Genomic DNA, 57,671 nt, shown 5'->3' on the forward strand with positions numbered 1-57,671 from the left:
TTCATAGGCGGCCTTTTGAAATACGATTCTAAGCATACTTTCATATTCAAGTGAAAAAAACCTTTAATGAACTAAAGAGGCAGTTTAGTTGAAAAACAAACTGGGATTTTTATTTGTTTTACTAGTTTGGAGAGTAGCCTATAATTGTTTTTATATAAGGAGTAGTTAGAAAGAGGTTTATATGTTTCAAATTTTAAATATAGCATCAGTACCTTTTATGTTTTTAGACCATAAAATTGTCGAAAGAATAATAAGCATAATCTGCTTTTTTCTTTCTGTTTTAATATATTTTCAATTAAGAAAGATGAAGAAATAATACAATGTTAAGCTAACGAGTTAAACATTTGTCTTATTCGACTAAAGGGTGCGTTAGCTGAAGATCGGAGCTGTCTTTAAGGCAGCTTTTTCTTTATGCATCTATCGGGGCAGGATAGTTGCATAGGAAGTAGTAAAATAGAGTTGGAAAAAGAATGAAATCCCTCATCCTTCATTGTTTATAAATGGTATAATAGGAAACAACTCCTAGCACAAGCGTTTAAAATGCAACTCCATTAAACTGCCCGTTTTTTGAATAAGAACTACCTTGTATTTTTCCATAAAATTCAAGTTTTTAATTTTTTTATCCTAAGGGCAACAATCTTTTGGAAAACAGCCTAAAAAGAGGGTGTACCCGGATCCTTCTAACTAAAAAAAGGTGTATAGGAATGTATTTAATTGTCGAAATAATCTAATATCATTGGTGGTTGTTATAGGTTAATATTAAATAATATGGTAATTTACCGCATATATAATGGGCGTCCGTTTAAACAACAAGGCTCAATTGAATGCAGCCGGTGGAGGGATTTTTGTGGGTATAGCTATCGAAGAAAAACCGTCATTCCTATGTGCTAATTTTGAAGATGGAGTATTAATAGAAAAGGTCCGACAAGGAAATATGGAGGCACTAGAAGTTCTGATGAAAAAATATCAATCTTTTGTAAAGATTAAGGCTAACAGATACTTCTTAATTGGGGCAGATAGAGAAGATATTATCCAAGAGGGGATGATAGGATTGTTCAAAGCCATCAGGGATTTTAATGGCGAGAAACAATCTTATTTTAAAGCGTTTGCAGAACTATGTATCACGAGGCAGATTATTACAGCCATCAAGGCAGCTACTCGTCAAAAACATACTCCGTTAAATTCTTCTATTTCGCTTGATATGCCTATATATGAAGAAAATCCGGATCATACTCTTATGGAAGTAATGACAGACACCGTTATTTCTGATCCCGTTGCGATATTGATAGATAAAGAATCTGCTGATGACTTGGAATTAAAATTATCTGAGGTTCTTAGTCCGTTAGAAAAGAAGGTTTTGGCTTATTACCTAGAGGACCTCACTTATATAGAAATGTCTGATAAATTAAATACTCACGCCAAGTCTATAGATAATGCGTTGCAGAGAGTGAAGAGAAAATTGGAGAGTTTATTGGAACTTAGAAATAGACACGCAATAGAAGGCACATTCAATAGATAAAAGAGCCGTTTACTATTAAGTTGATCTTTTGGCCAAAGGGTTTTTAACCCTTTGGCTTTATGTGTTTGGAAACCTTAGTTATATTTCATAGTGAAATTAAAAATACAACAAACACCGGTATGGAAGGAAGGGCACTGATGTTAACAGAAAGATTAAAAAGATGATTCTCTCAACAAGCAAGTCACAGTTATTGCGGAAAACAAGAAGCCTATTGAATTCGATGAAGATTCCGAACAAAAACCTAAAGAGGTTGGAACCTTTAAACTAGGTGAAAAGGTAAATGTAGTAGGTCATATCATAACAATAACAAATGTACATTACACAAAGGAAAGAAACGAATTCGAAGAAACACAGCCCAAAGAAGTATTGGGATTTGATATTGAATACCAAAATGGTACAAAAGAAGAACAAGTAGTTAGCGCAGGAGATTTTGAAGGGTATGACAGCAAAGGTGAAAAGATGGAGGTATATCCTCTCGATACATTAACCGAGAGTGTTCAAGCTGGTAAGCACGTTAACGGACCTGCTGCTTTCGGAGTAACCGGTAATGCACCTTATGAAATCTTTTTCACAGATTATACTACGGGTAGCAAAGCAAAAAGGATTATCGAAGTTAAATAATTATTTTCATATTCATTTTTATGAATCAGAAATTTTAGGCAAAAAGGTACTCACAATAATGGTGAGTACCTTTTATTGTAATGCCTTTTAAGTTTCAATCTTCTATATAAAAATATCAATGCATTGTTCTACAGTTGTTGCAGAGGCTAACTGTTTTGCTTTTGTAGCCAATACATCTGCTGGTTCTGTATCGAGAATAACACCAAATAAGTTTTCTATTTCATCCAAGCTTTTTTCTAAACGGGTAGAGATGATTGAAATCGCTATTTCTTTGACAAGTCTGTGTTCAGCCATGTTAATACTCACTTGAATCACCCCTTCTAATAAACTTAAATACCTATATTCGATTATCCAAGTGTTAATTCCTTTTAAGAAAAGAATATGTCGAAAAATAAATCGACACCATTTACTTAATGTGTGCGAATAGATATCAAGCGTGATTCCACTATATCAAGTCTTTGCCTTTCCTCTTCCAAAAATTCAATAGATTTTGGTGGCATTAATCGGGGTAACTAGTTTTTCATAGTGTATCTCTTATATTTACAAACGATTAATAAGCTTTAATATTCTGCATCGGTCTTTTTATGACAAAATCCTTAGTTTTTTCTCCATTTTTGACTAATACCATCAATTTCCGCCCTTTACATGTTATAAATGCCGTAATAACCTCCTTTATTTTCGTCTTAACCGTGACTTTTGGTTTATCTTTCATGCGAAGGAATAAAATCACATGAGTTTAACAGAGCATTTAAAATAATCTGTTAATTTTGAGGGTAGGGTTTGCTATAAGGAATATAGCATCCCTCAAAAAAGATTTTTTGGAGGTAATGTTGATGAAATCTGGCAATAGTGGTTTAAACAGACGTAATTTCTTAAAAGTTGGCGGAATGAGTACTTTAGCATTAACACTTGGTTCAACTGGGGTATTTTCTCTTGCGGGAGCTACAAAAGGATTTGCAGCGGATTCCAGCAATCCAACAAGTGGATTTGGTGGCTATGGCCCATTAGTAAAAGATCCAAATGGAGTTCTTGATCTGCCAAGGGGATTTCATTACAAAATGCTTTCAAAAACTGGTGATATCATGCCTAATGGTGACCTTGTCCCATCTGCTCACGATGGAATGGCTGCCTATAAAGGGGAAAAGGGTACAACCATTCTTGTAAGAAACCATGAAAATGGGACAAATTCAGATTACCCTGTAAACGGGAAAAAACCTTGGAGCGCTGGCGCTGCCGGCGGCACAACCACAATAATCGTTGGACAAAATAACAAGGTCATTGATCAGTATGTATCAAGTTCAGGTACGATCCGTAACTGTGCGGGCGGAGCTACGACTTGGGGGACCTGGTTAACAATGGAAGAAACTCGAGATATGGGACATGGCTTTGTATTTGAAGTGAATCCGCTTGACCCTGAAAACGAAATGTCAAGAACACCGATCCGTGATATGGGTTATTTCTCCCATGAAGCTGGGCATGTTGACCCTTCAACAGGAATTTGGTATTTAACCGAAGACGCAAGTCCAAGCTTCTTATACCGTTTTACACCACATGACCGTAGTCAAAAGCTAGGTTCTCTGCAAAAGGGAGGTATCCTTGAAGCAGCAGCGATTGATGAATTGCCAGCTGCAGCTGCAAGTCAATTTAATACTGGACAAAAATTCGGGGTTGTTTGGAAAAAATTAAATCCTGAAATTGCACAGCAAGATGCTAAGGATAAACGCTGTATTCAATTTAGCCGCTTAGAAGGGGCTTATTTTTCTGAAGGTACTTTATGGTTTGATGATACAAGTGCAGGTTCATCACGCCTTGGCCGTGTTTATCGCTACACGCCAGCGACAAACAACTTAGAACTATTCTATGAGTCTACTGATAAAAATGATTTAGAAGCACCGGATAACATTACGATCACTCCTTGGGGAGATCTTTGGATCGCCGAAGATGGCGGCGGCAATGACCGTATCGTCGGATTAACTCCTGAAGGAAATATTTATACTTTCGCTGAGAATATGATGAACGATTCTGAATTTGCTGGCCCTACATTTTCTCCAGATGGAAATACCTTCTTTGTGAATATGCAAACACCAGGTATCACCTTTGCGATATGGGGACCATTTGCACGCAGAAATTCTACCCGTAGACGAGCTATGAACCAGGCTTTGCCGCCAGCAAGTCTTGCTCCTGTTGTTTCGGATAAACTTACTGCATTCGCAGAAGAACAAGGCATGTCTATATTAGAAGCAGCAGCTTTAGAGCGTCATGGCATGCCAATTTTATAAGTGATGATCGCATTTTTTGAGTACTAACAAACCATCATGGAAAAGGGGGGGGGAGACGTTTGTTATCCAGTATCGGCATCCCTGGTTTAATTCTCATTCTAGTCATAGCGTTAATCATTTTTGGCCCTTCTAAATTACCCGAAATTGGAAGGGCTTTTGGAAACACATTAAAAGAATTTAAAAAATCGACAAATGATTTGATCGGCAATGAAAAAGAAGAAGAACCCTAACTTTGAAGAAAAAAACAATCGAATAGCTCTTGAGAAATCGAAAAGACTGGAAACTAAATAACTATTTTTATCATTTAATAGAGTAAATGCATGGAGGAAATAGTATGAATATAATAAGGAAGATTTATTTGAAGGGCTGCTTTTCGCTGGCGATGGCTGCCGCTTTTGCCGCAATTCCCGTTACGGCAGATGCGGAGGAAAAGCTCAAGGAGGGAGAGAGGTTTGAACTCACCATTCTCCAGACAAATGACTTTCATGGTCATTTGGATGACATCGTCATGCTGGATGATGGAACCGTTCATCACAATTCTGTTGCGAAGTATGCCACCATCATTGAAAATGTGCGCAATGAAGAGGAGAATGTGCTTCTCGTCGATGGCGGGGATGTCTTCCTGCGCGGCGAGTTTCAAGCGGGTCAAGGAGAGTTGGAGACGTCCCTGTTGAAAGCTTTGGACTATGATGCAATGGCTCTCGGAAACAACGACTTCCGCGTATACCCTGCCGGGGAGGGCACACCGGACAGCCGTTATGAACAGTTAAAGGATTACCATCGCAACGTAAATTTCCCTATCCTTACTGGAAATGTCATTGATAGGGAAACAGGAAAGTACATACAGAATGTCAAGCCTTGGAAGAGTTTTACTTTCTCAGGCGTTAAAGTCGGGATGATCGGCCTTACTTCGATGAAGCCGGAAATTCGCGGTTGGGATGATGTTGCAGACCTCGATTTCATCGAACCGGTTGAAGCGTTGAATGCGTTGCTTCCTGAAGTGAGTGAGAAGTCAGACGTAAACATTGTCCTTTCGCATGCTGGAAATCCCGAAGACCACAAGCTGGCTCAGGTTCCCGGAGTTTCGGCGGTAATCGGGGCAGATACACACAAGGTCATCGAAACTCCCGAATATGAATTCAACGGAGAGGTGATGGTGCCAATTACTCAAGCTGGCGGAGAACAAGAACATTATTTGGGCCGTCTTAATTTGACTTTTGAAGTCGTTGACGCCAAAATGACTTTGGTCGAATCCGATGGATTTCTCTACGACGTCACAAATGTTCCGGCTAATCCGGAGATACAAGCGATTATAGACGATTATCGTGCAGATTTGAAAGCGAAATAATATGACTATTACCATATAATTGCCGTTTGGCAACGATATGCTACCCAAAATATTTTGGTATAAAAATAAGCCTGAACCATTTATTCTGGTTCATGCTTATTTTCTTTTGTTAGGCAAATTTCTTTATAAGACCGATATTTCGTAGTTGTCTTAATTAAAGTATGACACTAAATACGCTTGTATATGCTTAACAAATTCTATCACAAATTTCACTTAATTTTTAAGTTTTAGCTTTAAGATGAAGGGTTTCAGAAACAAGGATCATTTTTAATATGAATTAATTGATCGCCTGTGTATATAATAATAAGTGTAGAAATCCATTGGTATGTCACCGATGAACAAGTCACCCTAATTCGCTAGCCAAGTAGGGGTGGAATAGTAAGTTGAACAACGAGAAAAACCACCACTTTGCGACGTGGGTGGTTTTTCTATTTAATATTTTTCGAAAGGACAGGGAAAATGGCTCGAAATGGCTGAAGGAAAGACATTAATGGTGTTAGGAACGGAAAAAGAAATCCTATCCATCATTGCAGTAGCTGATGAAATGAGAGAATCATCAAAAGAAGTCATCAATAAATTGAATCGTATGGGTTTTAAAATGGTGATGCTAACTGGTGATGACCAAAGAACCGCATCAGTATAAAAGAAGATTTTAATTGGAATGAATGATACAGGTGTTTTCAAATAGAAGAAAAATTTATAGGTGGTGAAAAAATAAATACTATTAATGTAAAGGAGTAAAAAAACTGTATTAAGTAGAGTAAATTGCTATCATACCTTATTCCCTTGTAGGCTGCCAATCTTGGTAGCTTTTTTTTCTTGGGGTTATTCCTAGAGATAATTAAGTAAATCTATAAACGCGTTATTTATCAAACTCAGGAGAATTTTTTATATCCTATACTAAAGGGACAAAAAGAACGTTTAATTTTTATTATGATAAGGCTTCTTATGGAGCACCTATGGTTAGTGGAAAAGTGAGTTTTCTTGTCAAAAGCCAGTTGATGTTCTAGAACAACTCATTCTAATAAAGGTGAAACAGTATTAGATTGTTTTATGGGTTCAGGGTCAACAGGACAAGCAGCTCTAAATCTAAATCGGAGCTTTATTGGTTTCGAATTAGATAATACCTACTTTAACAAAGCTTCAAATGCTTTGCATAAAAACTCCTGATGAAATCGTGTTACCCCTCTTGTGACAATATAATTAATTTGACTTTTCGAGGATTTAACACCGAACTTAACGATCCGATTTAAACACCGTTTCCCGCGGTTTTAGTATATTTTTTATCTAATGCTAATAAGTGTAAACCGAGAATGTTTTTGATTTGTCTATTCCTGGAGTATGAGGAAGCACTAAGTTCCGCTTCAAAGCTGGATAGTACAATCTTTTTGATCATTAATGATGAGCTATATTATTTATTATGCAACTCTAAAAATAACTAGGGGCCTTATGGTGCTAAGAGAAGATGGTTTGGGTGTTTTACAATTTCGGGCTTAGGAATTTATGGGCACCTAATCTACATGTTTCAAAAATGAATCACTAGTTCCAAGAATGATATATGATTGTTTTTTTGTAAGTAACATTATTATAAGTATTTGAAATTATCTAAATTAAAAGATTGTTGAAGTAGAGACATTTTTCATTAGATAAGTTTCTCTTAATCTAATAAAAATAGAGTGTTTTTTCATGTTGGCACGGTTCTTGCAAAATATGAAGTGAAACAATTAACTAGTAGCAATTTCTTCAATGAACCATAGGAGAAAAAAGTTTTTATTACTTTTAATCCACTGTGTAAAAGCCTAAACAAGGAGGAAGGTTATGAACATTTATGTTTTGTTAAAAAGAACATTTGATACAGAAGAAAAAATTACAGTCTCTAGTAGTGGTGCCATTAATGAGGAAGGAGCAGAATTTATTATCAATCCATATGACGAATATGGCGTAGAAGAAGCGATTCAGCTTCGTGACACTCATGGCGGAGAAGTCACAGTCGTAACTGTCGGAAATGAAGATGCTGAAAAGCAGCTGCGTACGGCTTTAGCCATGGGTGCAGATAAAGCAGTCCTGATTAACATTGAGGATGACGTAGAAAATGGGGATGAATTCACCACCTCTAAAGTATTGGCTGATTACTTAAAAAATAAGGAAGTAGACTTAATTTTTGCCGGTAATGTTGCGGTTGATGGGGGTAGTGGACAGGTTGGCACACGCGTAGCTGATTTGCTTGATATTCCATGTGTTACGACCATTACTGAAATTCAAGTAGATGGAGAGGCTGTCCACATTGTTAGAGATGTCGAAGGCGATTCTGAAACAATTGAAACTAAACTCCCGCTTCTAGTCACAGCTCAACAGGGATTGAATGAACCGCGCTACCCATCGCTGCCAGGAATTATGAAAGCAAAGAAAAAGCCGCTTGAAGAATTGGAACTCAATGATCTGGACTTAGATGAAGTTGATGTGGAAGCTAAAACCGAAACGATTGAAGTTAATCTTCCACCGAAAAAAGGAGAAGGCCGGGTTCTAGAAGGAGAGCTTAACACTCAAGTGAACGAACTGGTTAAATTGCTCCATTCTGAAGCAAAGGTAATATAAGGAGGAAAAGAATATGTCTAGGAATGTACTGGTACTTGGAGAAATCCGTAATGGAGAATTAAGGAATGTATCTTTTGAGAGTATTGCTGCTGCGAGAAGCATTGCTCGAGGTGGAGAAGTCACCGCTGTCCTGCTTGGGGATTCTATTCGTGAACTAGCAGCCACAATGATTCAATATGGAGCAGACCGAGCTGTGGTCGTTGAGGATTCAAAGCTTGCACACTATACGCCTGATGGTTTTTCTCAAGCATTATTGTCAGTCATTTCTCAGGAAAATCCAAAAGGTATTATTTTTGGTCATACAGCGATTGGCAAAGATTTATCAGCTAAAATTGCTAGTAAACTTGGGTCAGGACTTATTTCAGATGTAGTAGCCATTGAAACTGGTGGGGACAATATTATCTTTACCAGACCAATCTATTCGGGAAAGGCATTTGAACAGAAGATCATAAAAGATGGCGTTATCTTTGCAACTATTCGCCCTAATAATATTACACCACTAACAAAAGATTCTTCACGTTCTGGCGATGTGTCTATGGCTTCAGTAGAAATCAAAGATTTGCGTACGATTGTTCGGGAGGTCGTAAAAAAAGCGGTTCAAGGGGTTGACCTTTCGGAAGCAAAAATCATTGTTTCTGGAGGTCGAGGTATCAAAAGTGAGGAAGGATTCCAACCATTAAAGGAACTTGCAGACGTCCTTGGGGGGGCGGTAGGTGCATCCCGTGGTGCTTGTGATGCAGGATATGCTGATTATTCCTTGCAAATCGGTCAGACAGGAAAAGTAGTCACACCTGACCTTTACATTGCTTGTGGGATATCTGGTGCCATCCAGCATCTGGCTGGAATGTCAAATTCCAAGGTGATCGTTGCCATTAACAAGGATCCAGAGGCGGATATTTTCAATGTGGCCGATTACGGAATCGTCGGAGATTTATTTGAAGTCGTCCCTTTGCTTACGGAGGAAATTAAAAACCTACTTGTAAAAGCATAGGGTGTCTTTATTATCTAGTAGAATGATAGGTATGTTAAATAGCTGGGCAAGTTCTTTATCCGTATTAACGGGCTGTAATACCCCACTTCACGAACTTAGAAAAATTGATGAAAACTAAGTGGTAATAAATAGCCTGTAAATATCCGATTAGCTCAACTAACCATCAGTGAAAAGGAAAACCCCTACTGATGGAAGTTTCGTTTTATCATAATGAACTCGAAGGAGAAAAGGAATGAAAAATGTTACTGTAATTGGTTCTGGAACGATGGGCCGCGGCATCGCTTTTTCCTGTGCACGTGCGGGCTTTATAACCATGGTCCAGGATATTAATGACGCTACTCTTGATAATTGTCAATCCTACATTGTCCATCAATTTAACCGCTCAGTTGAAAAGGGCGAACTTTCTAGAGAGGAAGCCGATCAGGCAATTAATAGACTTACCTACACCACAAGTATTGAGGAAGCGGCTAAGGATGCCGATTTGGTGATTGAAGCCGTATTGGAAATTATGGACCTTAAAATTGAGATTTTTAAGCAGCTTGACAAAATCGTGAAGCCTTCTGCACTTTTGGCTACTAATACATCTACGATGAGTCCGACAGAAATCGCTGCCCAAACGTCCAGACCAGATCGCTGCATTGCGCTTCACTTTTTCAACCCTGTACCAAAGATGAAGCTGATCGAAGTTATTTGTGGGCTGGAAACATCAGAAGAGACCATTAACCTTTGCTTTGAATTTGGCAGAGAACTAGGAAAGGAATGTGTAAGAATCAATGAATTTCCTGGCTTTGCGGTCAGCAGAATGAACTGCTTGATTGGAAATGAAGCGATGAACATGGTAATGGAAGGTGTCGGTACTGTAGAAGACATCGACAAAGCGATTAAATTGGGTCTGAATCATCCGATGGGACCGCTTGAACTCGCCGATCTAGTTGGGCTTGATACAAGGCTGCGAAACATGGAATACCTGTATCAGACGCTTGGTGAAAAATATCGTCCTTGTCCAATTCTTGTCAAATACGTTAAAGCAGGTCGATTAGGGAAGAAAAACGGCAAAGGGTTTTATAACTACAGTTAAGTAAGGGGTGAAGGAATGGATTTTCGAATAAATGAAGAAATTGAAGTGATGAAAAGAAGTATCCGCGACTTTGTTCAAACTGAAGTAGAAGCGGTGGCAATGCAAATCGAAGAAGAAGATAAAGTACCTGCAAGAATCATTGAAATGTCCAAAGAACTAGGATTATTTGGTCTTAGTATTCCAGAGGAATACGGCGGACTAGGTATTGGCATGGTTGGGAAATGCGCCTTATACGAAGAAATAGGAGCAACGCATAACGGATACACAACGTTAATCGGGGCTCACACTGGCATTGGCACAGTCGGGATTGTTGAAATGGGAAATGAGGCACAAAAACAAAAATACCTTCCAGATATGGCTGCCGGAGAAAGGATTGGAGCGTTTGCGTTAACGGAGCCATCTGCAGGTTCGAATGCGACCAACCTAAAAACGACGGCGGTTAAAAAGGGCGATAGATACATTTTAAATGGAACGAAACATTATATTACGAATGCAACCGAAGCAGATGTTTTTACCATTATGGCTGTAACTGATCCTTCCAAAGGTGCGAAAGGAATCACCTCCTTTATTGTCGAAAAAGATTTTCCTGGTTTCCAAATAGGGACCGTTGAGAAAAAAATGGGGTTAAGAGGATCGCATTCTGCTGAAGTAATTTTAGAAGATTGTGAGGTTCCGGTTGAAAATGTTTTGGGAGTGGAGGGGCAGGGTTATGTGAATGCTCTCAAAATTTTGACTAATGGACGTGCCGGATTAGCTGCCAGAAATCTCGGTTCATGTCAAAAGTTGCTTGATATGTCTGCAGAGTTTGCTCAACAACGGGTGCAATTTAATGTTCCGATTATCGAACATCAAGCTGTTGCACATATGCTGGCGGAAATGGCCATGGAAATCGAAGCATTACGCTCCTTTACCTATCGAGTGGCCTGGATGGTGGATGAAGGAATGAAGGTCATTAAAGAAGCTGCGATGTTGAAATTGTTTGGTTCAGAAGTTTATAACCGAGTAGCAGATAAGGCTGTTCAGGTTCATGGGGGCATCGGTTATATTGCTGATTATCCGATTGAACGGTTCTTTAGGGATGCTCGGATTACTCGGATTTACGAGGGAACGTCGGAAATTCAAAAAAATATTATTGCCGGGCAATTAAAACAGCAATATAAGCTTTAATTTTTGGTGAGAGAGGGAGAATGAGAATGGCGTTAGATGAACAAATCTTTATTGTGAGCGGAGTACGGACACCAATCGCAAGGTATGGTGGTGCATTGAAAGCGGTTAATTCAGGATATTTAGCGACCCATGTCATTGAAGAAGCATTAAATAGAGCGAATATTAGTAGTAATCAAGTAGATGAGGTGATCCTTGGGGAGGTCAGGCAGTCAACAGAATCCTCAAATGTAGCAAGGGTCGCAGCACTAAGGGCAGGGATTCCTGATACTGTACCAGCTTTCACAGTGAATCGCCTATGTGCTTCGGGGATGCAGGCGATTGCCTCTGCTGTCCAACAAATCCAATCTGGTCAAGCAAGTATTGTCGTGGCAGGTGGGACAGAAAATATGAGCCGTGCTCCAATTTATTTACGTGACTCACGTTTTGGTGAGGATCGTGCTCATCTTGTCGACTCAAACATTGAAGCTGGACAGCAACCGATAGAAACGTATGGGGAAAATCTAGGCATGGGGATAACGGCTGAGAATGTGGCGGAAATATACCAGATCTCCCGGGAAGATCAAGATGCATTTGCATTAGAAAGTCAGCGAAGGGCAGCAGTTGCTATCCATGACGGCCGTTTTAAAGATGAAATTGTGCCATTTGAAATTAAATCAAAAAAATCTACCTTTTTATTTGAGACTGATGAACACCCAAGACCAGAAACAACTCTTGATAAATTAGCCTCTTTAAAGCCTGCTTTCCGCAAAAACGGCTCGGTAACAGCGGGAAATGCTTGTGGACGTAATGATGGTGCTGCCGCAGTGGTGGTGATGTCGGCTAATAAAGTGTCTGAACTGAATCTCAAGCCTGCTGCTCGAATTGTTGACTGGGCTCAAGTGGGTGTATCACCGGAAATTATGGGGGTTGGGCCTGTTCCTGCCGTTAAAAAACTTCTTGAAAGAACAGGGAAATCCTTGGAGGAAATTGATTTATTTGAGTTAAATGAAGCATTTGCTTCTCAGGCACTCGCAAGTATCAGAGAACTAGGGCTTGACCAGGAAAAAGTCAATGTAAACGGCGGAGCGATTGCACTTGGTCATCCAGTAGGTGCAACCGGTGCTCGAATTGTAGTTACGTTAATGCATGAGTTGCAACGCCGTAATCTTAAATATGGGATCGCTACCCTATGTGTAGGCGGCGGGCAAGGTATGGCGATTTTAATCGAAAATCTAGCATAAAACTGCACATGAAAAAGGGAGAGGTAGAATGGGAACTTATCAAAATATCGAAATAAAAAAGAAAAATAGTCTTGCCTACGTTATAATCAACCGTCCTGAGCTTCGCAATGCGTTGAGTAAAGAAACATTGCAAGAAATTCTTGGTGCACTCATTGAGCTAAGTGACGATGAGACAGTTGGCTGTGTTATTTTTACTGGTAAAGGAGAGAAATCCTTTGCTGCTGGAGCAGATATTGCTCAGTTAAGGCAAAAGACTGCATTGGATGTTTTCAAACTTGGGGGAATACAAGAGGTTTTTGATAGGATCGAGATGTATGATAAACCAACGATCGCCATGGTAAATGGCTTTGCTCTAGGTGGCGGATGTGAACTTGCGCTTGCCTGTGATATTAGAGTTGCAGCTTTGAACGCCAAATTTGGACTTCCGGAACTGAATCTTTCGATTATACCTGGAGGGGGAGGCACCCAGCGATTAGCCCGTATTGTTGGTAAGGGAAAAGCACTAGATATAATTCTAACAGGGAAAATTATCGATGGAGAAGAAGCCTACCGAATTGGTTTAGTATCAGAAGTTGTGTCTATGGAGGAACTTGAAGCAAAGGCGGAGGAAGTAGCTGGAAAAATCCTTACCAAAGGTCCTCTCGCGGTTAAATTAGCAAAGCTCGCGGTTAAAACCGGATTTGAAACTGACCAGAAATCTGGTTTGTTAATCGAGAAACTCGCTCAGGCTGTACTGTTTTCCACGGAGGATAAAATTGAAGGAACGAGTGCGTTTTTAGAAAAAAGGAGCCCTAAATTCACATCTAAATAAAAAATAGGTAAGCGGTTATTCGATTAAAAAAGGAACTGTATCCGAGGCATAATTACTTACCGGTCAAGTTTGTTCTATAGACATTAATTTCAAAGATGAAACGTTAAGTTGTATAATTGAAACAAACGTTGCAAAAATGATCTGGCACTCTGGACAATCTTTAGACGGATATACGACGTAAACAACTTTTATAAGACCTAATATATTAGCTTTTATAAAGGAAAAAGGTTTTTTATCTCTATATTAAGCAGAATATTTAAAAAAATGGCATAGTTCTTGCATTTTTACTAAAAAGTAAATTTTGTTTTGGATGGAAATCATCCTTAGGAGTCCACCCCATAGCTTTGGAGTATACATCTATTTATTTTGCTTTTTACACTTCAATGAAATTTAGAAACATATTTTTAAATAGTTAGTATAAAAAATGATTTCACTTAAAAAAGGAGATGTTAGTATGGCAGTTTTGGGAAAAGACATGACATTTGGATTATTCTTTTTGAATTCGGTGGCTCCATGGAAAACGGATGCAGAGGAACTAAGAAATGGATTAGATCAAATTAAGTTGGCAGATGAACTAGGCTTTCAGTCTGCATGGATTGCCGAACATAATGCTCGTGCCTATGGTGTGGTTAGTTCTACGGCCGTTTATTTAGCAGCGGCAGCAGCTTTGACTCAGAATATTAAATTAGGTTCAGCTGTTTCTAGATTGCCGTTACACCACCCGCTGAAAGTAGCAGAAGATATGGCCCTTGTGGATATTATCAGTAATGGCCGCCTTTATTTAGGAGTTGGGAAAGGGTATGACAAATTAGAATTTGATGCTTATAATGAGAATTTTGATAATCGTCATGACAAGTACCTTGAATCTCTTGATATTTTAACAACAGCATTGCAAAATGGCAGAGTTAACTATTCAGGTAAATTCTATGATATTAAGGATATACCAATTTATCCGCGTCCAGTACAGAATCCTAGACCACCAATCTTTGTAATGGTTTCTGGAAATGATGCTTCAATGATTAATGCGGCAAAGCAGGGACATTCATTTGTGTTAGGTGGCATTAAGAATGATGACACGAAACATAAAATTGCGTTATACCGAGAAACTGCCTTGGCTTCCGGTCTAACAGAGGAGTACGTAGAAGAAGCTGTTGCCAGATCAGGGAAATTATTATTCTGCTTTGTCGGCAATACAACGGAACAAGCGGAAGAAGATTACAGAGAAGGTTTAGAATGGTATATGAGTGAACGCGATAATCGTCCTACTTTTGGTGTTATCAGCAGAGATCGAAATGTCGATTATGATAGTTTCTTAAAGTCAGAGAATACACTAGTCGGTTCTCCTGAAAAAGTTATTCAAGATATTGAAAGATATAAACAGGAAACAGGATTAAATAACATCATTCTTTGGATGAATATTGGCGGGCAGCGTCAAGAGAAAGTTATTAAGTCAATGAAGTTATTCTCTGAAAAAGTTATGCCGTACTTTACAAATCAATCAGTGTTATCTAAATCTTAATTACTTTTTTAAAGCGCTTACTTGAAATGATGAAGATTGATATTTTATATAAAGGGGTCTCTCCTTATATAAGTTTGAATCAAATTTCAAAGGTGCCATGTGGTTTATGATTCCAATTTGTCTATTGATTGTGCTTCTCTATATTTCCCCAGATAAAACACTGTTTCTGTCGAATACAATGAAATAACTCAGGAGTAGAGCACTCTAAAAATCAAGAAGACTATTAACTCTTAATTCGGGGTGAGAAATTTTGCGTAGACTTGAAGGAAAGATAGCTTTGGTGACTGGTGGTACAAAAGGGCAAGGGGAAGCCATTTCTAAGCTTTTTGCTAAAGAAGGAGCAACAGTCATTATTGCGGATATTTCCAATGAAGGACAAGAAGTCGTTACTAATATTAACGATAATGGCGGAAATGCTCATTTTGTTCAATTGGATGTGTCGAAAAGTAATGAGTGGGAATCGACTATTCGTTTTATTGAAGAAAATTTTAACAAATTAGATATTCTAGTAAATAATGCAGGAATACCTGGAGCCCAAACTATAGAAACACTTACCGAAGATGAATGGCAGAACATCATGGATGTAAATGCTAAGAGTGTATTCCTTGGCATGAAGACTGCGGTTGGCTTAATGAAAAAAAATCCCTATGGTGGTTCAATTATTAACAACTCTTCCATTTGGGGATTAGTTGGAAGTGGAAGATCTGCTGGTTACCAAGGGTCAAAAGGTGCAGTGACTCTTTTGACTAAAACAGCAGCAGTTGAGTTTTCAAAGTATAATATTAGGGTGAATTCCATTCATCCAGGTATTATACTAACGCCAATGGTAAAAAACTCCTTAGCAAGTGGGCGAGGACAAATATTGATTGATAAAACACCGCTTAAAAGACCTGGTAAGCCCGAAGAAGTGGCTAATGCTGTGCTGTTTCTAGCATCTGATGAATCGTCCTATATTACGGGTGTTGCTCTGCCAATTGATGGAGGATATACAGCGTGTTAATCTTTAAATTCCGCCTTATTCCTGACAAATCTAGTAAAATAAGATTAAATGAAACTTATTAAGGGGGAAAAGAATGAGTACGATTCAGTCATTAACTGGGGAAATTTCGATTGAAGACCTAGGATATACTTTAATCCATGAGCATTTACGAACACGTGATGAGCGGGTTGTGGCGCAGTTTCCACATTTATATGATGTAGAAGAGGAGGTTGCTCTAGCCGTTGAGCAAGTGAAAGCGGCAAAGGAACGGGGAGTACAGACGATTTTTGATCCAACGGTCATGGGATTAGACCGGGATGTACGTTTTATGAAAAGGATTGCAGACGAAACCGGCATGCAAATTATTGCAGCGACTGGTATCTACACCTTTCATTACTTACCTACTCGTTTCGTGGCAAACGATATTGATTTCATGGCCAAACAATTTGTTCGCGATATAGAGGTTGGTGTACAAAATACTTCAATTCGGGCCGGCTTTTTAAAATGTGCCACCGATATTCAAGGAGTAACCCCTGATGTCGAAAAAGTCATCCGGGCTGTAGCAAGGGCGCATCATCAAACGGGGGTTCCGATTATGACCCATTCTCATCCAGCTTCTGAAACAGGGCTTAAGCAAATTGCCATCTTCAAAGAAGAAGGAGTTCCATTAAATAATGTTCTAATTGGTCATTGCGGGGACACAGACAACTTAGATTATATTGAGAGAGTGATAGACAGTGGAGCATTTATTGGAATGGACCGCTATGGAATCACACGAGTTTTATCGACGGAAAAAAGGAATCAAACCGTTATAGAATTAGTAATAAGAGGTTATGCCAATCGTATGTTTTTATCACAGGATTATTGCTGTACAACAGATTTTCATAAGCCGGAAGCTGCTAAAAGGGCTCAGTATCCTGATTGGTCGATGACCTTCTTAATGGACAAGGTGATCCCGACATTAAAAGAAAATGGGGTATCCGCAAAACACATTCAGATGATGATGGTTGAAAATGTTAAATGCTGGATATCAATTAATTAAAAAGTAAAATTTAAGTCTCGCAAAATATGCGGGGCTTTATTATATTTAATAGAATTTTTTATACTTTTATAATATTCGTTCGATATAATAATTAAAAAATAGATAAGTAGATTTTTAAAATGAAAGGGGAAGAAAAATGCTTAAAATACTGGTTTCGGGATCTTCACCATTAGATGAATATGTAAGAACAGAAATCGACAAACGAAAAGGTAATATGAAGGAGCTAGTTGTTCAAACCCTTGAATCTATTTTTATTCTAAAAAATCCTACCTATATCACGGATGACGATGTATTAATTTGTGGTGCGATGTTATTTGAGCAATTTAAGAAATTAAAAGTACGGGGAAATATTATTCCATTACGTGTCCAGACGAATGATTTTTATAAAGCTTTAGTAGAGGCTTCGAAGTTTAGTAATGAAGTAAATGTGATTAACTATCAAAAAGAGTATATTCAGACTCAACGGAACTATATAAATGATGAGCATGACGAATTGGATCATATCTTCAAAATTAAGGTGAATCAGTATACCTATAGAAATAAAGAGGAAGCTTATGAATTGGTCAGAAGATTACATGAAGAAGGCCAAAAAGTGGTAATTGGGTCGGGACTTGTTGTAAGACTTGCCAAAGAACTTGGAATGGAAGGGATCCTTTGGTTCGGAAAAGAAAGCGTCGGTCTTGTTGTAGATATTGCCTTTAATATCTTAACAGCAAAGGTAGCGGAGCAGAGTAACCAGAAAAGACAAAACTATATATTAGAAAACTTCCGCGAGGGTGTTATTAATCTTAATGTAGCAGCTAGGATATTAAGTATTAACAATCATGCGATTGAACTACTTGGGTTCAGTGAGTATGGGGACCTTTCTTCCCAGCATATCAGTGATATTGTGCAGGAAAGTGAAATTTTAGAAGTTTTATCGACCAATAAAGTCGTCAAAGATATAGTTGTATCTTATAAAAAACGAACGTTATTAATGAATACATTACCAATCCATGTAAATGGCAGTTACAATGGAATTGTCGCCATTTTTTCTGATGCAGAGACCCTCCAGCAACAGGAAAATAAAATTAGACGTAAAATGAATTATAAGGCTGATATCGCGAAATACCAATTTAGTGACATTATTGGTCAAAGTGACCAAACAATTAATGTGATAAATAAAGCCCAGAAATTTGCTCGTTCCGATTCCAATGTGTTGATTCTTGGCGAGTCCGGTACGGGGAAGGAATTGTTTGCACAAAGCATCCACAATGAAAGCAAGCGAAGAAACCACCCTTTTATTGCGATAAACTGTGCAGCCATTCCTGAAAATTTATTAGAAAGCGAATTCTTCGGCTATAATGATGGCGCTTTCACAGGGGCGAAAAAAGGTGGCAATCCAGGTTTGTTTGAGTTGGCACATAATGGAACCGTTTTTTTAGATGAAATTGGCGAGATTCCATTAAGTATGCAGGCAAAACTACTGAGGGTGTTACAAGAGAATGTGGTTAGGAGACTAGGTAGTTCAACCGGGATCCCAATTAACATCAGAGTCATTTCGGCTACAAACGTTAATTTAATTGAGGAAGTGAAGAATGGGAAATTTAGAATGGATTTATACTATCGAATTGCCGTATTAAATCTATTTTTACCGAAATTAAGTAATCGGAAGGGAGATATTCCACTCTTAGTTAAAGCGTTTACTGCTAAAAACTATCCTGCTTTTATGCCGCTAATTGAAGAAGTATTAGATGATGTCGTTCCTTTATTAGAGGCTCATGAATGGTATGGGAATATCCGCGAATTTGAAAATACAATGGAGCGGATGTTTGCTTATATCGAAACGCCTCAACAGGTGACAAAAAAGGAAGTGTTTCATCATTTAAGAGAAGCGATTGAAGAAAATTCTTTATTACTAGATGAAGTGAACTTTGATAATTCATCGTATCAAGAAGTGATAAAAGATATTGAAACCAGCAAAATAAAAGAAGTATTAGAAAAAACGAATGGTAATAAGAAAGAAGCAGCTGAAATTTTGGGCATTAGCAGAAGTACTCTTTGGAGAAAACTGAACGAACCAGTGAAAACGAAATAGACAAATAGAACCCTAGAAACTCTTAGTGTGTTGAATAAGCAAGATTATCTATTGCTTGTTTTATACATTAAGAGTTTTTTTGTGTCTCATTATTAAAACGCTGAATTCAAACGTGAAACATCAATCCGTGAAAAGAACTAGAAGATGATAAGCAAAGAAAAAATGCTTTGAATTTTTACAAGGGTTTCCAAAATGTGCGGTAAGGGTTGTAACTGTCGACAAAACCAGTGATTACAATGATTTGCCTAAATTATTAGTTAATTCTACACGTTTCAAAAATATTGTTAAATAAAAAAACAGGAAAATCAATCATATTTAGAAGAGTTGGCACGGAATTTGCAATATTAAAAGTGAAAAGAAGATGAAGGAGTGTATAAATACTTGAAACCTCATTTAAGAGCTTTATTCGACCCTGAAGGCATTGCCATTATTGGTGCTTCACCCGATCATAAAAAAATTGGAGGAAGACCTTTAAGTTATCTTCAGAGATATGGGTTTGAAGGAGTAATTTATCCTATCAACCCAAAATATGAAGAAATGAATGGTCTGAAGTGTTATCCAGATATAAAAATGGTGGAGGAACAGGTAGATTTAGCGATTATCGCCGTGCCAAAGACAGCTGTCTTAGAAACCTTTAAAAAATGTGCAGAAAGAAAGGTTCGTTCAGTTGTCATTTTTAGTGCTGGTTTTGCTGAAGTCGATGAAGAGGGGAAGAAATTGCAAGAACAAATTTCCTTGATCGCTAAACAAAATAATGTAAACGTTTTAGGGCCAAACTGTTTAGGGATGTTTAACGTAAGAAAAGGAGTTTACGGGACCTTTTCAACGATTATTGAGAATGAAAAGCCTTTACAAAGCAATATTGGGTTTGTCAGTCAAAGCGGTGCTTTTGGTTCCCATGTTTTTACGTTAGCGAGACAAAGAAATATAGGTTTTAGTTCTTTTGTCGCCACCGGCAACGAAAGTGATGTTGATGTGGCGGATTGCATTGAATATCTGGCTCAAGACCCTAGTACGGACGTCATTGCATGTTATATCGAAGGAACGAAAGATGGAGAGAAACTCATTGACGCATTTAGGACAGCTCGAAACAACAATAAACCAGTGATTGCTTTAAAGGTAGGTAGAACTAATGTGGGAAAGAAAGCAGCACTATCACATACTGGATCTCTCGTAGGATCAGATGAAGTGTTCGATACCGTTTTTAAACAAAATGGAGTTTATCGTGCTGAAACCATCGAGGAATTTTTAGATGTCGTCTATGCTACATCAAAATTACCATTTCCAAAGGATAACAATGCAGCAGTGTTTACGATATCTGGGGGAGTTGGAATCATGTTGGCAGATCAACTAGCGGTAAATGGATTTACCTTACCGGAGACTCCAGATGATGTTAAAAAGAAGTTGCGAAAAATCCTCCCAATTGCTGGGGTTCAAAATCCAATCGATACAACTGCACAAATTTCATACATTCCTACACTGCTTGAGGATTTTATGGATTCTGTTCTCTCAAGCGGTCAATACGGCTCGGCACTCGTGTTCTTAGGTTTTGCTGGATTAAAATTAGACTCTTTGAAAGCGAGAATCGAGACATTAGTGAAATTGAAGGAGCGATACCCAGAGATTCCACAAATTGTGGTTACCATCACGAACGAAACTTCTAGACAAATGTTTAGTGATGCCGGACTGATCGTGATAGACGACCCTTCAAGGGCAGTAACGGTGGCCAAAGCCTTGAAATATTTTGGCCAGGGTGAAATCGATGAGGTACATGACATCTACGATTTTTCAAAAGAAGACGTTTTTGGTCACTCTCAAGCCTTAACCGAGTATGAAAGCAAGAACATTCTTAAACAGTTCGGGATACCTATTACTCAAGAAAAATTGGCTGTAACACCACAACAGGCGATCCAATATGCAAATGAAATTGGGTATCCTGTGGTGTTAAAGGGAATGTCGCCACAAATCTTGCATAAGACCGATAAAGGATTAGTGTTCTTAAATCTAAAAGACAGTGAAGAGGTACAAGAAAAATATCACCTTTTAAAATCAATCATTGAAAGTACCGAAAGTGCCGAATTTGAAGGGGTTTTGGTTCAAGAAATGTTAAAAGAAGACTCTGTTGAAATGGTGATTGGCTCAAAGAAAGACCCAATCTTTGGTCAAATTGTCATGGTCGGCTTAGGTGGCATCTACATTGAAGTGTTAAAAGATGTGGCGATGAGAAAAGCTCCTGTGTCAGTCAATGAAGCAAAGAATATGATCTATGAATTAAAAGCCAGCCCAATACTACAATCTTACCGCGGAAAGCCGCCATATGACATTGAAAAGCTTAGCCTATTAATCTCTCAATTTAGCCATTTCATCATAGCTCAAGGAGAGAAATTAGTTGAAGTCGATTTAAACCCAGTCATGGTCTTTGCCAAAGGAAAAGGCATCAAAGTGGCAGATGGTTTAATGACACTCGAGAAAAGAATGATCCATTCATAATAATTATAAATAGACTTTAAAACCAAAAGGAGAGTTAGCAGATGGATTTTAATATGCCAGAAGAAACACAAGAAATTATTAAAGGTATAAAACAATTTATAAATAAAGTGGTTATTCCTCTGGAAGAAGAAAACCGTGACCTGCTTTACAATGAGCGTAAGTATTATTTAGAAGACGGCCGCCGTCATCCAAAAGTAGAAGAGTTACGAAGAATCGTGCGCAAGGAATCAGCGAAAGCAGGGTTTTATACCATGTTTGGTGCTGAAGAACTAGGAGGCGGAGGCTTCGGTCCGCTTACAGCTCTATTAGTCAATGAAGCAATCGGGAAACATTATCCACATCGTAAATTAATCGAACATGTGGTCATTCCTTCTCCATTTACAAACGGCTTAACCCCTGTTTTAAATGGCTTGAAACAGGAACTGAAAGATAAATACATCGAAGGCATTGGTTCTGGCGAAAAAACCCTATGTTTCGGTTTAACAGAGCCAGATGCTGGTTCGGATGTTTGGGGGATTAAAACTCGGGCAGTAAAGGACGGAAATGAGTGGGTGCTTAATGGAACGAAACAATGGATTTCCCATGCTCATTATGCTGACTATTGTATGCTGTTTGCTGTCACCAACCCCGAATTGCAAGCGAAACGAAAAGGCGGGATTACTTGTTTCTTTGTTGAAACGAAGTCAGAAGGATTTAATGTTGATTCCGTTATTCCAGTAATGGGCTCACTAGGCGGTGATGCGACCATTATCAGTATTGATAATCTTCGAATTCCTGAGGAAAACATCATTGGAGAATTAGACCAAGGTTTTGGCAAGGCCATGAATGGAATCAATAACGGCCGTTTAGGAATGAGCGGCAAATGTATTGGATCAGCCCAGTGGGCATTGCAAAAGGCTGTTGAATACTCGAAAATCCGTAAAACCTTTGGAAAAACACTTTCAGAACATCAAACAATTCAAAATATGTTAGCAGAATGTGCGCTGGATATTTATGCTGCCAGAAATATGGCGCTAAACTGTGCATGGAAAATTGAAAACAGCACTAAAACACCTACAAAGGAAATTTCAATGGTAAAGGCTTTTTGTACCGAAATGATGGGAAGGGTTTATGACCGTGCGATTCAGATACATGGGGGTATGGGGCTTTCGAATGAACTGGGGCTTGAAGAAGGATATCGAAATGCGAGACTTGTAAGAATTCCTGACGGTACATCCGAAATCCATCGCCGGACCATTGCAAGAAGCTTATTAAAAGGAGATCTATCATTCTAAAGGAAGAGGAAGGTGTACTTTTATGTCAGAAAAAACTGTACTGATTGAAAAAAAAGGACGAATCGCTTTTATCATTTTAAACAGACCAGAGAAGCTAAATGCCTTAAATGCCGATTTATTTAAAGAATTGGATGAAGCGTTGGAAGAACTTAAAAATGATGCTGGAGTAAGTGTTCTTATTATCAAAGGAAATGGGCGTGCCTTTAGTGTTGGATACGATGTGTCTAAATATAATAATCGAACGGTCCAGGAAGATAGAGATAAGTTAGAAGAATATACGAGAAGATGGCTAAGAATTTGGGAATTTCCGAAGCCAATCATTGCTCAGGTTCAAGGTTTTGCCCTTGCTGGTGGCACACAGCTTTTGGCTTGCTGTGACATTGTAATCACTGATGAAGAGGCACAGTTCGGTTTTCCTTCCTTGCCATTAGGTGGCGGTTTTGTTGGCATTTATTGGGGCTGGCATGTTGGTCCTCAGCGTGCGAAGATGCTTGATTTAACAGCCGGCAGCCGGATTACAGGGAAAGAAGCTACTGAGTATGGATTTGCCGCCAAATGCTTCAAACGTGAAGAACTCGAGGAAGAAACCTTAAACATTGCTCGTGGAATTGCCAAAACGCCTTTAGACATTTTAATTCTGAAGAAAAAAGCACATAACCGAATAATGGAGCTGCAAGGATTTAGAACAGGTATTATGTTTGGCCCGGAACAAGACGCCATCATCCACACAGCGGATGGGATTAAACTAGTTCATGAAAAAATCAAAGAACTTGGACTTAAAGGTGCGATTGAGTGGTTTAATAGCCAAGAAATTTAATAATGAAAATAGACATTGCTCAGAGTTGGCGTAAAGGAGGAGAAGAATAATGGATTTTACTGATAAAGTAGTCATTATTACCGGTGGAGCTCGGGGGATTGGTGCGAAAACCGCTCTCCTGTTCGCAGAAAAGGGAGCGAAGGTTGCGATATTTGATCAAAATGAACAGGATGCAAAAGAAACAGTGGAACAGATCCATAGCACTGGTGGAGAATGTCTGACCTTTCGTGTCGATATTACCAAGCGAGAAGATGTCACAAGCTGTGTTGAACAGGTTAATGAAGTATACGGAAAAATCGATATCCTCGTTAATAATGCGGGAGTATTGAAAGATAACATCATCGGCGAGATGACAGAAGAAGAATGGGATTTTGTATTAGACGTCAATTTAAAGGGGAGTTATATTTGTGCTCAAGCCGTCCAAAAATATATGGTCAATCAAGGCCACGGAAAAATTGTCATGACTTCCTCCCAAGCCGCAGTAGGAGCCCGCGGACGCGTGAACTATTCGGCAGCTAAAGCAGGAATTCAAGGAATGACCAAGACCCTTGCTATTGAATTAGGTCCATACGGAATTAATGTAAATGCGGTGGCACCAGGGTTTATTGAGACAGAAATGAGCAAGGTCTCAGAAGCATATGCCAAGAGTCGAGGCATTGAAAACTTTTCAGAAGTGAAAAAAGCTATTATTCAAAGAAATCCCATTCAACGACTAGGTCAGCCGGAGGATGTCGCTAACGTAATTTTATTCTTAACCTCCAAAGAAGCCAGCTACGTGACGGGACAGGTGATTTATGTATCAGGATCACCTGTCGTGTAAGTCTAATTTATATAAAGTTATGAAGTTTTTAGAGGAGGGTAATAGTGAAAATCATCGGCATAAGCGGGACGTTAATAGGCTCAAAGACCAAAATTGTCACAGAGTTTCTTTTAAATGAGGTTAAAAACCAGTATCCAGAGTATGAGGTGGAACTGGTAGACCTAAAGAATTTTTCCTTAGATTTCTGTGATGGCAGGCCAATTACTCAATATAACGAGTATACTCAGGTGCTAATTTCAAAAATGGAAAAAGCGGATGGGTATATTTTAGGCACAACGATTATGCATGGGTCCATTCCAGGAATTTTAAAGAACCTCTTTGACCTAATCCCACCTACTATACTTGAAGGCAAACCGATTGCGCTTGCTGCAAATGGCGGGAATCCAGAGCATGCTCAAGCAATTGAAAAACACCTTAAACCAATTACTGATTATTTAAAGATGAAGAATGTTGCAAACTATGTTTTTGCTACATCAAAAGATTTCAATCTTCAAAATGAAATTGATAATCCAGAAATTCAAGATCAGATACGCAATCTAGCGAAAGAGTACGGGGAATTATTAATCAGTGCGGCCAATTGATTAAAGGAAATATTCGATGTTCATCATCGATTGAAAATGAGGGGACCATATGGAATTTGAAAAAAACAATATTCATTTAACAGATTATTCTTTTCAAAAACTGTGTGATTTAGAATTTGGTATTAATCGTGGTGTCTATAACGAAATTGACAAGTATTTTTACCATATCGGAATTATAAATATTTTAGAACGAAGAAAACAAATCTTAAGATTCATTCAGTTTCATGCTACTGCTGAAAAGAAAAGGGTCAGATTTGGTAACGGCGGCTTGCGTCAAAGGTTAATAGAGTATATGGATAAAGTCGCCATTTAAGAAACGAGGTTTTCCTATGGAGGAATATAAATGGGGAATAGGCTAAGTAATAGGCAAATACAGCTAAAGAAAAATTTTACCGAAATAAACCGAAATTGGCATGATGTGTGGGATGAATTATTAGTTCTTGATGAAGAATTCTTTGAAATAATTTCGAACTTCACTGTTGTACCATGGAAAACAGGTGTCCTTGAGCCAAAGATTAAAGAGCTTATTAATGTTGCCATTAGTGCATCACCTACTCATTTATCAGCCCCTGCAACGAGAATTCATATTCAAAACGCTCTCCGGTTTGGTGCAACTAGTGAGGAAATTTTAGAAGTATTTAAGGTTGTCAGTATTCTAGGCATGCATACCTGTGCTGTAGGTGTTCCATTGATGGCAGAAGAGTTTGAATTGGAAGCTTTATTCAAAGATGCCCATTTAACCGACCAACAGAAGCAATTAAAGACAGATTTTATTGAGCAAATGGGCTACTGGAACGGTTTTAGAGATGTCCTGTTGCAAATGGACGAGAAATTCTTTGAGAGTTACACCGATTTTTTAACTGCACCCCTGAAGAGTGGAGTATTGGAGCCAAAGATTATTGAATTTATATATATAGCGATTGATGCCTCAACTACTCATTTATTTAGGAAAGGTATCCAAGTACATCTGAAAAATGCGCGAAAGTACGGAGCGACAAGTGAGGAGATTTTAGAAGTATTCCAATTAACTTCCTCTTTGGGCTTTGATACGCTGTTAATGGGAATACCTATTTTAATAGAAGAAATGAACAAGAGAAGTAGATAGTTTTTAACTAGATACCGTTGCATCGCGTTTATTCAAAGAGAGAGGCTAATGGGGAATATAAGCAGAAAATAATTGAAAGGGGTGGATGGATAAGGTGGATTTGAAAGAAAGATACGAGAGTTCTCCACTTTGGGACCTGATTGGAATCAAAGTCGATTCTCTTGAATCAAATCAAGCAAAAATCCGATTATCAATTACGAAGCCGCTTTTAAATGGAAATCAGGTGTTGCATGGAGGGATTTTTTCCACTCTATTGGATGCAGCGATGGGGATCAATTTTAAGCTGCGTGTTGGCGAGGTTAAATTTGCCACTATTTCTTTAACCACCCAATATTTAAAGCCGGCTAAAGAAGGCGAAACACTCTTTGCTACTGCAGAAGTCATACAACAAGGAAAAATTATTGCTTCTATTGAAGCTCGAATTGTCAATGAGTGTGGTGAACTAGTCAGTATTGGGTTGGCAACCTTTAAAATAACTCGCTCTCGCAGTTAACGCCATTGGTAGGCTCAATCGTGGGGTGTTCATCAGAAAAATGACTTAACTCGAGGAGGGGTTGGAATGAATTTACCAATGCAAGGGTTCAAAGTATTAGATTTATCACGTACGTTAGCTGGACCTTATGGAACAATGCTGCTGGCAGATATGGGCGCCGAGGTCATTAAAGTTGAGCAACCGTTAGTAGGCGATGAATCGCGAAGATTTACTCCGCCAAGCTGGAATGGAGAAAGCTGTTACTATCTTGCTGCGAATCGGAATAAAAGAGGAATTACCCTTGATTTGAAATCGGAAGAAGGCATTAAAATCGTCAAACAATTGGTGAAAGATGCAGATGTTTTTGTTGAAAACTTCCGGACAGGAACGATGGAGAAATTAGGCTTGGGATATGACATATTGAAGGAGATCAACCCTCGAATAATTTATTGTTCGATTTCCGGGTTTGGGAGAACAGGTCCAGAAAAAAATCGTGCCGGCTATGATGTATTGATGCAAGGATTTGCGGGATTAATGAGTATCACTGGTGAGACTGATAAACCAGTAAAGGCAGGGATGTCGATTGCCGATTTGTCTACAGGAATGTTTGCAGCTTTTTCCATTTCTAGTGCCCTGCATGGTGTCAAGCAGACAGGAAAAGGGCAGTATCTGGATGTCAGTTTATTAGATGGTCAAGTTGCGTTATTGAACCATATGGTCACTGGTTTCTATGCTACAGGTTCTTATCCAAAGCGAATGGGGACTGCCCATGCAACCCTTGTCCCTTATCAAGGGTTTAAAGCGTCTGACAGAGACGTCATTATTGCGGTAGCGAATGATGGGTTGTGGAAGAAGCTTTGTATAGGTCTGGAGTGGAATGATTTACTAGAAAATGAGAAATACAAACTCAATATTAATCGCGTTAAATATCGTGAGGAACTTGTAACAATTTTAAGTGAAAGATTTTCTCAAATGAAAAGTGAAGACATCATTGAGATGTTAGAAAGGGTCGGTGTTCCCTGCGGGCCGATACAGACAATTGAAGAAGTATTAACACACCCTCAGGTGCAGGCAAGAGAGGCGATGGTTGAAGTGAACCATCCGAATGTGCCTAATCTCAAAGTGCCTGCATTTCCAGTGAAGTTTTCAGAGACGCCAACGTCTGTTCGATACCATCCGCCTTTATTAGGAGAGCACACGGAAGAAGTTTTACTAGAAATTGGCTATGACCAAGAATCTATCAAACAATTAAAAAGCAAAAATATTATTTGATTCCGAGAGCTTATTATTTGAGCACATAAAGATACTTAAAATCAGCAATCATTTTTATTGAAAATGAACGGGAGGAGTTTATATGTATATAAATGGCGAATGGCTTAAAGGTAATGACATTTTGAAGATTACAAATCCGGTAAATGGTGAAATCGCTGGTGAAGTCTACCAGTCAGGAGTAAAAGAAACAGAGTACGCAATTAAGGCGGCACAAGATGCTTTTCCTGCATGGGCAGGGCTTACAGCTGAGCAAAGGTCCGCTTATTTATACAAGGTGATTGACAGACTTAATGAGAGAAAAGAACATCTTGCCCAAACGATTACAAAAGAAATGGGAAAACCGATTGTTAATGCTCGAGCAGAAGTGAACAGCACGATCGCCTATTTCAAATGGTTTTTAGAGGAAGCACGGCGTGTATATGGAGAGATTATTCCAAGTTCTTTCCCTAATAAACGGATATCCGTCATTAAACAACCCGTTGGTGTTGTCGCAGCGATAACTCCATGGAATTTCCCTTTATCGATGGGGGCGCGTAAGCTAGGGCCAGCACTTGCGGTGGGATGTACAGTCGTCTTGCGTCCCTCTAGGGAAGCACCTCTCTCATCGCTAGAGCTTGTAAAAATTCTTGATGAAGTAGGCTTGCCTAAAGGTGTGGTCAATTTATTAATTGGTGGAACAAAAGAAATTGTAGACCCGATTATGGCAAGTGAGGTAGTTAGAAAAATCAGTTTTACTGGTTCAACAGATGTTGGTAAAGTACTGACTAAACAATCGGCCGATACTCTGAAGCGTGTTTCTATGGAGCTCGGTGGTCACGCACCGTTTATTGTCTTTGATGATGCAGATTTGGATTTGGCGGTAGAAGGAGCAATTAGTAGTAAATTTATTTCTGCAGGGCAGCAATGTGTCTGTGCCAATCGGATATATGTTCATGAAAACATCTACAATGAATTTTCCCGTAGGTTTACAGAGAGATCTAAAGAATTGGTCATTGGAGATGGTTCGAATGAGTCCACGAACATTGGGCCTCTTGTCAATTCATCAGCGGTAACAAAAGTTGAAGAACAAGTACAAGACGCGGTGGATAAAGGAGCTAAATTGTTATGTGGAGGAAGCTATCTTGAAGGAGAGGCATTTGCAAATGGAAGTTTCTATCCGCCAACGGTCTTAGGAGATGTGACGGAAGAAATGGTGATAACCTATGAGGAAACATTTGGTCCTGTTGCACCACTTATCAGGTTTACAACAGAGGAGGAAGTCCTTCAGAAAGCAAATAATACTAAATATGGATTAGCAGCTTATTTCTTTACTAATGATGCTTCTCGTGTACACCGAGTTGCAGAAAGGCTGGAATACGGAATGGTGGGGATAAATGACCCGTCTCCATTTACAGTACAATCTCCATTTGGAGGAATAAAAGAAAGTGGCGTTGGCCGTGAGGGTGGCAAGCAAGGGATAGAAGACTATCTTGACATAAAGACAATCTCACACCAGTTTAAACTATAGTTGTACTTATATAACAAATTTGAAGGAGTAATAGTAATGCTGCAAAATATGGAATTTAATGCTTGTCTACCGACAAATGTACGATTCGGTCTTAATGTTGTGAAAAACGAACTTCTAAATGAAATTCAGCAGGCTAATAAAAGTAGATTGTTTGTTGCTACTGATAATGGTTTGGTTAAAGCAGGATTAATAGATTCTATTACCACTGAATTAACGGAGAATGGAATTGAAACGATTATTTTTTCAGATGTAGAGCCAAATCCACAGGCAGAAACGATTATGCAAGGGGCTGAACTATATAAGGAGAAATCATGCGATATGATTATAGCAGTGGGTGGCGGAAGCGCGATGGATTTTGCAAAAGCAGTAGGAGTAGTGGTTAGTCATTCCGGACATATCCTTTATTTCCGTAGAGGGGGAGAAAAGGCGATTATTAAACCTATTCCTCTATTGTTTGCCATCCCCACAACTGTGGGAACAGGATCTGAGGTGACAAGGGCTTCCATCGTGACAGACCCTACAGTAGGTCGAAAGTATGCTATTGCATCTCCATACCTTATTCCAAAAGTCGCTTTTATTGATCCTATATTAACAACGACTTTACCGAAACATCATGTCTCTGCAACAGCAATTGATGCATTAGTCCATGCGATAGAAGCTTATACATCAATTCGCAGCACACCGATCTCTGATGGGCTTGCGCTACAGGCAATACGTATGATTAAGGAAAATCTTCTAGCAAGTTATGCAAATCCGGCCAACTACGAAGCACGAGCACAAATCCATTTGGCAAGTACGATGGCAGGAATGGCGTTTACCTTGGCTGGATTAGGGCTTGTACATTCCTGTTCTCATCCGATGTCTGCAGTCTTTAATGTTGCGCATGGAGTTGCAAACGCGATTATCTTACCATATGTAATCGAGTTTAATCTAATTTCCAATATTAAAAAATTTGCAGAAATAGCTAGGGTATTTAAACCCGAGTTAGTATTAAAGGATGACCAAGCAGCTGCAAATGAACTTTCTTGTCTATTAAAATCATTTACAGGTTCCGTAGATATACCTAAAGACTTCAGCTTTTTAGGGATCGAAGTTACAGATGAAATAATCGATCGGTTGGCCGACGGTGCTATGGATGATGGCACAATTCCATCCAATCCGCGAAAGGTATATAAGGAAGATGTGATCAAAATTTATGACCAAGTGTTACCAAGATAGTCAGATTTGTTAAAAAAGATATCATTGTGCAAGGGGACCTTCAAGCTTTTTTATAGTACCTGGCACACCGAACAAACGGATATCCACCATTAGATGTCCCATTGGTGTAGTGGCAGCGATTACGCCATGGAGTTTTCCTTTATCGATGGGAGTGTGTAAGCTGGTTCCGGCACTTGCGGTAGGATATACGGTAATCTTACTTCCCTCCAGAGAAGCATCGCTCTCATCGCTCGAGCTTGTGAAAATCATCGATGAAGTGGACATACCAAAAGGAGCAAATTGAACGATGCTTCTCGTGTCCACCTAGTAGCAGAAAAGCTAGAAATGGAATGGTAGGTATCAATGACCCCTATCCATTCTCCGTACAATCCCCATTTGGTGGAGTGAAAGAGAGTGGCGTTGAGTGTGAATTCGGAAAACAAGGAATAGAAGATTATATTGACATAAAGACGATCTCCTATCAGTTTATACTTAATAGTTAAAAAAGTTAATATAGTGCCTGGTACCGCCAAAAAATGGGGCGGGGGGGGGGGCTATCCTCCGTTCCGATGCTGGCAAAAGAACTTGACTTATTTATTTTACCTAAAAAAACTGTGGAAATGGCGGTCGCCCTCACGCAACGTGTCAAACACCAGTCTTTTTATAATCAAGTAACAGGATATGTAAGTGCGCAATTTAGCCCACTTATAAACAGGGGTATATTCATTCCACCTTTTAATGTTTCATAATAATGAATATCCATTCATCGATATTCTAACTTTGTACGGATAAGGAAACGAACTAAGAAACGACAATGGAGGATAATCAGCATGTTTTCACTGTTGAATTTTTTTGCTTTCCTAGTCATCTCAGGGTATGCAATTTATTTGTTTGCCAACCTGTTATACAGCCGGTATTTATTTGTGAAGCTTGGAAAAAAAGCGGAGTTTGAACCAAATCTTAAAGAGCGGATCAATGCTGTATTAATTAATGGGTTTGGCCAGAGGAAATTGTTTAAAGACAAGAAAAGCGGGTTTATGCATTTAGTATTGTTTTATACTTTTTTTATCATTCAGGTAGGACTTATCGAACTCATCATAAAGGGGTTTATTAAAGGCTATGAATTTCCTTTTGGTGAGGGGCATAAATATTTCAGTCTTTTACAGGAGTGTGCAACATTCTTAATGCTGTTGGCTGTCGGATACGGATTTTACCGTCGTTATGGTGAAAAGTTAAAGCGATTGCAATGGAAGCGTGACGGCAAAGCTGCATTTGTCTATATCGCTTTATGTACACTAACCTCATCCATCCTGCTTACATTAGGATTCGAAGCAATTATGCTAGATCATGAACCGAATCTGGTCTATGCTCCATTTTCTGGAGCAATTGCGTTATTGTTTTCCGACATTGGATCCACGGCAGGAACAGTGTTGTTCTATCTATTTTGGTGGGTGCATATGGTAACAGTCTTTTCATTCATGGTGTTTGTACCGCAGTCAAAACAAGCACATGAGTTATTCGCGATGTTTAACATTTTTTTCAAGAAAACCGGTCCTGTAGGGAAATTGAAAACAATAGATTTTGAGGATGAAGAAGCTGAGGAATTTGGAGTCGGGAAAATTGAAAATTTTACCCAGCAGCAGCTTATAGACCTTTATGCATGTGCAGAATGTGGCCGTTGCACAAATATGTGCCCGGCTTCAGTGACAGGGAAGACCTTATCTCCTATGCAACTGATTGTTAAGATGAGGGACCATTTGACAGAAAAAGGAGCAGCTATTACTTCACGCAGTCCATGGATGCCAAGGTCCGTTTTTGGTTCTTCAGTAGCTATCTCTGGGTTGGCAGCTCAGGAAACTGCGGCAGCGGTTGAAATGCCTAGCTTGATTGGCGATGTCATTACCGAGGAAGAATTATGGGCTTGTACAACATGCCGGAACTGCGAAGACCAATGCCCGGTGGCGAATGAACATGTGGATAAAATTATTGATTTGAGAAGGTATTTAGTATTAACCGAAGGAAATGTTCCTCAAGAAGCAAGTCGCTATTTTCAAAACATTGAAAGACAGAGCAATCCATGGGGGCTCAACCGTAAGGAGAGAATGAACTGGCGCGATGAACGTGATGACATCGAAGTACCGACAGTAGATGAGGTGTCTGAGTTCGAATACTTATTCTGGGTAGGTTCGATGGGTTCCTATGATAAACGAAGTCAAAAAATCGTACAGTCATTTTCCAAAATTATGAATGTGGCTGGGATAAAATTCGCTATTCTCGGAAATAAAGAGCGGAATTCAGGTGATAATGCACGGAGAATGGGGAATGAGTTTTTATTCCAGCAATTATGCCAAGAAAATATTGCTAATTTCCAGTCATTCGGTGTAAAGAAAATTGTTACCATTGATCCTCATGCTTTTAATACCTTTAAAAATGAATATCCTGAGTTTGGTCTAGAATCTGAAGTCTATCACCATACAGAGTTAATTTGGAAATGGATCCAAGATGGTCTTATTAATCCGATTAAAGAAGTTAAAGAAGCAATTGCTTACCATGATTCCTGTTATCTCGGTCGCTATAACAATATCTATGATATTCCGCGTCAAATTCTTACCTCGATTCCTGGTGTGAAAGTCTTAGAAATGGAACGTAATAAACAAGATTCCATGTGCTGCGGAGCCGGGGGTGGAATGATGTGGATTGAGGAAAAGCAGGGAAAGAGGATTAACGTAGAGCGGACTGAACAAGCACTTAGCGTAAATCCATCGATGATCGGAAGTAATTGTCCGTACTGCTTGACCATGTTAAGCGATGGGATTAAAGCGAAGGAAGTAGAAGAACAGGTCAAAACAATGGATATTGCAGAGATTATTGAACGTTCATTAACTGGATAATAGTTTATAAAGGGTGCCCTATAAGTTAGGCATCCTTGTCTTACAAAAAAACCAAAAGGATATGATCATGTTGTAGCGTACTAAAGACCCGTGCTTATGAAGAACTTAAAATCAAATTATTTATCCCCTACGAAAATTTAAACAAATAATAAAGGAGAGGTAATCATGACAAATACTGAAAATCAGCAGATATTTAAAGAGGTAATGGGAAACTATCCGACAGGTGTTACAGTAGTAACTACAACAGATGGAGTCGGTAAACCAGTTGGATTAACCGTTAATTCATTTGCTTCCGTTTCATTAGATCCACTTATGATTCTTTGGTCTGTTGACCATAAAGTATCAACAATAAAATCATTTGTTGAAGGGGGGAAGTTCGCTGTTCATATTCTAGCTGGAGATCAACAGGAGCTATGTAAGACTTTTGCTAGCAAAAATGTAGACCGTTTTAGTCAGTGTAACTGGGATTTTTCTGAAAATCAGCTTCCTATTATTGACGGTGCGTTCGCTGTCCTTGAATGTACAACGTTTAAAACGGTAGAAGCAGGGGATCACACAATCTTAATTGGAGAATTAATAAATATTCAAAAGGATAACAAAGAACCTATGCTTTATCATCGTAAACATTTCGGATCAATACCTTCGGAATTCTATCCAGTATTAAAATAACATTCATAGGAGTTTAATGAATCCTAAGGGTAGATACGTCATTACTAACTCGATTATCACGTTCTACAAAAGACCTAATTGAGATCGCGGAACTAATTTCTCAATAAGGGGCTGTCAGAGAAATCTTTGTGAACTGCGATTTGGAAAGCCCCTTTTCTAGGCTGAACGTAATGTTAATAAAAAAAATTATTGGTGAGCCAATCAAGGATATTCGTTTACTGTTTAAAGTTAATTCTTAATGCAAAAGGGCTATGAATATGTTTCACAAATTAAACATCATAAATTAAGAATAATACATGAATTGATTCTAATAATTGAACTGTATTTATGTAAAACCCATATTAACATTTATATCACTGAAGTTTCAAATAGTTAAAAATCAAAAATATTTTGGGACATATATTGCATTATTAAATGTAACGTTTGTTATGAAGTATTTGCATTCGTAGAGTGAAAGGAGTAATGGTATAAGGTTGTTTTTAGAGAGAGAAATGAATCAAATAATAGTTGGCTCATCTCTTCTGAAAAAATATGAAGCAAATCTTTAATCATTGAAAAACTGGCACAGGTAGTTTTGTTTGGATCCCAGGATAAGAAAGAGGGTACACAAGCCTTTCTTGATAAAAGGCAAGCATTATTTATAGGTAAATAATTAAGGAAATAAGTGTTTAGATGATGGCTTTATCGAACTCTCGGTCAAAAGCATTGCATAAAATCAGCAGGGGAAGAGCTTTATCATACTCTATTTTTATACAAATGATCCTTTGGGAATTAGGTTGGATTTTTATAGAAGTATTAATTTAGGGGAATTCAGTTATTTGTAACAGCTTTATGAGAGTGGGTATCAAAACTTAGTTATATGAGATGAATCTCGTATGTAAAAAAGTATTAAATCACTCTATGAATCAATTGTATCGATTATGCGATTTGATGTTATTATGACATCCAAATGAAGCGGTAGGTATATTACTGAAGCAGCCAGGTAGTATCATTGTTGAAACCAAAAAGTTTTATTAGTGCAACATTTGATAATGGAAATTATAAAATTGTATGGGTAAATAAGTGAAGAATTTAAAATAAATAATCCTTCCAACAAGTAAAAAACACTGGTAATAAAAGAATCATGTGGGTATGACAAGCATAATTTCCATAAAGACTTATCATGATATGTTCTTTTGGCACACTAATTGCTTTTATTAAAGGGGAAAGGGGGATTGAGAAATGAATAAGTTGCTTTGATTGTTGTGTTAGAGGGAAAGGAATTTTAGTAGTGTTAAGTAGCATTAGTAAATCAATTGCTGCTGGTAGGAGTAAGCCTAGATGCCTGTAATCTGTTTGCTTGGTGATAAATGAAAGCGCAGACATATGAAGGCGTATTTTGGAGATCATTGTATGAGTTTATGGAGAGGAAGTCGTGGGCGGAATCCAAGATTGATTTGGCTGTAATATTGGCCAAGTATAATTTGCTGGGGACTAAACAGTTAATATGAGATTTACAAAGTCAACGGCAATGGATTTCAATAACCACAAGGTAGACAACTAGATAAAGCGAATAGTGTTACTCAAAACATACTGCGCCACTAATTACCTTCCTTTCAAATGATAAAAAAATGCTCACCGGTTAAAAAAACTGGCAACTAATTAATATTATGGGATTTTTATATCATTTACTTGACTATTTCATTTTTTAATTATGTCCCTAAAAAAGGGCATACGGGTTGCGTCTAGCGTTGACTAATTTTTTTCAAACCGTCAATTTTACAGCACATCAAAAGGCTTTTTTTCGACAATACTTGTTCCTAGGCGTATATCACAATTTAACCGAGATGATCTTTTCGTATACGACGAACCACATCACCAATCGTTATTGGGAGTTCCTGTTCCCATACTTGATACACCAGGTAGTTAATAAGCTCTCCCAAATCGAATGACAAGACGCAGACTTCAGTTTGTCATCAATCGAATCAAAAAATCTCGATCCACGTCCGATTTCATTGTCGATGACCACAATGCAAAAAGGATAGTAGTTTTCAAGGAATTACTTGGCTTTGACGAATACCAACTTCTTTCACGTAAAGGGATTGAACGTTTTTGGTGGATTAGGAATTTGAAGTTATAGGCTAAAATAAAATTGAAGATATAAAAATAGAAGATTACCATAATATTGGACATTCTTCTGTATTTGAAATTGAGGCATCGTAACCCATAAATTTCACCAAAAAGGTCGGAATGTCCTTTTTTTATTTTCAAAAACGACAAAGATTCTATACATTACAGAGCTTTAGACGAATTCCAATATGACAAGTTTTTTGCAAGAGTCTAGTCATTTAGAGAGGATTTGAAACTATGCGTTGGATTACTCTAGGTTTTTTGTTTTTACTGTTCACTATAAATTATGCTGATAAATCCATTGCAGGCTTTGCGGCTGTCAAAATTTCAGAAGAATTTGGTATTTCGCCTGTACAATGGGGATTGGTTGGGAGCAGTTTCTTTGTCTCTTTTGTTATTGCAAGTGTTTTTGGAAGTTCGTTAGTAGGATTCTTCGGGACTAAGAAAATGCTTGCATTTATGGCATTAACCTGGTCGATTTTACAATTGGGTGCATTTGCTATAACTAGTTTTCCTATGCTCATTGCCTATAGAATTTTATTAGGTGTTTTTGAAGGCCCCTTCTTTGCAGTAGTTATCACTCATTTATACAAATGGTTTCCCCCTGAATCACGGGGGAAGGCCACAGCTATTCTGAATTTCGGTGGTCCATTTGGGTCGCTTGTTTGCGCTCCGGCGTTAGTGTACATGATTCAACACTATGGCTGGAAAGTATCTTTTGCTTCATTAGGTATATTAAGTTTGGTCTGGCTCATCTTTTGGGTATGGTTGGGGAAAGAACATCCAGAGAATAGTGCAGAAGAAATAAACATAGTTAAGGAAAAAACACCTGTAAAACAGAAAGTAAGGTTTTCTGAGATTTCTTTGGCCTTGGTATCCCGTATCTTCATTTTAACCACCTTTGTTGCTTTTACAGCTTATTGGCTTATTTCTTGGCTTCAGGTTTGGATGCCCTCTTATCTAACACAAGCTTTAAAGGTCTCTCCTACACAGATGGGGTACATTTCAGCAATCATCGGTTTAGGTGCAGGGTTGGTTACGATTTCTATTTCATCGATCTCGGATTATTTATACAAAAAAAGCTCAAGTTATAAAAAATCTCATGTGATGGTTATCGGATTATCCATATTAACAGGTGCAATCCTTTTCTACTCCATCACGGAAGTGCATTACATTGCCTGGGTGACTTTTGTACTTTTTGTAGTAAAAGGATTATTTTCATCCGTGCATGCACTTGGACCGGCCATTATTAATAGATTGGCTCCGGACCGGACCTCTTTAATGATTGGTATTTATACAGCATTACAGACGATGGCGGGGGTGATTGCTCCGATTGTCAGCGGAAGTTTGATACAAAAGGCAGGCAGCGATATTGTTCTTGGATATAATTACTCTGTTCTAATGATTGTAGCTCTTGGGGTTGTTTTTAGTTCTCTATTTCTTATCATTGTCAATCCAGATAAGCTAAAAAAGAAGAAAACAACATCTGTAGAGAAAGATTCCGAAAATGTAGTTGTCTAAAATCGTAAATTGAGAAGCAGTTCTCCATAACTGCTTCTCTTTTAATGTTCAATTCAATCAATAAGTAAAAAGAATTTATTATCAAAATACACAATGATTTTGTCTTGTAGGAAGTAGAGACTTTTAGCCTCTAATCCTAAATTTAGCCGAGTGTTTAAAGCCGTGGTTTTTTAGCGTGTTAAGATCCAGATATTCAGAGAAATCTCGTTTTATTTTTGCTAGATAGGATGCTTTGTTGAGTTCAAAATCATACATTTTATCGACAAAATAAGATTCATCATCGTAAATGACAATATCAGCAATGAAATATTCATTTATATTTTCATCTAACATATCTGCATTCCCGACTAAAGCAGCTTCAATAATTTCTTCTATATTATTCTCCAACATTTCTGTTGCAAGTCTAGTTATCGTTTCCGTATAGAAAATTTCATCATAAAAGATTGTGTCTTCAGGTAAGTCCCAGCCAAACAAAGAACCAAACTCTTCTTCTACTCCTGTATTGGTAACATTGAATTATCAGGGATGGGCAAGGTTATCTTTCATGGTTTGGCAATAATATGGTAATAATCATAGCGCAATAATAATCTTCATAGTGCTATGAGGGAGGGACAAATCGAGGTTATTCGCTTTGTCCTTTCTCAATTAATAATAAAGTAAATACTGGAACGGGGTGTACAAGTCGTTGAAAACTAATTGACTGGCGCCTTTTCTATTTTTGCTCACCCGTCTTTTCCACTGACGGGAGTTGAACTTAGTGTAGAGTTATCTGTTTAGTTTAGCTTAATTCCACTAATCAATGTGCTATAAAGGATCGTTAGGGAACAAAGCATTTGTTATGCCATTGAGATTGCGAAGATTTTTGCTTGGTGTTCCATTAAATTCCTTTTTGTTTACTGGAAATCGTTTGAAAGAACTTTTGATATCCATAAATAACCAGTTATTTTTTAACCGCTGATGGTCATTATAAATAAAGAAGAAGGGGCTACTGATTACGTATGATTCACATCATATAGTAAATGAGGTGTTAGTTAAAGACGTTTAACTTAACTACTGATAGCTTCATTAAAAAATCGATTCGAGCAAGGAGATGGTTCTCTTGCACGTAAAAGCAGAAAACTCATTCAATAATTGTCATTTATGCTTTGAAAGTTGATGAAACTTTTAAGATATAGGGGATGGTTGCTTTGGATGATAAACTCTAGTCAGATACCAGTTCTTACTCTAATGTAGATGAGGTGTTTATCGCAGAGAATTTATGCTGATTCGAAATGAAGCAAACCCCTTTTTTAGGCAGGGTGCAACGTTCCGTTGCATCCTGTTTTTATGTATTTTCTTATTATCCAGACGTGAGCAATTTTATTATTCCCTTATACTCGTTTGTGTTTTCATTTTACGGTAAACTGTGATGTTATAAATCAAATTCCATTTCAAACCTATTCATGGGTAAAAACAATTTCATAAAAAACAATCAGTCATTCATTTTTACTATCTTTTAAATGACCGGAACGTAAGACTTTAGTTTTTAAATATTTTTCATTAAATTCGGAAATGTCTCCCCATAACGGAACTCTGCCTGCAACATTGGCACCTGAGTTTTGAAGAGCTTCTAATTTTCTCGGATTGTTGGTGATAAGGGTCACTGGATTAGAGCGCAGTTTTTTTAACACCCGAATGGCATCATCATAGTTGCGTGCATCATCCACAAATCCAAGCTCCAAATTAGCTTCCACCGTATCCAATCCTTTTTCTTGCAGAACATAAGCCATGGCTTTACTAAATAATCCGATGCCTCTTCCTTCGTGATTGGCTAAATAAAATAAAGCCCCGGATCCTTGAGTTGCAATCATCTTCATAGCCTGCTTTAATTGAAAGCCACAATCACAGCGTTTGCTTCCGAATATATCGCCAGTATGACAAATACTATGCATCCGGATAAGGGCATCGGAGGAGCTTTGAAAATCTCCATACAGTAACACACTGGATTGCTGCATTTCCGCTAAATTGGAAGAAGCTAAAGTTTCAATGATCTTTTCTATATTATAAGTGCCGTCACCACAAAAATGTCCCGCCATATTCTCACATCGTAACCAGCAATACCACTGGAATATAATTGTTTCGCCCTCTAAGTTTACGGGTAATTTGATGGGGCCGACTAAATAAATGGATGTTTCATCACTTTTAATAACGTTAATTTTATCTTCTAATATCAAAGCCACTTTTTCATTAATCATATAAACTTCCTCCCGAAACTAAGATAACTTTTCTAGTTCATTTCATATTGTACCCAAAAAAGTCCACAAATTTACAATGCAAAAGAAAGGCGTAAAAGTCCTTTTTTAGTGATCGAAAACTTGATTTCCGTATGATCCAAAATTTAACAAGAACGAAATTATTGTTTTTACCCACTATTTTACATTTAATTTATTTTCAATAGTTAGATAGTGAATTTGTTTATTGAATTTACATATAATCGAGGAGAAATAGATTTATTTGGTCTTTGGTGATAGTTGAAAATGGAAAACCTTTCCGTTAACATATAATTAGAATCATATTATAGGAGGTTGCGCATTGGTTTTACACATTAAAGAAGTTACGAAAAAATTCGGGGATTTCACAGCAGTTAACAAGCTTGATTTAACTATTCCCGAAAAAGAAATGTTCGGCTTTTTAGGCGGGAATGGAGCGGGGAAAACGACCACGTTCCGGATGATACTCGGCCTGCTTGACCCTACTGAAGGGGAAGTTGTCTGGGATGGTAAGAAAATCGATTATACGACCAGTTCCATGATTGGCTATCTTCCTGAGGAACGCGGACTATATCCAAAACTGAAGGTGCGCGATCAAATTGTTTATTTGGCTAGATTAAGAGGGATGAACAAACGCGATGCTTTGAAAGAATTGGAGTACTGGCTGGACCGCTTTATGGTGCCCGAGTATATCGATAAGCGAGTTGAAGAGCTTTCAAAGGGAAATCAACAAAAAATCCAGCTGATCGCATCCATGATCCATAAACCTGAATTACTTATTCTTGACGAACCCTTCAGCGGACTGGATCCAGTGAACGTGGAAATCCTGAAGAAAGCGGTCATTGACTTAAGGGACAGCGGCACGACGATCGTTTTCTCGAGCCATCGCATGGAGCATGTCGAGGAGATGTGTGAGCATCTTTGCATCATGCATAAAGGTTCACCTGTTGTGGCTGGAAAGTTAAAAGAAATCAAGCGTTCTTTTGGTAAAAAGAATGTCTCAATTAAAGCGGATTTTGATCTATCTTTCTTGGATCATTATGCAGGTGTAACAAAAGTCAAGAACACGATGGAAGGGAAAGTTCTTCAAGTAACTGGTGAAGATGTGGCTGAGAGCATGCTACGTGATCTTGTTCCAAGAGGTTTCGTCCGGAAATTCGAATTGGAAGAACCATCGCTGACGGATATTTTCATTGAAAAAGTAGGTGCCGTATATGAATAAATTTTGGATTGTACTTTCCCATACATACCTATCAAAATTAAAGACGAAATCCTTTATCATTTCTACAATCATTATGATGGCACTGATTCTCCTTCTTTCGAATCTTTCGAATCTTATTGATAAATTCGACAGTGATGAACAGGAAAAAGTTGCCGTAATCGATCAGACTGAAGGCAGTTTATTTGATTCTTATAAAAGTGCTTTAGCAGGTGTAAACGATGACCTATCGATAATATCCGCCCAGGATGAAAAGGAAGCGGAGGAAATGGTCAGCGCGGAAGAAATCGTTGGGTATTTATTAATCCAAAAGGATAAAACTCTCGGCTTCAAGGGAACGTACAAAGCGAATCAAATTTCAGATTCTGCGGTAAGTAATGATTTACTATTAGCGCTTACTCAATTGAAGGGTCAAATAACGGCGAAGGAATTGAATTTGACAGAGCAGCAAATCGCTCAATTAAATACGCCGCCAGCATTTGATACGATTGCTCTTCAGAAAAATGCAAAAACGGAAGAGGATCTCAATCAAGCACGCGGTCTCGTGTATGTGCTCCTATTCGTGATTTACTTCGGTGTATTGATGTATGCAACGATGATTGCAATGGAAGTGGCTACTGAGAAAACATCACGAGTCATGGAAATCCTGATTTCAAGTGTCCCGCCAGTCACACAAATGTTTGCCAAAATAATGGGTGTTGCTTTACTTAGTCTTACTCAAATGATTTTATTTTTTGGTGTGGGCTATTTCTCGATTAAACAAAACTTGACAGGTATGGATGAAGGATTCTTTTCATTTTTCGGTTTCGGCAGCACAGATATCTCAACGATCATTTATGCAATCATCTTCGCTTTGCTTGGGTATTTTCTGTACGCTACTCTTGCAGCATGCCTTGGATCCGTTGTCAGCAAAATTGAAGATGTCCAGCAAATGATTTCACCGATGACCATGTTAGTTGTCATCGCCTTCATGATTGCAATGTTTGGACTGGGGAATCCGTCAGCCAGTTATATTACGATCACATCATTCATTCCATTTTTCACGCCGATGATCATGTTCTTGCGCGTAGGGATGCTTGAAGTTCCATTCTGGGAAATCGCCATCAGCATTGCTGTCTTGATCTTAACGATTGTTTTACTTGGAATAATCGGAGCAAAAATCTATCGTGGTGGAGTCTTGATGTACGGTAGCTCAAAATCATTGAAAAGCATCAAGAATGCCCTGCAATTATCCAAGAAAAATTAACATGAAACCTGGATCTTTCATCCTGTTGGAGGGGTTCAGGTTTTTTAAAGTTAATAATATAGGAACGAAAAGTAGCATAGATATAGGGGAACATAAATATATTCCCTTTATGCAACCACGATTAGGAGTGAATTATTATGAGTAATCTGGTAACGTTGACGATAGTTTCAGAAGTGTTTCTCTTGCTATCCTTCATCATAATTATTTTATCAACCAAGAATCCGAAAAAGAATGTTCTCTGGGTCATCCTGTTCATCATTGGAGCTGCCCCGCTTTTATATTTAGCCATAGATCATGTGAAAAACGATTATTTGGACGCAAATATCGGACTGGGCCTTGCCTTTATGTATACCTGGTTATATAGCGCAGTAGCTTTTATCATTGGCATCATTCTTTTATTGAAAAAGAAAAGGAATAATAATATGTCAAAAGAACTGTGATAATCACATTGGAATCTTAAATTAAATGAAAATAATAACGCTGAAGAAGCATAAACGATACCCCGAATAACGGACACACATCAAAAAGTCCCTTATCCGGGTTTTTTTATGTTTAAATAGGTAGAATGATAATGGACGGAGGGTTTCTATGAGTAAGAATAAATAACCTATAATCCTGATACCTGGAAACTGGACGAAATTTTCATTATTAGAAAGTTCTGTAGTAACATCCAAAGGAGATGGAAAATCATATATATATATGCGAATTTTATTCCTAAGTATGCTTAAATGGCTACTATAATCCTTAAAACAATTAGAACATCTGCAAGTCTGGCGAAACATAGGAAAAATCCTGCTCAGCGTTTAGGAACTGCCAAAAAAGTACATTCTTGGGATGATATAATTCATTAACGATAGTCGAATGAAATTCCTTTTTCTTCTTGGCTCTTTTCGTAAAGATTGTTGTTTTTAAAACGAAACTATTTAAGGTTGATTGGAGCGGAAGTGCGAGACTCCTGCGGGAGCAGCGGGACAGGTGAGACCCCACAGGCGTTTAAGCCGAGGAGGCTCACCGCCCGCACCAAGGAAAGCGAGCATCTGGAGGGGAAATCAACCACAACTCACTACCTGGTAAATAGCAACAAAGTATGTGAAAACAGCCTTCTTCTTCAACTAACAACGCAGGTTTGTGAAAGAAGGAGAATCAATTTTAGTAAGATAATCTTGTTACATTGGTATCTCACCTGAGGAAGTATTAAAGGCATAATAAAAGGGTTAATGAAGAAATATTAAGGTCATGTTCCGACGGGGAATCAGTTGGTTAATGTAAATACAGCGTAACATTATATTATACATTGGACTTCGATTGATGGCTATATTGCAAATGAGGATGGTATATTAGAGTGGTTAGGATCAACAGAAGTAGAAGGAGATTCTGGCTACAATTCAATCCTCGAAAGAATAGACACCGTTGTTATGAGAAAAGGAACTTATGATGTCATTCGTGGATTTGATATGGATTATCCTTATAATGGTTATAAAAATCATATTTTCTAAATCTGTTAGTGGATCAGATGAATATGCTTCATTTATTAATGAAGATGTCAAAACCTACATTTAAAAAAAATGATACCACACAGAGATTGAAGAAATTTTCGACACTCCTGCCGAAATGACTGGCTAGCCGAGCCCCTGCGAGACTTGGCAGATGGGGAGCAGGCTCTGAGCTTAAGAATAAAAAATGATAAAAATACAGATAGTAATAAATGATGCACATAAATCTTTTTCTTTGCATAGGGTAGGAGGGTATGGTATATTAATTTTGAGGAGGGATGGGCAATGGATGAAATGATGAATGGTCAAGATGCGGTGAATGAAGAAGAATGCTGTACGGCCTCTTCCCACGGCCGAAAGAGTCATCACTCAGAAGCAGTAAAAAAGAATTTAACGACCCGGTTAAATCGAATTGAAGGTCAAATTCGCGGTATAAAGGGTCTTATTGAAAAAGATACGTACTGTGATGATGTGATCACCCAAATAGCAGCTACACAAAGCGCGATGAATAGTGTAGCCAAGATTTTATTGGAAGGCCATCTAAGGAATTGTGTGGTGGAACGCCTGAATGAAGGGGATACAGAGGTTATAGATGAAGTGCTTGTAACGATACAAAAATTAATGAAAAAATAAAGGAGCAGTGGATAAAATGGAAAATGTAACATTGAATGTTAGTGGAATGTCTTGTGGTCATTGTGTGAATGCAGTTGAAGGGAATGTAGGAAAACTTGCAGGTGTTGAAAGCGTAAAGGTGCATTTGGATGCAGGAAAAGTAGATGTAGCGTTTGACAAGGAAAAAGTATCACTTGAGAAAATAAAAGAAACAATCGATGATCAAGGCTACGATGTCGAGTAAGTTATGAGAGTGCTGTTAAGCACTTCTTTTTTACAAAGAAATATACCCCATAGTGGTATAGGGAGGCGGGATGAAGTGAGCAGCCAAATAAAAGAAACAAGTTTACAGATTTCTGGAATGACTTGCGCTGCCTGTGCAAACCGAATTGAAAAAGGGTTAAACAAAATGGAAGGCGTTGAGGAAGCCACCGTTAATTTGGCACTTGAGAAATCGGTTATTAAATATGATTCGGAAAAAGTAAGCAACCAGGACTTTGAAAAGAAAATTCAAGATCTTGGCTATGCTGTAGTAAAAGAGAAAAAGGAATTTACGATTACTGGCATGACCTGTGCTGCCTGTGCTAACCGAATAGAAAAAGGGTTAAATAAGATGGATGGGGTGAGCATGGCTAATGTCAATCTAGCGCTTGAAAATGCGACCGTCGAATATGATCCTTCCCAAGCTTCCCCAATTGATATCATTCAACGGGTTGAGAAGCTGGGGTACTGGGCGATCATCAAGGAAGATAAAGTGGAATCCGTGAATTTCCGTCAAAAAGAAATACAAAAACAAAAGAATACATTCATTTTTTCGGTCATTTTATCTTTTCCATTGTTATGGGCGATGGTAAGCCATTTTAGTTTTACTTCGTTTATCTATATGCCTGATTTCCTCATGAATCCTTGGGTGCAGATGGCATTCGCAACCCCCGTTCAATTTTTGATTGGAAAGCAGTTCTATGTTGGAGCTTATAAAGCCTTGAGAAATAAAAGTGCCAATATGGATGTATTAGTCGCGATGGGAACATCCGCTGCCTATTTTTACAGTGTTTATCAGGCGATCATCTCGATGGGTTCCCATCACAATACGGCACAACTTTATTTCGAAACCAGTTCGATTCTTATCACCCTCATTCTTTTGGGGAAGCTGTTTGAAGCAAAAGCAAAAGGACGTTCTTCCGAGGCCATCAAAAAATTGATGGGGCTTCAGGCCAAAACGGCATTGGTTTTAAGAAATGGGGAGGAACGGGAAATACCACTTGAAGAAGTCATCGTAGGGGATACGATTTTGGTGAAGCCGGGTGAGAAGATCCCTGTCGATGGCAAGGTAATCGAAGGGAACTCTGCCGTCGATGAATCCATGTTAACGGGTGAGAGCATTCCGGTCGATAAAACAAACGGGGATACTGTTATCGGTTCAACATTGAATAAGAATGGGTTTCTCAAAATGAAAGCGACGAAAATAGGAAGGGATACAGCTCTTTCCCAAATCATCAAAGTCGTCGAAGATGCTCAAGGTTCGAAAGCGCCGATTCAACGGCTTGCTGACCAAATTTCCGGTGTTTTCGTTCCCATTGTTGTTGGAATTGCTCTTTTAACTTTTCTGGTTTGGATGATTTGGGTTAACCCTGGAGAATTCACACCTGCTTTTGAAGCGATGATTGCAGTGCTAGTCATAGCCTGCCCATGTGCTTTAGGCCTGGCCACTCCCACCTCTATCATGGCAGGGTCTGGAAGGGCTGCCGAATTCGGCATCTTATTTAAAGGCGGGGAACATCTGGAAACCACCCACCATATCGATACGGTAATCTTGGATAAAACGGGTACGGTAACGAATGGTACCCCTGTGTTGACAGATGTCCTCATTGAGAATGGTATGGAGGAAGAACAGTTTTTATCATTAGTCGGTGCAGCTGAAAAACAATCTGAACACCCTCTTGCTCAATCAATCGTTCAAGGAATTCAAGCAAGACAGATTTCACTTGCAGCGGTTGAAGAATTTGAAGCGATGCCTGGATACGGGATTAGAGCTGTGGCGGATCAAAAAGTGATATTCATCGGAACCCGTAAATTGATGAAGCAAAATAACGTGGATATCACTAAGGCGCTAACAGCGATGGAAGAATTTGAAGAGCAAGGGAAGACTGCAATGCTCGCTAGCATTGAAGGGGAATATGCCGGACTCATTGCTGTTGCGGATACGATAAAAGAAAGCTCGCTTGAGGCGATTAAAAGGTTAAAAGCAATGGATATCCAGGTCATCATGATAACCGGGGATAATCAAAGAACAGCAAATGCCATCGGACATCAAGTTGGCATTGACCATGTAATCGCAGAAGTCCTACCTGAAGGGAAAGCGGAAGAAGTGAAAAAACTGCAGGCCGCAGGTAAAACAGTGGCAATGGTCGGCGATGGGATAAATGATGCGCCCGCGCTGGCACTAGCCGATATAGGAATGGCAATAGGAACCGGGACGGACATAGCCATGGAAGCTGCCGATATCACTTTGATCCGGGGTGATTTGAACAGTATTGCAGATGCCATCCTCATGAGCAGGAAGACGATGAAAAACATCAAACAAAACCTATTCTGGGCTTTTGCCTATAATGTAATCGGAATACCAATTGCGGCCATCGGACTTCTTGCCCCGTGGTTAGCGGGTGCTGCCATGGCCTTCAGTTCAGTGTCAGTTGTATTGAATGCACTTCGCCTTCAACGGATAAAACTTTAAAGGTCATGTAGCATATATAGAAGGCAGTTGTACTGACTGAATATACCATTCTACGGGCGTATGAATTTTAATCATCCTAATAAAGCCGATGATTCCTTTGCAAGAGGATCATCGGCTTTCATCTGGAATGAGCGGCAATGTTACTGCAACTCTTATAGGTTGTCAAACAGCTTTATTTTAAACAGTAAAAAACATAATCTGTAGGTGTGCCATTTTCGCCTTGTTGATGGAGCATCGCTGATACATTACCGCGATGATAGGTCCCATGATTCACTACATGATGGATGAGGTCGGCAAGTACAAACTCACAAGCCCCCATTTTCGGATGTTCGGTTACAATGGTCCGTTCAAGATCAGGCTGCGAAGTAAGGAAATTGTCGTAATCCTTTGCAAGTTCATCATATGAGGATTCCAGTTCATTTAATGTGATCCCTTCCACTTCTTTCCGCCGCTGTTCAACTTTCTTAAAAGTTTCTTGAACTGTGCTTCCTTTCATTATCTCCAACCAGGTAATATCTGTTGCGTAAAGGTGAACAAGGACTTCCTTGACTGATGGAAAGACACTTTTTATCGTTTCTCCATAGACTCCTTCCGGTAACTGTTTTAGTTTTTGGAACACTTGCTGATTAGCCCAAACATGGTAATCATACATTTTCTTGGCTCGGTTATTTTCCATTTTTTCACTCCTTCAATTGTTACATATCCTTTTCGACATCATTTAAAGAATTCCTTTATCAAAGGCTGCTTCCTAATCTGATAATTTGTCCATGCAAATGCTTCGTTTTATACATACCATGATAATAGATGCTATCCTACTATTGTTATTACGTTTGATTGCCATCAAAGAGTCCAGGAGTGTGAAAATTCACTTTATTTTCAAATGTTGTTAATATGATAGTAACTCTTATCGAGAGGTGGAAAAAAATGAGAGCAGATGCTGTTTTTGAAGGTGGGGGGGTCAGGGGAATTGCTTTTATTGGGGCAATTCAAGCAATGGAAGAGGAAAATGTCGAATGGGAAAGACTTGCTGGGACATCAGCAGGAGCAATAATAGCTGCTCTTTTGGCTAGTGGCTATAAAAGCCATGAAATTAGAAAACAGTTTAGTGAAATCAATTACTCAAAGATTCGAGGCAGGACAATTCTGAATCGAATTCCCATTTTGGGCTTCTTTTTGGAACTCATGGTTCATCTTGGGATTTACAAAAACGATTATTTGGAGACATGGGTGGATTCACTTCTTTCGGAAAAAGGGATAAAGACATTCGCGGATCTTCCAGATGGAAAGTTGAAGATCATTGCTTCTGATGTTTCGAATGGAACGATGCTTATTTTGCCAGATGATTTGGACCGCTATGGTATGTCTCCAGCTGATTTAAAAGTTTCAACTGCTGTTATGATGAGTGCCTCCTTACCATTTTTCTTCCGTCCGGTTATTTGGAAATTAAAAGACCGGAAAAAATCCTACATTTTAGATGGTGGATTACTTAGTAACTTCCCGATATGGATTTTTGATACCGACAATCCTCGTTTTCCAACATTCGGATTCCATTTTGTGAAAGATGAAGTTAACATAGGCGGGGTTATCCCAACGCCCATCCACCTTTTCAAAAATATATTTAAAACGATGCTCCAAGCCCATGATTTACGACATATGAACGAAGAAACGATTGAACGCACGATTCAAATTCCTATTGGCGGCATCAATGCAACGGATTTTGAACTGAATGAGGAAGAAATCAACTTTCTCTATAAATCAGGCTATACTTCTGCAAAAGAATTTTTGTCGAATTGGGATTTTGAACAATATAAGGCCAAACGCTTGCAAAGAGTCAAAAAAAAGTAGGAGAAACATTCCTCTATCATTCGGTCCAAAAGGGGGAAAAAGGGGACAAGGAGCTGCTACAACGGCTCTTTTTCTTATTGAATGAACGAACCAATCGTTTAATTCAAAAGCAATAAGTGGAATTACAATCATAAAAAATTAATATAATATATTATTTTATAATTATCTAAATGAATGAACGGAAAACAAAGAATAAAAGAAGAAAACAAAGTTGGAATAAAGATTATGAAATTCAATGAATAGATCCTCAAGGAGAAGTAGTTGGCGTATCTCAATGCACTGTGAGGAGCGGAGAATGAGACAAAAAACATAGATGTAGTGAGAAAGGATGGGATCTTCGTTAAACATCCCGGCTTTCATTAAGGTTTAGTAAGTCCAATAGAAAAGTGGATACAGTTGCGCCAAGCGAACAATTAATATCCCACTTATCTGGTAGATTTCAGCTGCCTTAACAGGTACGTCTATGGTCGGCCCACATGTATCAGGACCGCTTGCTTTTCTTATAGAAAAATAATAAAAGCTTAACCGTCGTTAACGTTGCCCGAGATTTTTGAGAGATAGAATGGAATCTCAGCCATCCCGGCAGCAAAGCTAGAGGTGGAAATGAAATGGATTGTGGGATAAAGTCTGTTAAGATTTTACTACTTAAAAAAACGTCTAGCAATTTTCCCCACTTGGCATATAACATTTACTAGGAATATAATCCTGAAAATAAGAATAAAGATTGACATTCACACATCCTCATAATACGATACTTTACAGAATAATAGGAATTATCTTTTTATTTTTTTTGTTAGAAAACCAAAACTAGGTTTTATATTATAAAACAAAAGCCTCCTTGTATATACATATTCTCCAAGAGTGAACTGGGCTTTTTCTTATTTTGGAAGCGCTGCCAATTTAGGCGTTTTATATAACAAGGGGGGATAAGGTATGGAAGCAAGAATGGAAACAAAGCAAGAAAAGCCATTAAATTTTGGCCGGAAATTTCGCTGGACAGTCGTCATCTGGTTATTGATTGGGGGAATAATCAATTATCTAGATCGTGCCAATCTCTCCATTGCAGCTCCCGAAATGATGAAGGAACTCGGGCTAAGCGTGACCGAAATCGGGTTATTGGGAACCTTTTTTTCTTGGAGTTATGCATTAATGCAGCTTCCTTCAGGCTGGCTGATCGATCGGTTCGGGACCAAAAAGGTGTATACAATCGCGCTTATTTGGTGGAGTGGTGCGACCATTTTAACGGGAGCCGTTCATAAAATGGGTTCATTTATTGCTGCAAGGATTTTACTTGGAGTGGGTGAAGCACCGTGTTTTCCTACAATGGCTAAGATTACATCGTATTGGTTCCCCAAAAAGGAACGCGGCCTGGCAACTGGAATTTGGGATTCTTCCTCCAAATGGGGACCTGCCATTGCACCGCCACTTCTCGTTTTCATTATGGTGACTTTTGGGTGGAGAGCGTTGTTTTATATTACAGGTGTAATCGGCATCATTTTTGCGATCGGTTTTGTTATTTTTTATAAAAATCCTGAAAAAAGCCAAAAACTTTCCAAGGAGGAATTTGAATACATTAAGTCGGAAGGTGGTGGAGTGGAGCAAGGCATTCAATCATCAAAAATAAAATGGGGTTCGTTATTTAAATATCGAAGCGTATGGGGGATGATTCTAGGCTTCTTCTGTACCATCTGGATTTGGAATATTTTCCTTGTATTCCTTCCCCTTTATTTGTTTGATGTCCATCATGTCTCACTTAAAGAAATGGGTATATATGCTGGTATTCCTTGGCTTGGCGGAATCTTTGGCAATATTTTCGGAGGATATCTTACTAAAAAATTGGTCGACAAGGGAATTACTACACCTATTAAAGCAAAGCGTGCCTTAATTAGTATATGTGCCATCTTGGCCGCTATTGTTGTGTGTGCAGTTCCACTTGTTAAAGGGCTCGCTATTACCTTACTTTTACTGACCCTTGCTCTTTGTTTTATTTCTGCCATTACAGGCAGCGCATGGGCACTCGCCGGCGACATTGCTCCTCCTTCTATGGTTGCTTCCGTAGGAGCAATTCAGAATTTTGGCGGTTATTTTGGTGGTGCCTTTTCCCCTGTTGTGGCAGGCATGATAGTGGATACAACCGGTTCTTACTCTCTCGCCTTTATATCTGGCGGTTTAATCGCCGGATGCGCAGCAATCTGCTATTGGTTTATTGTAAAACATCCTATTCAAGAATAGTATTATCGAGGAGGAAATAAATTGAAGCCAAAAGTGTATATAGCAAGACCAGTACCGGCCGAGGTAGAGGCATTTATTTCGAAGTATTGCCAGTATGAAAAATGGAACGGCCCTGAACCCATTACCAGAAGCCAACTGTTAAAGCAAATTTCTGATGCGGAGGGACTGCTCATCACAGGAGAAAAAATAGATGATGAATTTCTGGACCATGCACCACGTCTAAAGGCTGTCAGCAATATCTCGGTAGGCTACAACAACTTTGATCTGGAGGCAATGAAAAAGAGAAGCATAATCGGTACAAATACACCTGGTGTTCTCGATGAAACCGTGGCTGATTTAGCTTTAGCCTTAATGCTCTCAGCAGCCCGTCGTATTCCGGAAATGGACAAGCTTGTAAAGGATGGCAAGTGGGGAAATAAAAGCGATGAACCCCTCTTTGGCGTTGATGTTCATGGAAAAACATTGGGCATCATCGGTATGGGGAGGATTGGGGAATCTATTGCAAGACGAGCCAAATTCGGTTTTAACATGGAAGTTTTGTATCATAATCGGCGAAGGAAATCCGAAGTGGAGGAAACGCTCAGTACAACCTATTCTTCTTTAGATCACCTTTTACGGGAATCAGATTTCGTTCTATTAATGGTCCCTTATACTCCGGAGACGAGGCATCTTATGGGACGGGAGCAGTTCGTACTGATGAAAAAATCAGCGATCTTTATCAATACATCCCGGGGTCAGACGGTGGACGAAAAGGCCCTCATAGAAGCACTGCGAAATAAGGAAATTCTTGCAGCCGGTTTGGATGTATTTGAAAAGGAACCCATTTCGCATGACAATCCGCTTTTAGCCATGCCTAACGTGGTAACCCTGCCCCATATAGGTTCAGCTACTCATCAAACACGATTTGATATGGCCATGCTTGCTGCGAAGAACCTCGTTGCTGTTGTTACAGGAAGGGAGATAAGCAATGTTGTCCCTGAATTGAAAGGATTTCAGTCACTAAAATAGTAATGAATCATTAACACAGCGGTAATATTAGGTTGACCCATTTAAAAGAATCTTTGATAAAAAAGGCATCCATTCATTTTGGATGCTTTTTAATTAGGAAGAGTGATGATGTTAACAATTACTCTAATGATTTAGCGGATATTACATAAAAATTAGACCACGAATCCAAGAAAAATATAAGAAGTAAGAGAAGCATGAACTACACAGTGATGGTTCCATGAAGTATTAGTAGAAAAATCAATCAGGCTTCATTCCGCTTTTTAGACATATTCTAAATCATTTGGTTCTTTTTCATTTGTAAGTAAATTCAACAGTTCATCTAGTTCCTGGCTTTTATGTAATGTTTTTGGGGCAGTAAATCCATAAATCAATCCGGTGGTTATTAATTCTTTCCTCAATATCTCAATTTTTTCAAATAATGCTTCCATACTCTCCAATGTAGAATCCTCAAGTGCTTTCTTTTTTTGTTATGAAACTATTATTACATAAATTAGGATGATTTTAAACCAAAAGTGAGTATTCACTTATAAAATTATTGCTGAAGTATTTTTAGTCCAATTTTAGAAAACCATGATCTAAACCTTCCTTTGAATTCAGGTTTCCTTCCTGTAGTGGGATCCAACCAAGAGATGGCGATCTTTCTTTTATTCCATTATTTCGCTGGCTTCTTTAGGCTCTTATAGTTTTAAAGGTTTATTGTAAAAATAGCCTATTGAAGTTATTTGTAACGATTAAATAAATGATTCGTTAAGAGAACTAGGCTGAAAGACTGTCGTTATATGTAAAAGTTTGTAGGGCTATGTAAATGCATGAGTGAATCAAAACTCTTTTTGTATTCAATGGGTATCATAAGACCTGCCTAAAAATTCCTAATTTGTTGATTTATTGATTTACACATCTTCATACACCTTTAAAAGGGCCATACTATACTTGAACCAGATTCAAATAATAGGAGGGAAAGATCAATGAATAATGAAAGAGCAATGGATGATTTAATTAAGAATTGGAGCGAATTAGGTAAGAATATGGACCGCCGAAATTTTATCCAGGGAGCGAGTAAGCTTGCCGGACTTTCATTAGGTCTTGCTCTTGCCCAATCAATGGGCGGGATTGAAGTGAATGCTGCCCCGAAATTCAGTGATTATCCATTTACTCTCGGTGTAGCTTCAGGAGATCCGCTCTCGGACAGTGTCGTTTTATGGACAAGGCTGGCACCGGATCCGTTGAATGGAGGAGGAATGCCAAAAGAAGCCATTTCCGTTAAATGGGAAGTGGCAAAGGATGAGAATTTCCGAAAGATTGTCCAGCAAGGCAAGGATATAGCCAGGCCGGAACTTGGCCACTCCGTACATGTGGAAGTAAGCGGATTAAAACCTGATAAAGTCTATTTTTACCGTTTTAAAAGCGGCGGGGAAGTAAGTCAGACTGGGAAAACGAAAACACTTCCGCCAATAGGTTCAAGTGTTTCGAGCTTGTCATTCGCGTTTGTTTCATGCCAGCAATTTGAGCATGGTTATTATACGGCCTATAAACATTTGGCAAAGGAAGATCTGGATATTGTCTTCCACCTTGGCGATTATATATATGAATATGGACCAAATGAATATGTTTCTTCTACAGGTAATGTCCGTGTACATAGTGGACCAGAGATCATTACACTTGAAGATTATCGGAATAGATACGCACAATATCGCTCTGATACCCATTTAAAAGCGGCACATGCAGCTTTCCCATGGGTCGTGACTTGGGATGATCATGAAGTTGAAAACAATTATGCAAATGTCATCCCGGAAAAAGGGCAATCGGTAGAAGCTTTCATCAAGAGAAGGGCCGCCGCTTATCAGGCTTACTATGAGCATATGCCCCTTCGAAAATCATCTTTGCCTAAGGGAGCGGATATGAGGTTATACCGAAATTTCACATATGGCGACCTGGCCTCTTTCTTTGTATTGGATTCACGTCAATACCGGGATGATCAGGCAAACGGTGATGGAAGTTCACCGCAAACGCCTGAGTCACTTGATCCGAAACGGACATTACTAGGTCCAGAGCAGGAACAGTGGCTAACTGACAATTTATCAAAATCAAAAACGAAGTGGAATGTTCTGCCTCAGCAGATTTTCTTTGCACAACGGAATTATGGAACACCAACCGCCCCAAAATTCAGCATGGATTCCTGGGATGGCTACCCGGCTGCACGCGATCGCTTAATTGATGTAATCAAAAGCAACAACCTGGAAAATCTGGTCGTGTTGACCGGTGATGTACATGCAAGCTGGGCCGCCAATTTAAAGGCGGATTTCGATGATCCAAATTCAAAGATTTTCGGTGTGGAGTTTGTCGGCACTTCAATCACATCTGGCGGAAATGGTGCGGATAAGCGTGCGGACACGGATAAAATACTAAGTCAGAATCCGCATATTAAGTTCTTTAATGATTACAGGGGATATGTCCGGTGCAAAGTAACACCAGAACAATGGAAGGCGGATTACCGTGTAGTCCCATTCGTGACAGAACCAGGTGCAGATATATCGACAAGAGCATCCTTTGTTTTTGATAAGGATCAAACAGGGCTGCGAAAGGTTGCATCAGCAGCGGTTATGGAAGGTGCACAAAAAACGAACGAAGTCGAGGAGGATCGGACACGTGCCCATAATCGCGCACATGAAAAACAAAGAATGAAAAGTCAGGGGAAAGTGACTAATTGATAGGGACCTTATGATGCTTGACAGGAATGTAGCGAAGAAAAATGAGAAGAACAGAGGAGTGAGTAGGAATGCTTTCAAATATAGGAATACCCGGTTTGGTGATTGTCCTTGTGATTGCACTGATTATTTTTGGACCGTCCAAACTGCCGGAAATAGGCCGTGCATTTGGCCGGACATTATCCGAATTCAAAAGTGCAACCAAAGGATTGGTGAATGATACGGAAAAAGAAGAAGAAAATGAGAATAAAGCTGCATTAAGAGCTGTTAAAAAAGAGGGATGAAGTAAATGAGATAGAGCGGGCGGAAAGACTCGCCTGCTTCTTTTCATGAGAAGGGTTAGAGGGGAAGCGCTATTTGCAAAATGGCAAATAATATGTCTAAAAAGGGGGAGTGAAAGTGGAGAGTAAGGATTTACACGTTATTGAGCATATGGAGGAACTCCGAAGCAGAATCATTAAAACACTGATAGGCTTTGTGGCCTTTTTCATAATGAGCTTCATATTCGTACAGGATATTTATAATTTACTTATTAAAGATTTGGAAGGAAAGCTTGCCGTGCTCGGGCCGAGTGAGGTCCTATGGGTATATATGATTATTGCTGGGGTTTGCGCAATTGCTGCAACGATTCCGCTTGCAGCCTATCAGTTATGGCGCTTTGTGGCTCCAGCTTTGAAACCGGAAGAGAGAAAGGTTACATTTCGCTTCATACCCGGACTGTTCATTCTATTTATCACAGGTATCTCATTTGGATATTTTGTGTTGTTTCCAATAGTTCTGGGTTTCCTAACTTCCCTATCGGCCGGGCAGTTCGAGATGATGTTCACTGCGGAAAAGTATTTTCGTTTCATGATTAATTTGATCTTACCTTTCGGGATTTTATTCGAGATGCCGCTTGTGGTCATGTTCCTGACCAGATTAGGCATCATCAATCCAGCGGTGTTGAAAAAGTCTCGCAAGATTTCTTATTTCGTCCTGGTCATCATCTCAATCCTGATTACACCTCCAGATATAATTTCGGACATTTTGGTTATCGTCCCTTTACTTGTGCTTTATGAAGTGAGTGTACAGCTGTCCAATATGGTTTATCGTAAAAGGCTTATGAAAGATGAGTCAGCATTATCCGTGACATGAAAAGGATAATCACAGCCTATTGAAAGTAACATTTCTTGGGAAATAATAAATGGAACAATAAAAAGTTGAGGGGAGCCCCCTCAGCTTTTTATTGTGGGATAATACTTTTTGGGAATGATTAGGGGGGATGCTTTTGCATTTGCCTTCTAACCAATGTGATTATATAAGGGGACGAAGTTTTAACCTATAAAAGCCTTCAATTTGTCCAATCCTGTGGAATTTAAATTATTTAAATCAAAGTTTTTGTCAACTAATCACAAGTTACATAAGTTGAAGATAAACTCTGCAATGTCTAAATGATTATGTAGTAGACCATGAACATCTTCTAGTTTTAAGGGGGGTGTTTTATTTTTTTTATTTAGAAGGAAAGAGGATTCTGGTTAGCGAATAATTGTAATCACTTGAATTGAAAAATGCATTCTTTGTAATAACATTCCAAAATATCGAAAGGTGAAAGGTTCGAATCTTATTATCGTTCAAGTATAAATATATATTTAGGGGGGAGAGCATTATCAAAATATCGAACAGGATGGTGAGAATGTATGAAGGATTTATTGAAAATTATCGCAGGAAACATTTCCATGACCTTTGCCTATGCTTATTTAATCGTTCCCAATGAAATCATCAATGGCGGGGTAACTAGCTCGGCATTATTATTGAATGCATTATTGGGCTATAACATTGCCATGCTCGCCAATTTGGTTACAGGAATACTGTTAATCATTTGTTTAGTGTTTCTAGGGAAAGAGTACTTTTTTAAGTCGATCGTAAGTTCCCTTAGCTATATGGTTTTTTTTAATTTTTTTTATTCATTGAACTTTCATTTTGATATGAATATCGTTTTAGTGATTTTCATTTCGTCGATTTTTATAGCGATAGGATATTATTTATGTATAACTGCAAATGCCTCCACTGTTGGCTTTGACGTGCTCGCCTTAATTTTACATCACAAAAATGAAAAAATAGATATTGCTGCGACAATAAGGATTATTAATCTTATCGTACTGATATTGGGCATTCTGGTTTATGGTTATGCATCGATTGTTAAGGGAATTGCTTTTACATTGCTTTTTTCATATCTTTTAAAGAAAATGCTGGATAGGAAGCAGAAGGCAGTAACGTCAGCTACGGAAAGTGTGTTGGATGAAACACCAAAGGTAAATGAAGTAAAATAACTAAAATTGGAGACTTAATGGACATCGTTTATTATTTGAAAATGTTCA

General features: G+C 38.7%; 49 protein-coding genes and 2 pseudogenes. 46 read left to right on the forward strand and 5 right to left on the reverse strand.

Annotation, left to right across the window (positions count from 1 at the left end; translation table 11 throughout):
• Positions 1–790 precede the first annotated feature (790 nt).
• Both sigH and OTG27_RS19740 read left to right on the forward strand, forming a co-directional pair.
• Positions 791–1,519 carry an RNA polymerase sporulation sigma factor SigH gene (gene sigH / locus OTG27_RS19735; RefSeq protein ID WP_307730129.1) on the forward strand — a complete coding sequence of 243 codons (729 nt, stop codon included), beginning with the start codon at positions 791–793 and terminating at the stop codon, positions 1,517–1,519.
• A 366-nt stretch (positions 1,520–1,885) separates the two neighbouring features.
• Positions 1,886–2,140 (forward strand): hypothetical protein, encoded by a 255-nt coding sequence (locus OTG27_RS19740; RefSeq protein ID WP_268937847.1) that lies wholly within the window; start codon positions 1,886–1,888, stop codon positions 2,138–2,140.
• 102 nt (positions 2,141–2,242) lie between these two features.
• Here OTG27_RS19740 and OTG27_RS19745 read toward each other — a convergent pair whose 3' ends face one another.
• Positions 2,243–2,446 carry a hypothetical protein gene (locus tag OTG27_RS19745; protein ID WP_034312777.1) on the reverse strand — a complete coding sequence of 68 codons (204 nt, stop codon included), beginning with the start codon at positions 2,444–2,446 and terminating at the stop codon, positions 2,243–2,245.
• 527 nt (positions 2,447–2,973) lie between these two features.
• On the opposite strand from OTG27_RS19745, the gene OTG27_RS19750 reads away from it, so the two are divergent.
• The 31 genes and pseudogenes from OTG27_RS19750 to OTG27_RS19900 all read left to right on the forward strand — a co-directional run bounded on the left by OTG27_RS19750 (position 2,974) and on the right by OTG27_RS19900 (position 37,971).
• Complete coding sequence (locus OTG27_RS19750) at positions 2,974–4,419, forward strand: alkaline phosphatase PhoX (protein WP_268937848.1); 1,446 nt, start codon at positions 2,974–2,976, stop codon at positions 4,417–4,419.
• A 59-nt stretch (positions 4,420–4,478) separates the two neighbouring features.
• Positions 4,479–4,649 (forward strand): twin-arginine translocase TatA/TatE family subunit, encoded by a 171-nt coding sequence (tatA, locus tag OTG27_RS19755; protein WP_268937849.1) that lies wholly within the window; start codon positions 4,479–4,481, stop codon positions 4,647–4,649.
• Positions 4,650–4,735: 86 nt separating this feature from the next.
• A complete protein-coding gene (locus tag OTG27_RS19760) occupies positions 4,736–5,767 on the forward strand; it encodes a bifunctional metallophosphatase/5'-nucleotidase (RefSeq protein WP_268937850.1) in 1,032 nt (343 codons plus the stop codon).
• Between the two features lie 469 nt (positions 5,768–6,236).
• Positions 6,237–6,401: pseudogene (locus tag OTG27_RS19765) on the forward strand (HAD family hydrolase); the annotation flags it as partial.
• Positions 6,402–6,796: 395 nt separating this feature from the next.
• Positions 6,797–6,937 (forward strand): annotated as a pseudogene (locus OTG27_RS19770) (DNA methyltransferase); the annotation flags it as partial.
• 648 nt (positions 6,938–7,585) lie between these two features.
• Complete coding sequence (locus OTG27_RS19775) at positions 7,586–8,362, forward strand: electron transfer flavoprotein subunit beta/FixA family protein (protein ID WP_268937851.1); 777 nt, start codon at positions 7,586–7,588, stop codon at positions 8,360–8,362.
• Positions 8,363–8,375: 13 nt separating this feature from the next.
• Positions 8,376–9,353: an electron transfer flavoprotein subunit alpha/FixB family protein gene (locus OTG27_RS19780; RefSeq protein WP_268937852.1), complete on the forward strand. Its 978-nt coding sequence runs from the start codon at positions 8,376–8,378 to the stop codon at positions 9,351–9,353.
• A 232-nt stretch (positions 9,354–9,585) separates the two neighbouring features.
• Positions 9,586–10,431: a 3-hydroxyacyl-CoA dehydrogenase family protein gene (locus OTG27_RS19785; protein WP_268937853.1), complete on the forward strand. Its 846-nt coding sequence runs from the start codon at positions 9,586–9,588 to the stop codon at positions 10,429–10,431.
• A 15-nt stretch (positions 10,432–10,446) separates the two neighbouring features.
• Positions 10,447–11,598, forward strand: coding sequence for an acyl-CoA dehydrogenase family protein (locus OTG27_RS19790; protein ID WP_268937854.1), 1,152 nt, complete (start codon positions 10,447–10,449; stop codon positions 11,596–11,598).
• Between the two features lie 26 nt (positions 11,599–11,624).
• Positions 11,625–12,818 carry a thiolase family protein gene (locus OTG27_RS19795; protein WP_268937855.1) on the forward strand — a complete coding sequence of 398 codons (1,194 nt, stop codon included), beginning with the start codon at positions 11,625–11,627 and terminating at the stop codon, positions 12,816–12,818.
• A 28-nt stretch (positions 12,819–12,846) separates the two neighbouring features.
• Entirely contained in the window at positions 12,847–13,629 is a 783-nt protein-coding gene (locus OTG27_RS19800) for an enoyl-CoA hydratase/isomerase family protein (protein ID WP_268937856.1), read from the forward strand.
• A gap of 454 nt (positions 13,630–14,083) precedes the next feature.
• The gene (locus OTG27_RS19805; RefSeq protein ID WP_268937857.1) at positions 14,084–15,148 is read left to right on the forward strand and encodes an LLM class flavin-dependent oxidoreductase; all 1,065 of its coding nucleotides are present in this window, start codon (positions 14,084–14,086) and stop codon (positions 15,146–15,148) included.
• A gap of 250 nt (positions 15,149–15,398) precedes the next feature.
• Positions 15,399–16,148 carry an SDR family NAD(P)-dependent oxidoreductase gene (locus OTG27_RS19810; RefSeq protein WP_268937858.1) on the forward strand — a complete coding sequence of 250 codons (750 nt, stop codon included), beginning with the start codon at positions 15,399–15,401 and terminating at the stop codon, positions 16,146–16,148.
• A 73-nt stretch (positions 16,149–16,221) separates the two neighbouring features.
• The gene (locus tag OTG27_RS19815; RefSeq protein ID WP_268937859.1) at positions 16,222–17,169 is read left to right on the forward strand and encodes a phosphotriesterase family protein; all 948 of its coding nucleotides are present in this window, start codon (positions 16,222–16,224) and stop codon (positions 17,167–17,169) included.
• A gap of 136 nt (positions 17,170–17,305) precedes the next feature.
• A complete protein-coding gene (locus OTG27_RS19820; RefSeq protein ID WP_268937860.1) occupies positions 17,306–19,246 on the forward strand; it encodes a sigma 54-interacting transcriptional regulator in 1,941 nt (646 codons plus the stop codon).
• A 381-nt stretch (positions 19,247–19,627) separates the two neighbouring features.
• Positions 19,628–21,736, forward strand: coding sequence for an acetate--CoA ligase family protein (locus OTG27_RS19825; RefSeq protein WP_268937861.1), 2,109 nt, complete (start codon positions 19,628–19,630; stop codon positions 21,734–21,736).
• A 41-nt stretch (positions 21,737–21,777) separates the two neighbouring features.
• Positions 21,778–23,010: an acyl-CoA dehydrogenase family protein gene (locus tag OTG27_RS19830; RefSeq protein ID WP_268564819.1), complete on the forward strand. Its 1,233-nt coding sequence runs from the start codon at positions 21,778–21,780 to the stop codon at positions 23,008–23,010.
• A gap of 22 nt (positions 23,011–23,032) precedes the next feature.
• Complete coding sequence (locus tag OTG27_RS19835; RefSeq protein ID WP_268937862.1) at positions 23,033–23,827, forward strand: enoyl-CoA hydratase-related protein; 795 nt, start codon at positions 23,033–23,035, stop codon at positions 23,825–23,827.
• Positions 23,828–23,876: 49 nt separating this feature from the next.
• Positions 23,877–24,647, forward strand: a complete 771-nt coding sequence (locus tag OTG27_RS19840; RefSeq protein ID WP_268937863.1) for an SDR family NAD(P)-dependent oxidoreductase — start codon at positions 23,877–23,879, stop codon at positions 24,645–24,647.
• A gap of 44 nt (positions 24,648–24,691) precedes the next feature.
• Entirely contained in the window at positions 24,692–25,228 is a 537-nt protein-coding gene (locus OTG27_RS19845; RefSeq protein WP_268564816.1) for an NADPH-dependent FMN reductase, read from the forward strand.
• A 49-nt stretch (positions 25,229–25,277) separates the two neighbouring features.
• Entirely contained in the window at positions 25,278–25,541 is a 264-nt protein-coding gene (locus tag OTG27_RS19850) for a hypothetical protein (RefSeq protein ID WP_268564815.1), read from the forward strand.
• A gap of 30 nt (positions 25,542–25,571) precedes the next feature.
• Complete coding sequence (locus OTG27_RS19855) at positions 25,572–26,333, forward strand: carboxymuconolactone decarboxylase family protein (protein ID WP_268937864.1); 762 nt, start codon at positions 25,572–25,574, stop codon at positions 26,331–26,333.
• 94 nt (positions 26,334–26,427) lie between these two features.
• Positions 26,428–26,826 (forward strand): PaaI family thioesterase, encoded by a 399-nt coding sequence (locus OTG27_RS19860; protein WP_268937865.1) that lies wholly within the window; start codon positions 26,428–26,430, stop codon positions 26,824–26,826.
• A 66-nt stretch (positions 26,827–26,892) separates the two neighbouring features.
• On the forward strand, positions 26,893–28,077 hold the full coding sequence (locus OTG27_RS19865) for a CaiB/BaiF CoA transferase family protein (RefSeq protein ID WP_268564812.1): 1,185 nt from the start codon (positions 26,893–26,895) through the stop codon (positions 28,075–28,077).
• Positions 28,078–28,159: 82 nt separating this feature from the next.
• Positions 28,160–29,584 carry an NAD-dependent succinate-semialdehyde dehydrogenase gene (locus OTG27_RS19870; protein ID WP_268937866.1) on the forward strand — a complete coding sequence of 475 codons (1,425 nt, stop codon included), beginning with the start codon at positions 28,160–28,162 and terminating at the stop codon, positions 29,582–29,584.
• A gap of 36 nt (positions 29,585–29,620) precedes the next feature.
• Complete coding sequence (locus OTG27_RS19875) at positions 29,621–30,802, forward strand: iron-containing alcohol dehydrogenase family protein (RefSeq protein ID WP_268937867.1); 1,182 nt, start codon at positions 29,621–29,623, stop codon at positions 30,800–30,802.
• Between the two features lie 109 nt (positions 30,803–30,911).
• A complete protein-coding gene (locus OTG27_RS19880) occupies positions 30,912–31,085 on the forward strand; it encodes an aldehyde dehydrogenase family protein (protein WP_268937868.1) in 174 nt (57 codons plus the stop codon).
• Between the two features lie 46 nt (positions 31,086–31,131).
• On the forward strand, positions 31,132–31,284 hold the full coding sequence (locus OTG27_RS19885; RefSeq protein ID WP_268937921.1) for an aldehyde dehydrogenase family protein: 153 nt from the start codon (positions 31,132–31,134) through the stop codon (positions 31,282–31,284).
• Between the two features lie 327 nt (positions 31,285–31,611).
• Positions 31,612–33,672, forward strand: coding sequence for a (Fe-S)-binding protein (locus OTG27_RS19890; RefSeq protein WP_268937869.1), 2,061 nt, complete (start codon positions 31,612–31,614; stop codon positions 33,670–33,672).
• Positions 33,673–33,837: 165 nt separating this feature from the next.
• The gene (locus tag OTG27_RS19895) at positions 33,838–34,341 is read left to right on the forward strand and encodes a flavin reductase family protein (RefSeq protein ID WP_268937870.1); all 504 of its coding nucleotides are present in this window, start codon (positions 33,838–33,840) and stop codon (positions 34,339–34,341) included.
• A gap of 2,346 nt (positions 34,342–36,687) precedes the next feature.
• Positions 36,688–37,971 (forward strand): MFS transporter, encoded by a 1,284-nt coding sequence (locus OTG27_RS19900; protein ID WP_268937871.1) that lies wholly within the window; start codon positions 36,688–36,690, stop codon positions 37,969–37,971.
• A gap of 123 nt (positions 37,972–38,094) precedes the next feature.
• Here the strand turns inward: OTG27_RS19900 and OTG27_RS19905 are convergent, their stop codons facing one another.
• Both OTG27_RS19905 and OTG27_RS19910 read right to left on the reverse strand, forming a co-directional pair.
• Positions 38,095–38,445: a hypothetical protein gene (locus OTG27_RS19905; protein ID WP_268937872.1), complete on the reverse strand. Its 351-nt coding sequence runs from the start codon at positions 38,443–38,445 to the stop codon at positions 38,095–38,097.
• Positions 38,446–39,446: 1,001 nt separating this feature from the next.
• Positions 39,447–40,205, reverse strand: coding sequence for a GTP cyclohydrolase II (locus OTG27_RS19910; protein ID WP_268937873.1), 759 nt, complete (start codon positions 40,203–40,205; stop codon positions 39,447–39,449).
• Between the two features lie 337 nt (positions 40,206–40,542).
• Between OTG27_RS19910 and OTG27_RS19915 the strand changes: the two genes are divergently transcribed.
• From OTG27_RS19915 to OTG27_RS19940, 6 genes are all read left to right on the forward strand, one after another.
• Positions 40,543–41,442, forward strand: a complete 900-nt coding sequence (locus tag OTG27_RS19915) for an ABC transporter ATP-binding protein (protein ID WP_048679334.1) — start codon at positions 40,543–40,545, stop codon at positions 41,440–41,442.
• Positions 41,435–42,685: an ABC transporter permease gene (locus OTG27_RS19920; RefSeq protein WP_268937874.1), complete on the forward strand. Its 1,251-nt coding sequence runs from the start codon at positions 41,435–41,437 to the stop codon at positions 42,683–42,685. The genes OTG27_RS19915 and OTG27_RS19920 overlap by 8 nt, the downstream gene beginning before the upstream one ends.
• A gap of 137 nt (positions 42,686–42,822) precedes the next feature.
• Positions 42,823–43,125: a hypothetical protein gene (locus OTG27_RS19925; RefSeq protein ID WP_268937875.1), complete on the forward strand. Its 303-nt coding sequence runs from the start codon at positions 42,823–42,825 to the stop codon at positions 43,123–43,125.
• A gap of 1,347 nt (positions 43,126–44,472) precedes the next feature.
• Positions 44,473–44,811, forward strand: a complete 339-nt coding sequence (locus tag OTG27_RS19930) for a metal-sensitive transcriptional regulator (RefSeq protein ID WP_223255974.1) — start codon at positions 44,473–44,475, stop codon at positions 44,809–44,811.
• 16 nt (positions 44,812–44,827) lie between these two features.
• Positions 44,828–45,034 (forward strand): copper chaperone CopZ, encoded by a 207-nt coding sequence (gene copZ, locus OTG27_RS19935; protein WP_053534714.1) that lies wholly within the window; start codon positions 44,828–44,830, stop codon positions 45,032–45,034.
• A 75-nt stretch (positions 45,035–45,109) separates the two neighbouring features.
• A complete protein-coding gene (locus tag OTG27_RS19940) occupies positions 45,110–47,524 on the forward strand; it encodes a heavy metal translocating P-type ATPase (RefSeq protein ID WP_268937876.1) in 2,415 nt (804 codons plus the stop codon).
• 172 nt (positions 47,525–47,696) lie between these two features.
• Here the strand turns inward: OTG27_RS19940 and OTG27_RS19945 are convergent, their stop codons facing one another.
• On the reverse strand, positions 47,697–48,200 hold the full coding sequence (locus tag OTG27_RS19945; RefSeq protein ID WP_268937877.1) for a DinB family protein: 504 nt from the start codon (positions 48,198–48,200) through the stop codon (positions 47,697–47,699).
• A 248-nt stretch (positions 48,201–48,448) separates the two neighbouring features.
• Here OTG27_RS19945 and OTG27_RS19950 point away from each other — a divergent pair, with 248 nt between their 5' ends.
• The 3 genes from OTG27_RS19950 to OTG27_RS19960 all read left to right on the forward strand — a co-directional run bounded on the left by OTG27_RS19950 (position 48,449) and on the right by OTG27_RS19960 (position 52,609).
• Positions 48,449–49,369, forward strand: a complete 921-nt coding sequence (locus tag OTG27_RS19950; RefSeq protein ID WP_063576554.1) for a patatin-like phospholipase family protein — start codon at positions 48,449–48,451, stop codon at positions 49,367–49,369.
• A 933-nt stretch (positions 49,370–50,302) separates the two neighbouring features.
• Positions 50,303–51,601 (forward strand): MFS transporter, encoded by a 1,299-nt coding sequence (locus tag OTG27_RS19955; protein WP_095679598.1) that lies wholly within the window; start codon positions 50,303–50,305, stop codon positions 51,599–51,601.
• A 21-nt stretch (positions 51,602–51,622) separates the two neighbouring features.
• Positions 51,623–52,609, forward strand: a complete 987-nt coding sequence (locus tag OTG27_RS19960) for a 2-hydroxyacid dehydrogenase (protein WP_268937878.1) — start codon at positions 51,623–51,625, stop codon at positions 52,607–52,609.
• A 260-nt stretch (positions 52,610–52,869) separates the two neighbouring features.
• Here OTG27_RS19960 and OTG27_RS19965 read toward each other — a convergent pair whose 3' ends face one another.
• Positions 52,870–53,037, reverse strand: a complete 168-nt coding sequence (locus OTG27_RS19965; protein WP_082352106.1) for an aspartyl-phosphate phosphatase Spo0E family protein — start codon at positions 53,035–53,037, stop codon at positions 52,870–52,872.
• A 537-nt stretch (positions 53,038–53,574) separates the two neighbouring features.
• On the opposite strand from OTG27_RS19965, the gene OTG27_RS19970 reads away from it, so the two are divergent.
• The 4 genes from OTG27_RS19970 to OTG27_RS19985 all read left to right on the forward strand — a co-directional run bounded on the left by OTG27_RS19970 (position 53,575) and on the right by OTG27_RS19985 (position 57,623).
• Positions 53,575–55,317 (forward strand): alkaline phosphatase D family protein, encoded by a 1,743-nt coding sequence (locus OTG27_RS19970; RefSeq protein WP_106028213.1) that lies wholly within the window; start codon positions 53,575–53,577, stop codon positions 55,315–55,317.
• A gap of 68 nt (positions 55,318–55,385) precedes the next feature.
• Entirely contained in the window at positions 55,386–55,598 is a 213-nt protein-coding gene (locus tag OTG27_RS19975) for a twin-arginine translocase TatA/TatE family subunit (protein WP_034312740.1), read from the forward strand.
• A gap of 148 nt (positions 55,599–55,746) precedes the next feature.
• The gene (gene tatC / locus OTG27_RS19980) at positions 55,747–56,448 is read left to right on the forward strand and encodes a twin-arginine translocase subunit TatC (protein WP_307730132.1); all 702 of its coding nucleotides are present in this window, start codon (positions 55,747–55,749) and stop codon (positions 56,446–56,448) included.
• Between the two features lie 542 nt (positions 56,449–56,990).
• Positions 56,991–57,623, forward strand: coding sequence for a YitT family protein (locus tag OTG27_RS19985; RefSeq protein WP_268937879.1), 633 nt, complete (start codon positions 56,991–56,993; stop codon positions 57,621–57,623).
• Positions 57,624–57,671 lie beyond the last annotated feature (48 nt).

Origin of the sequence: Peribacillus sp. AS_2 (assembly GCF_026891895.1) — a bacterium.
GTDB lineage: Bacteria > Bacillota > Bacilli > Bacillales > DSM-1321 > Peribacillus > Peribacillus frigoritolerans.

Coding starts and splice junctions, on each gene's coding strand:
- sigH (WP_307730129.1), top strand. CDS start 791: ATGGGCGTCCGTTTAAACAACAAGGCTCAATTGAATGCAGCCGGTGGA.
- OTG27_RS19750 (WP_268937848.1), top strand. CDS start 2,974: ATGAAATCTGGCAATAGTGGTTTAAACAGACGTAATTTCTTAAAAGTT.
- OTG27_RS19760 (WP_268937850.1), top strand. CDS start 4,736: ATGCATGGAGGAAATAGTATGAATATAATAAGGAAGATTTATTTGAAG.
- OTG27_RS19775 (WP_268937851.1), top strand. CDS start 7,586: ATGAACATTTATGTTTTGTTAAAAAGAACATTTGATACAGAAGAAAAA.
- OTG27_RS19780 (WP_268937852.1), top strand. CDS start 8,376: ATGTCTAGGAATGTACTGGTACTTGGAGAAATCCGTAATGGAGAATTA.
- OTG27_RS19785 (WP_268937853.1), top strand. CDS start 9,586: ATGAAAAATGTTACTGTAATTGGTTCTGGAACGATGGGCCGCGGCATC.
- OTG27_RS19790 (WP_268937854.1), top strand. CDS start 10,447: ATGGATTTTCGAATAAATGAAGAAATTGAAGTGATGAAAAGAAGTATC.
- OTG27_RS19795 (WP_268937855.1), top strand. CDS start 11,625: ATGGCGTTAGATGAACAAATCTTTATTGTGAGCGGAGTACGGACACCA.
- OTG27_RS19800 (WP_268937856.1), top strand. CDS start 12,847: ATGGGAACTTATCAAAATATCGAAATAAAAAAGAAAAATAGTCTTGCC.
- OTG27_RS19805 (WP_268937857.1), top strand. CDS start 14,084: ATGGCAGTTTTGGGAAAAGACATGACATTTGGATTATTCTTTTTGAAT.
- OTG27_RS19815 (WP_268937859.1), top strand. CDS start 16,222: ATGAGTACGATTCAGTCATTAACTGGGGAAATTTCGATTGAAGACCTA.
- OTG27_RS19820 (WP_268937860.1), top strand. CDS start 17,306: ATGCTTAAAATACTGGTTTCGGGATCTTCACCATTAGATGAATATGTA.
- OTG27_RS19830 (WP_268564819.1), top strand. CDS start 21,778: ATGGATTTTAATATGCCAGAAGAAACACAAGAAATTATTAAAGGTATA.
- OTG27_RS19835 (WP_268937862.1), top strand. CDS start 23,033: ATGTCAGAAAAAACTGTACTGATTGAAAAAAAAGGACGAATCGCTTTT.
- OTG27_RS19840 (WP_268937863.1), top strand. CDS start 23,877: ATGGATTTTACTGATAAAGTAGTCATTATTACCGGTGGAGCTCGGGGG.
- OTG27_RS19850 (WP_268564815.1), top strand. CDS start 25,278: ATGGAATTTGAAAAAAACAATATTCATTTAACAGATTATTCTTTTCAA.
- OTG27_RS19855 (WP_268937864.1), top strand. CDS start 25,572: ATGGGGAATAGGCTAAGTAATAGGCAAATACAGCTAAAGAAAAATTTT.
- OTG27_RS19865 (WP_268564812.1), top strand. CDS start 26,893: ATGAATTTACCAATGCAAGGGTTCAAAGTATTAGATTTATCACGTACG.
- OTG27_RS19870 (WP_268937866.1), top strand. CDS start 28,160: ATGTATATAAATGGCGAATGGCTTAAAGGTAATGACATTTTGAAGATT.
- OTG27_RS19875 (WP_268937867.1), top strand. CDS start 29,621: ATGCTGCAAAATATGGAATTTAATGCTTGTCTACCGACAAATGTACGA.
- OTG27_RS19885 (WP_268937921.1), top strand. CDS start 31,132: ATGGTAGGTATCAATGACCCCTATCCATTCTCCGTACAATCCCCATTT.
- OTG27_RS19890 (WP_268937869.1), top strand. CDS start 31,612: ATGTTTTCACTGTTGAATTTTTTTGCTTTCCTAGTCATCTCAGGGTAT.
- OTG27_RS19895 (WP_268937870.1), top strand. CDS start 33,838: ATGACAAATACTGAAAATCAGCAGATATTTAAAGAGGTAATGGGAAAC.
- OTG27_RS19900 (WP_268937871.1), top strand. CDS start 36,688: ATGCGTTGGATTACTCTAGGTTTTTTGTTTTTACTGTTCACTATAAAT.
- OTG27_RS19910 (WP_268937873.1), bottom strand. CDS start 40,205: ATGATTAATGAAAAAGTGGCTTTGATATTAGAAGATAAAATTAACGTT.
- OTG27_RS19920 (WP_268937874.1), top strand. CDS start 41,435: ATGAATAAATTTTGGATTGTACTTTCCCATACATACCTATCAAAATTA.
- OTG27_RS19925 (WP_268937875.1), top strand. CDS start 42,823: ATGAGTAATCTGGTAACGTTGACGATAGTTTCAGAAGTGTTTCTCTTG.
- OTG27_RS19930 (WP_223255974.1), top strand. CDS start 44,473: ATGATGAATGGTCAAGATGCGGTGAATGAAGAAGAATGCTGTACGGCC.
- copZ (WP_053534714.1), top strand. CDS start 44,828: ATGGAAAATGTAACATTGAATGTTAGTGGAATGTCTTGTGGTCATTGT.
- OTG27_RS19945 (WP_268937877.1), bottom strand. CDS start 48,200: ATGGAAAATAACCGAGCCAAGAAAATGTATGATTACCATGTTTGGGCT.
- OTG27_RS19950 (WP_063576554.1), top strand. CDS start 48,449: ATGAGAGCAGATGCTGTTTTTGAAGGTGGGGGGGTCAGGGGAATTGCT.
- OTG27_RS19955 (WP_095679598.1), top strand. CDS start 50,303: ATGGAAGCAAGAATGGAAACAAAGCAAGAAAAGCCATTAAATTTTGGC.
- OTG27_RS19965 (WP_082352106.1), bottom strand. CDS start 53,037: ATGGAAGCATTATTTGAAAAAATTGAGATATTGAGGAAAGAATTAATA.
- OTG27_RS19970 (WP_106028213.1), top strand. CDS start 53,575: ATGAATAATGAAAGAGCAATGGATGATTTAATTAAGAATTGGAGCGAA.
- OTG27_RS19975 (WP_034312740.1), top strand. CDS start 55,386: ATGCTTTCAAATATAGGAATACCCGGTTTGGTGATTGTCCTTGTGATT.
- tatC (WP_307730132.1), top strand. CDS start 55,747: ATGGAGGAACTCCGAAGCAGAATCATTAAAACACTGATAGGCTTTGTG.
- OTG27_RS19985 (WP_268937879.1), top strand. CDS start 56,991: ATGAAGGATTTATTGAAAATTATCGCAGGAAACATTTCCATGACCTTT.